The sequence below is a fragment of the Rhodoblastus acidophilus genome (assembly GCF_900187365.1).
In the GTDB taxonomy this organism is placed as follows: Bacteria; Pseudomonadota; Alphaproteobacteria; order Rhizobiales; family Beijerinckiaceae; genus Rhodoblastus; species Rhodoblastus acidophilus.
In genome coordinates this window covers 1-56,555 of the sequence record NZ_FYDG01000002.1, presented here as the reverse complement: position 1 = coordinate 56,555, position 56,555 = coordinate 1, and the positions used below count along the sequence as shown (strand labels likewise).

Here is a 56,555-nt window from a genome sequence, read left to right as displayed (position 1 = left end):
CTGGCGCGCGGGTCGCCTGCGACCGCGTCGCCAATGGAGTTGACGCGCTGGCGTGGCTGTCGCGGCGGGAGTTGATGTGCCAGTTGCCGGCGGCGGTCATTTTGGACATCAACATGCCCAGGCTTGACGGCATCGGCGTGTTGCGGGCGTTGCGGCAATCGTTTGACATGCGCGGACTGGCTGTATTCGTGCTGACGACAGCGGCGACCGAGACCGTGCATGGCGCGGCCCTCGATCTCGGCGCCACGCGGATATTCGTCAAGCCGAATACGATGGGCGAACTGACCGATATTGTTCGTGAAATTCTCAGTCTCGTGCATTTGGGCGCCGCTGTGGGCGCCGACGGGACGAGAGGGGTGAAGGCGTAATCTGCGCGCGTTTGGCGCGGGATCGCGTGCGACGAGCGGGGCCGCCCTGGGATGCGGCGCCCGCTCGGGGACTTTTCAAGAAATATCAATTCAGGCCAACGTGAAAAGGGACTGCAGCGATGGCTGTCCAGGATATCGATATGGAGGTCGATGCCGATTTCGCATATTTGACGCGGCCGGCGCGGGAAACTGTTCGGGTTTTGCTGGTCGACGACGATCCTGTCGACCGGGAGATCATCGTGCGCGCCTCCAAGGGCGGCGAGCAACTGGAGCTGTGCTACACGCAATGCGGCTCCAGCTCGGAGGCCAAGGCCTCGGCGGCGCGTTCTCAGTTCGATCTCGCCATCGTCGACTATTGGCTTGGCGAGGAGACCTCGATTTCGCTCATTCAGGAATTCCAGCGCCTTTATAAGTTGCCGGTCGTCCTGTTGACGGGGCTCGACACGCCGGATGTCCGGCGCTGCGCGTTTCGGGCCGGCATTGCGGGCTATCTGTCCAAGGATGCGCTGATCGTGCAGGCCATCGAGAGCGCCGCGCTGGGCGTGCTCTATGCGGGCGGCGGCCGGACGCGGGCGTCTCATCGCGCCGACGCGTCCTGAGCGGCGGGCGGCGGCGCCGCGCACGCAAGCTTCGCTCAAGCTTCGCCTGCTAGCTTATAGAGGAAGAGACTGCGCCTTGCCGGTCGTTCCAGCGCCTTGAGGGGCGGCTTGAGCCGAAAGGCTGCGGACTTCTCATTCCGCCGCAGATCCGGACGCCCCATGAATATTCACTCGATCAAGTTTCGCATTGTCGCGCTTTCCGGTCTCTGCGTGGCGCTGGCCACCGGGGCTTTGGTGGGATACGGGGTTTATTCGGCTCGGCAGACGGCCAATTATGTCTTGGAGAACGTCGACGGGCTGCTCGACCGGCTGAGTAAGGATTCTCTGTCCCGATTGGCCTCGACCGAGGCGGGCGTGATCCGCGCCGAGGTGGATTCGGCCTTTGACGCCGCCCGCGCCATGGCGCGCAGCTTTGAAACCGTGGCGGAGGAGGAAAAGCACGGCGGTTCGCCGGTGGCGGCGCGGCGCGGCCAGATCAACGACATTCTGCTGCGCGTGCTCAAGGACAACCCCCGCTTCAACGGAACCTACAGCGCCTGGATGGACGACGAACTCGACGGTCACGACGCTGAATTCCACAACCGCAAGGACGTCGGCTCCGACGCCACCGGGCGGGTTCTGCCCTATTGGACCCGCGACGCCCAGGGCAAGATCGCGCTGCAGCCGCTGGTCGAATATGACAGCCGCGACCTCCATCCCAACGGCGTGATGAAGGGCGGCTGGTTCCTCGGGCCGCAGGCCGACGGCAAGGAAAGCATCCTGGCGCCGCTGCCCTATATCGTGCAGGGCAAGCCGGTGCATCTCGCGACCATGTCCGTGCCGATCATGATCGACGGCAAGTTCGTCGGCGTCGCCGGCGCCGATTTCGATCTGGGGTTCATTCAGAAGCTGGCCGAGAAGGTCAACAGCTCGATCTATGACGGCAAGGGTTCGGTGGCGATCGTCACCAACGCCGGCCTGGTGGTGGCCGCGAGCGGTAAGGCTTCGGCGATCGGCGGCGATTTCGCCGCCGTGGACGACGCCGCCCGGCAATACCGCGACATTCTCAAGGCGGGCCTCGCCGAAATTCGCGTCGATGCGGACCGCGACCTGCTCAAGGTGTTCTCGCCCGTGCCGCTGGGCCGCACCGGCGCCGCCTGGTCCGTGATCATCACCGAGCCGCGCGCCCTGGTGCTGGCCGAAGCGCGCCAGCTCGCCGCCTCGATGACCGAGCGCGAGCAGAAGGATGTGACCCTCAAGATCATTGCGGCGCTGCTGGTGGCCGCCGGCGCCGTGGCGATGATGACGCTGGTGGCGCGGGGCATCGCCTCGCCGATCGCGGAACTGTCGGAGGCGCTGCGCCGTCTGGCGCGCGGCGAATCGCTCAGGGAGATCGCCGGCGCCGGGCGCAAGGACGAAATCGGCGAAATCTCCCGCGCCGTCGATCACATCCGCGTCGGCGCCGAGCAGGAGGCGACGCGCAAGGCGGCCGCCGGCGACGCTGATCGCCAGCGGCAGGAGAAGGAGCGGCGTGAAACCATGCTGCGCCTCGCCGACGATTTCGAGCGCGCCATGGGCGACGTGGTGCAGGGCGTCGTCGCCGCCTCCACGCAATTGCAGGCGGCCTCCGCCTCCATGAGCACGGCGACCGGCCGCGTGGCCGAGCAGGCGCAATCGGCGTCGCAAGCGGCGGAGGAGGCGTCGCAGAACGTCCGCACCGTCGCCGCCGCCGCCGAACAGCTGACGGCCTCGATTTCGGAGATCAAGCGGCAGGTGGACGAGTCCGCCGCCCAGACCGCGCAGGCGGCCAATGACGCCGAGGCGACCTCCAGCAAGGTCAAGGAATTGTCGGAATCGGCCCAGACCATTGGCCAGATCGTCGATCTCATCAACAATATCGCGGGGCAGACCAATCTGCTGGCGCTCAACGCCACCATCGAGGCGGCGCGCGCCGGCGAGAGCGGCCGCGGCTTCGCGGTGGTCGCCAACGAGGTCAAGGATCTCGCCACCCAGACGGGCCGCGCGACCTCCGACATTGGCGCGCAGATCAACGAAATCCAGCGCTCGACCGAATCCTCCGCCGCCGCGATCGTCAACATCGCCAGCGTGATCGAGCGCACCAAATCGATTTCGGCGACCATCGCCTATTCCGTCGAGCAGCAGGGCGCCGCCACCGAGGAAATCGCCGTCAGCGTCGCCGAGGCGTCGAACGGCACCACACGGGTGTCCTCGGATCTCGTCGGCATCACCAACGCCGCGCAGGATTCGGCCGGGGCCGCCAGCGACGTCCAGGCGGCGGCGGCCGACCTCGCGCGTCAGGCCGAAACCCTCCGGGGCGTGATGGGGCAGTTCCTCACCACGGTGCGCGCCGCCTGATCAGCTCTCCTCAAACGGAGGCAACGGCGCCCGGGCGTGAGTCCGGGCGTCTTCGCGCGACACGCCGAGCGCCAGCAGAATCCGCTCGGCCGCGTCCATGCCGGCTTCGGCCTCCGCCTCCGGCCGTTCCAGCGCGCAGGCGATGACGCCGATGGCCGCGCCCGAGATCAGCGCGATCACCCAATTGATCTGGCCGTCGGTGAAATCGTAGGAGCCTTGCGCGCGTCCGGCGATCAGGTCGGCCAGCGGCTGGCCGGTCCAGAGCTGGCGCAGCGCCTCGGCGCTCAGGCCGAAGCGAATCAGGAACCGGCCAACCTCGGGATCGCGCGTCGCGCTGAGAATGTAGAGCCGGACGCCCGCCGCCAGCCGCCGGATGGGGTCGTCGAGCCGGCTGGTGGCCCTGACCACGCGCGCGTTGATCTCCAGCGACAGTTCGAGCGCGACGACGTCGAACAGACCGGCGAGATCGTCGAGATTGTTGTAGATCGTGCCGCGCGCCACCCCCGCCGCCTGGGCGAGTTCGGTGACGCTGACCTGCATGGCGCCGTGCTCGCTGAACAGTTTCATGGCGGCGCGGTGAATGTGACTCTGGGCGTTGGAGCTCATCGGCGGAGCCTTGGCTAAAACCTCGGGGGGATCATAGGCGATTGAACACTTGTGTTCAAATCCTGTCGTGCCTATCATTGTCCGGCTTCGAGAGGAGCGCGGAGGCGCGATGATCGCCGGCTCCCGTCCAGAGGGTTTTCCTCTCCGCAAGGAGGTTCCGCCATGCGCGGCGTATTGAGCAAGCTTTCATCCTCGCGCAAAATCTGGCGGGGCGTCGCTCTGGCGGCGGCCGTTGGCCTCGTCCTGCCGGCCATGCCGGTCGCCGCGAACGAGCAGATCGACGCGTTGATCGAAAAATTCCGTCCCAAAACGCTTCCCGACGGTTTCAGTTCGGCCAATGGCCGGCTGGAATCGGAGCAGGTGGAGATCGCGACCAAATATCCCGGCCGCATCGCCGAAGTGCTGGTCAAGGAGGGCGAGGCGGTCGATCAGGGCCAGGTGCTCGCGCGCATGGACGTCGCGGACATTCGCGCGCAATTGAGCGCCGCCGAAGCGCAGGAGCGCCGCGCCCAGCAGGCGCGCGCGCTGGCCGAAGCGGTCATCGCCCAGCGCGAGAGCGAGCTGACGCTGGCGGACCAGGAGTTGGGGCGCGTCGAGTCCCTGGTGGCCAAGGGTTTCGCCACCGAGCAGGCGCGCGATCAGCGCCGCGCCGCCCGGAACGTCGCGGTCGCCGCGCTCAACGCCGGCAAGGCCAGCCAGAACGATTCCATCGCCGCCATCGACGCGGCCCGAGCGGAAATCGTCCGCATCAAGACCGTGCTCGACGACAGCGAGCTGAAGGCGCCGCGCCGTGGCCGCATCGAATACAAGCTGGCGCAAGCCGGCGAGGTGCTGGGCGCGGGCGCGCGGGTGCTGACGCTGATCGACCTCACCGACGTCTACATGACCGTGTTCGCGCCTTCGCATGTCGCGGCGCGGCTGGCCTATGACGACGACGCCCGGCTGATCATCGACGCCATCCCGCAATATGTCGTGCCGGCCAAAGTGTCGTTTGTCGCCAGCGAGGCGCAGTTCACCCCCAAGGCGGTGGAGACGCAGGAGGAGCGCGAGAAGCTGATGTTCCGCGTCAAGCTGACGCTGCCGCCCGACCTGCTGCGCAAATATGAGAACGAGGTGAAGACCGGCGTGCGCGGCATGGCGTATTTGCGGGTCGATCACGCCAAGAACTGGCCGGACGCGCTCAAGGTCAAGCTGCCGCAATGAGCGCCGTCGCCGCCCTCGACAACGTCACCCATCTCTATCGGGCGACGCGGGCGCTCGACGGCGTGACCCTCGCCTTGCCCGAGGGCAAGATGATCGGCCTGATCGGGCCGGACGGCGTGGGCAAATCGACCCTGCTGGCGCTGGTCGGCGGCGTCCGGCGCATCCAGAGCGGCGCGGTGACGACGCTCGGCGGCGACATGGCCGACGCGCGCCATCGCGCCGCTTGCGCCGCGCGCATCGCCTATATGCCGCAGGGCCTGGGCCGCAATCTTTACCCGACGCTGTCGGTTTACGAAAACCTCGATTTCTTCGGCCGGCTGTTCGGGCAGGGCGCGGCGGAGCGCGCCGCCCGGATCGCCGATCTGCTCGCCTCGACCGGCCTCGATCCGTTCCCGGACCGGCCGGCGGGGCAATTGTCCGGCGGCATGAAGCAGAAGCTGTCGCTGTGCTGCGCGCTGATTCACGACCCCGATCTGCTGATTCTCGATGAGCCGACCACCGGCGTCGATCCGCTGTCGCGGCGGCAGTTCTGGGATCTGATCGACCGTATTCGCGCGCGCAGACCCGGCATGAGCGTGGCGGTGGCCACCGCCTATATGGAGGAGGCCGAGCGGTTCGACTGGCTCGCCGCGCTCAACGACGGTAAAATCATTGGCGCCGGCGCCCCGGCCGAACTGCGCGCGCTGACCGGGGAGAAGACCCTCGACGCCGCCTTCATCGCGCTGCTGCCGCCGGAGGCGCGCGCCGATCATAGCGACGTCGTGCTGCCGCCGCTGCGGGCGGGCGAGGGCGCCGCCATCGAGGCGGAGAATCTGACCTGCCGTTTCGGCAAGTTCACCGCCGTCGATCATGTGAGCTTCCGCATCGGGCGCGGCGAGATTTTCGGCTTTCTCGGCTCGAACGGCTGCGGCAAGTCGACCACGATGAAAATGCTCACCGGCCTGCTCGCGCCCAGCGAGGGCGAGGCGCGGCTGTTCGGTCAAAAACTCGACGCCGGCGACATGGCGACGCGTCGGCGCGTCGGCTACATGTCGCAGAGCTTCTCGCTCTATTCCGAGCTGACGGTGCGGCAAAACCTGGCGCTGCACGCGCAATTGTTCGAGCTGCCCGAGCCGGGCGCGACGGCGCGCGTGAGCGAGCTGCTGACGCGATTCGCTCTTGAGGGCGTCGCCGATCAGCGGCCGGAAGGCCTGCCGCTTGGCATTCGCCAGCGCCTGCAATTGGCGGTGGCCGTGCTGCATCGGCCGGAAGTTCTGATTCTCGACGAGCCGACCTCCGGCGTCGATCCGGTGGCGCGCGATTCGTTCTGGCGGCTGCTGATCGGCCTGTCGCGCCAGGATGGCGTCACCATTTTCATCTCGACCCATTTCATGAACGAGGCCGAGCGGTGCGACCGCATTTCGCTGATGCACGCCGGCAAGGTTCTGGCGATCGGCGCGCCGGCGGATCTGGTGGCGGCGCGCGGCAAGCCCGACCTTGAGCAAACCTTCATCGCCTATCTCGAGGACGCGACGGCCTCGACCGAGTCGGCGGAAGCGGTCGGTTTCGCCGCCCCGCGCGGCAACGGGGCGATCCGGCGTTTCGATCCCGCGCGGCTCTGGGCCTATGCCCGGCGCGAGGCGATGGAGATTTTGCGCGACCGGCTGCGGCTGGTGTTCGCCTTTGTCGGGCCGCTGACGCTGCTGCTGACGTTTGGCTACGGCATTTCCTTCGATGTCGAAAATCTCGCCTATGCCGTCTATGACCAGGACAATTCGCTGGAAAGCCGCGAATTGCTGGAAAATTTCGCGGGTTCGCGCTATTTCAGCCAGAGGCCGGACATTGGCTCGGCCGGCGAGGTCGACCGGCGCCTCGCCACCGGCGAATTGAAGCTGGCGATCGAAATTCCCGCCGGCTATGGCCGCGATCTCACCGCCGGCAAGACCCCGCGCGTCGCCGTGTGGATCGACGGCGCCATGCCGTTCCGCGCCGAAACCATCCGCTCCTACGTCACCGGCATCTCGCAGACCTGGCTGGCCGAGCAGCAGCGCCGGCGCGGCCTGACGATGGCGGCCTCGCCGATCAATATTGAGACGCGCTTCCGCTACAATCAGGCGTTCAAGAGCGTTTATTCGATCATCCCCGGCGTCATCATGCTGATTCTGATGCTGGTCCCGTCGATGTTGACCGCGCTGGGCGTGGTGCGGGAAAAGGAAGTCGGCTCCATCGCCAATTTCCGCTCGACGCCGGTGACGCCGGTGGAGTTTTTGCTCGGCAAGCAGGCGCCCTATATTGCGCTCTCGCTCGCCAGTTTCGGCATTTTGTTTGTGACGGCGCTCGTCCTGTTCGGGCTGCCGGTGCGCGGCTCGGCGCTGGCGCTGTTCCTCGGCGCGGCGCTGTACATCTACGCCACCACGTCGCTCGGCATTCTGTTTTCCGCCTTCCTGCGCACGCAGGTGGCGGCCCTGTTCGCGACCGCCGTGGTCTCGATCATCCCGGCCGTCAATTTCTCCGGCCTGCTGGTGCCGGTCGCCTCATTATCGGAGGGCGGACGGCTGGTCGGACTCATCTTCCCCTGCGGCTGGTTTCAGGAAATCAGCATCGGCGCCTTCACCAAGGGCATGGATTTTGTCCACCTCGCGCCCAACCTGCTGGCTTTGCTGGGATTCGGCCTATTTTACCAGCTCTGCGCCGTGCTGGCGTTGCGCAAGCAGGAGGCGTGACATGATCTCGGCGACGCGGCGAATCTTCCGATTGAGCGTCAAGGAATTGCGCAGCCTGCTGGCCGATCCGGTCCTGCTCGCGCTGATCTTCTACGTCTTCACCGTGGCGGTGGTGCAGGTGGCGACGGGGTTGAAATTCGAGGTCGAGGCGGCCCAGGCCGCCATTGTCGACGAGGACCATTCGGAACTGTCGCGCCGCATCACGTCGGCGCTGCTGCCGCCGCTGTTCAAGACCGCCGATGTTATCGCGCCGGCGGAAATCGACGCCGGCATGGACAGCGGCCGCTATGTCTTCGTCGTGGAAATCCCGCCGAAATTCGAGTCGGACGCGCTTGCGGGGAAAAAACCGTCGATTCAGATCAATGTGGACGCGACGGCGATGGCGCTGGCCGGCAATGGCGCGGTTTACATTCAGGAGATCGTCGCGCGGGAAACCGCGTCCTTCCTGCGCCGCGCCGACGGCGGGGGCGTGACGCCGGTCGATCTGGTGGTGCGCTCCAAATTCAATCCCAATCTCAATTCCATGTGGTTCACCTCGGTGATGGAGGTGATCAACAATGTCGCGATCCTCTCGATCATCCTCACGGGATCGGCGCTGATTCGCGAGCGCGAGCACGGAACCATCGAGCATCTGCTGGTCATGCCAGTGCGGCCGCTGGAGATCATGCTGGCGAAGATCGTCGCCAATGGCGCGGTGATCGTCGGCGCCTCGCTGCTGTCGCTGCTGCTGGTGGTGCGCTGGTATCTCAACGTGCCCATTGTCGGCTCGGTGCCGCTGTTCCTGCTGGGCTCGATCCTGTTCATGGTTTCGGTGACGGCGCTCGGGCTGCTGCTGGCCACTTTCGCGCGCACCATGCCGCAGTTCGGCCTGCTGTCGCTGCCGGTGATCATCATCCTCTATCTGCTGTCGGGCAGCACCACGCCGCTGGAAACCATGCCGGATTGGCTGCAATGGGTGATGAGCTTCACGCCGAACACCCATTTCGTGTCGTTCGCGCAGGCGGTGCTCTATCGCGGCGCGGGCGTGGACAGGGTGTGGCCGGAGCTGGCGATTCTGGCCGTGATCGGCGTCGTGATTCTCGGTCTCTGCCGTAGCCGATTCGCTAAAACGATCAGCGCGCAGGATTGAAGCGCGTCAGGCGCGGGAGCGATAGGCGAGGCGGCGCTGGGAGGCGGCGACATGCGCCAGCGCATCGACATCCACGGATTTGTCGACGAAAATATAATGCAGATCAGCGAATTCGGCGGGTTCGGGCTGGCGGTGCGAATAGAGAATGACTTCGGCGCCGCGCTCGGACAGAGATCGCACCAGTTCGGCGGCATGCAATTCGCCGACGGCGGCGAAATCCACCACGGCGACCGCGACGTCGTGCAAATCTATCAGGCGTGAGGCTGTTTCCGCATTGTTGGCGATGTGGATGTCGGGCACGCCGCGATTTCGTAACGCTTTGACCACCGACCTGGAAATTTCTTCATCCCTCTCGCATAGCAACATGCACATGATCTGGCTCGCTTACTCGATAAGGCGTCTTATGACCCAACTGTAAAAATTCGATGTCAGTCGGCTTGATCTGTCGCAGAAGAGTCATCGTAACACAGGTTCCCAAAAGCGAGCGACTTTTTTTTGCGGCGCACAACCGCGACGCTCGCGCTTGCAATGCGGCGCCTGGTCGCGCATCAATCGAAGCGTACCGAAGGGAAGCCGAACCATGGCGGATGGACTGCTCGAAGATCTCGCGACCCGCGCCGGAATCGCCATATCCTGGCGCGATCAGACCGGATCCGACCGTCGCGTTTCCCCTGACAGCCTGCGCGCCATTCTCGCCGCTTTGGGGCTTCCGGCCGGCGACGACGCCGAGTTGCGGCAATCACGGATGCGGGTCGAAACGGAGGCGCGGACGCGCGATTTCGTCACCGCGCGCGTCGGCCAGTCGATCGACCTGCCGGATGTTACGACGCTCCCGGAGGAGGTCGAGGCGACCTGCGAAGATGGCGCGCGCTGCGTCCTCCAGCGGATGGAGGACGGGCGTCTCTCGGGTTTCGCGACTCCGGGCTATCATCGTCTGCATCTGCCCGGCGGCGATTGCACGGCGGCGGTGGCGCCGGACCGCTGCGTGACCTTCGCCGACCTCAACCAGGACGCGCCGGGCTGGGGTCTCGCCGCGCAGGTCTATTCGCTGCGCTCGGCTTGCGATTGCGGCGCCGGCGATTTTGGCGGCGTCGCCGCGCTCGGTCGCGCCGCGGCGCGGCGGGGGGCCGATTTCCTGGCCATTTCTCCCGTGCATGCGCTGTTTGGCGCGGCGCCAGACCATTACAGCCCCTATTCGCCGTCCACCCGGCTGTTTTTCAATCCGCTGGCCGCCAATCCCACGCTGGTCTTCCCTGAGGATCTGATTCGGCGCGCCATCGCGAAGGCGGGGCTGGCCGCGCGCATGGAGGCGCTGTCCAGCGCGCCGCTGATCGACTGGCCGGCGGCGCATGCGGCCAAGCGCGCCCTGTTTCGCGCGTTGTTCGACCTGCTGCCGAAGTCCAAGCCAATGTCCGACGCCTTCCGGCGCTTTCGCGACGGCGCGTCGGAATTGCTCAAGGACTTCGCCCTGTTCGAACTGCTGCACCGCGCCCATTGCGCCGACTCCGCCACGTGGGAATGGCGGCGCTGGCCCAAGGCGCTCGGCCGGCCGGGCGAGGCGGCGCGCAAGTTCGCCGCCGCCAACGCCGCCGATTTCGAATTCGAGATTTTCCTGCAATGGCTGGTCGCCGAGAGCTATAGCGCCGCGCAGCGCGCCTGTCGCGACGGCGGCATGCGCGCCGGCCTGATCGCGGATCTGGCCATCGGCATCGATCCCGCCGGCGCCCATGCCTGGGCGCGGCCCGACGAGGTGCTGCAAGGCCTGAGCATCGGCGCGCCGCCCGACTATTATTCGGCGGAGGGCCAGGACTGGGGCCTGACCGGCTTTTCGCCGCGCGGCCTCGCGGCGAAGAATTTTGCGCCGTTCATCGACATTCTCCGCGCCAATCTGCGCCATTCCGGCGGGTTGCGCATCGATCACGTGATGGGGCTGAGCCGTCTCTGGCTGATCCCCGAGGGCGCCGGCGCGCTCGACGGCGCCTATGTCGCCTATCCCGCCGAGACGCTGTTCCGGCTCACCGCGCTCGAATCGTGGCGCCATCGCGCGCTGATCATCGGCGAGGATCTCGGCACGCTGCCGATGGGCTTCGCCGACGCGCTCGCCGGCCAGGGGGTGGCGGGGATGCAGGTGCTGCGGTTCGAACGCGATTCCAATGGGTTCAGGCCGCCCGTGGGCTGGCGGGCCCAGGCGGCGGCGCTGACCTCGACCCACGACATGATCTCGACCGCCGGCTGGTGGAAGGGGGCCGATCTCGAGGGCGAACCGGACCGCCAGCGGGTCGAGGATATCCGCGCCTGGGATCGCGGCCTACTCTGGGCGGCGTTCCAGCAGGCCGGCGTGGCCTCGGGCGAGCGTCCCGCGCCGGAGGACGCGGGGCCGGTGGTCGACGCCGCGCTGGATTTCGTCGCGCGCACGCCCTGCGCCATGAAGCTGATCGCGATGGAAGACGCCGTGGCCAGCGACGTGCAGCCGAATGTTCCCGGCACGACCGTGGAAAAGCCGAACTGGCGGCATCGTTTCGCCACGCCGGCGGAGTCGCTACTGGACGACGCGGCGACCCGCGCCCGGCTTCAGCGCCTGGGACCGCCGCGCGAGACCTGATTCGCCGGCGGATATTTCCGAAACGCCGTCGCGTGTTCACGAACGCGCGCGAGGGAAGCGGCGCGTCGCCGGTGCGGATCAGGCCGCCCAAAGGGCGCCCAATAATGTGACATTTGCGCAACGTTGTCCAAACAACGAAATCTCTACGGCGGAAAATGGACAAAAATTAGGCAGTTGCCCAAGTCTTAATCTTGAGGATCGCGGGGCGCCCGTCGCATGGTTTGCTCACTGAATTCGTCCGAACTGGAGAATGATCTATGAACAAGCTCTCTCTCGCCGCCGTCGTTCTGGCGGCTTCCGCCGGAACGGCCTTCGCGGGCGATCTGCCGAGCGCCAAGGCCGCTCCGGCCGCTCCGGTCGTCGTCAGCCCGTGGGATTTCGATATCGGCGCCGGTCTGACTTCGGACTACCTGTTCCGCGGCATCACTCAGTCGAACCATCAGCCGTCCGTCGCCGCCCATGGCGAGCTGCGCTATAACTGGACTGCTGATTATCAGTTCTACGTTGGCGTGTCCGGCGAATCGATCAAGTTCACCAACAACATCTTCCCGGTCGGCTCGCCGGCGATGGAGCTTGACGGCTTCGGCGGCGTCCGCGGCACCCACGGCGCCTTCTCCTTCGACCTCGGCGCCATCGGCTACGGCTATCCGGATTCGCCGGAAGGCACCCGTATCGACCCGCGCTACACCTCGACGGCCGGCGTGATCGGCTTGGCCCCGCGCAACCCGACCTTCTTCGAAATCTACTTCAAGCCGAGCTATGCGGTTAACGACGCGCTCTCGCTCGGTCTGAATGTCTTCTACACCCCGAGCTACCTGAACACCGGCGCCGACGGCGAATATCTGTCCGGCACGGTCAAGTACACCCTTCCGGGCCAGCTGTCGGCCTTCGCTCTCTCGGGCGAGTTCGGTCACCAGTGGCTGGGCAAGCTGGATAGCGTCTACACCGGCAACAACCCCGACGGCTATGTCTATCTCGGCGACACCAACGGCAAGCTGCCCGACTATAACTATTGGAACGCCGGCGTGGCCTACACCTGGAAGTTCCTGACCCTCGATCTGCGCTACTACGGCACCGATCTGAGCCGCACCGCCGCTTATCAGCTGGTTGGCATCCCGACCACGGTCAACGGCAACAAGTCCAACTATGCCGACGACCGCTTCGTCGCCACCCTGTCCTTCGACCTGACCTCCAAGGACCTCAAGTGAGCTAAGGCTCCCTGCCGGCGCCTAACAGTCGGCGGCTCCCACGACTTTAGCGCCCGGTCATCAGACCGGGCGTTTCTTTTTGCGCGGACCTCGGGACGAAAAAAAGCCGGCGCGTCGCGCCGGCTTTGCGCTTTGCTGGGCGTTCAGCCCTCCAGTTCGGCGTCCCAATACAGGAAGTCGTTCCAGGTCTTGTGCAATTCGCTGTTGGCCTGCGGCAGGCGGCGGGCGATCGTGTCGAGCTGGTAGGGCGTCGGCTCGAACGGCGCGCGGCGCAGTTTCAGGCCCGCCTGCTTCGCGGTCATGTCGGCCTTGAGCAGATTGTCGCGCTGGCAGCAGGTGACGATATTCTTCCAGGTGGTCTGCCCGCCTTTTGAGCGCGGGGTCACATGGTCGAAGGTCAGGTCCTTGGCCAGCCCCTTTTCGCCGCAATATTGGCAGGTGAATTCATCGCGCAGGAAGACGTGATAGCGGGTGAAGGCGATGCTTTTGCGGCGGTGGTAGGCCTTGAGCGCCACCACCGAGGGCACTTCATAGGTCTTGTCGGCGGAATGAACGCGGACGTCGTCATAGCTGGCGACGGGATAGACGCGGCCCTTGAGCAGCGCCACCAATGCGTCCTGCCAGCTCCAGATCGAAAGCGGCGCCCAACTCACGGGCTGCATGTCGGCGTTGAGAACCAGTGTGCGCAAATTGGCGACGGATGCGTTCATTCCGTCCTCCGTGTCGTGAGAATGTCAGGGAAATTCCCACACGCGCACAGCCCCGGCCGCGCGACCGGGGAGAGGGGAGGCGAAAAAACGGATGCGTGGGGCGGTGGCGGCGTCTCCGCATCAGTCCCGAGGGAAGAATGCAGAAACGCGGCGCTCATCCCGCCCTCCGAGTCCTGAGATGGAGGGGATGGATCCTTACGGGCGCGAAAGCCCGGCCCACGGCGGGCGCCGTGTCCTGGATAATTTCGGAACTAGGCCACTCATGAAGGATCATGCGCCGTCTCCGTAAACCGGTCGGGCGAACGAGTCCACCCCCGATTCCTTGTCGGCGATAATCTATAGGCTTGATGACGCCTTTGTGAAGGCTCTGTTAGGGATTTGTTGATTTAGCGCATTGCGTCAGCGGGTTGGAATCGGGGCGCCGCTGCGGTAGTCGTAAAAGCCGCGCTGCGTCTTGCGGCCGAGCCAGCCCGCTTCGACATATTTCACCAGCAGCGGGCAGGGCCGATATTTCGAATCAGCCAAGCCCTCGTGCAGCACCTGCATCACCGACAGGCAGGTGTCCAAGCCGATGAAGTCGGCGAGTTGCAGCGGTCCCATTGGGTGATTGGCGCCCAGCCGCATGGCGGTGTCGATGGCGTCCACCGACCCCACGCCCTCGTAGAGCGTATAAATGGCCTCGTTGATCATCGGCAGCAGGATGCGGTTGACGATGAAGGCCGGGAAATCCTCGGAGACGGTGACCGTCTTGTGCAGCTTCTCGATAAAGACTTTGGCCGCCGCGAATGTGTCGTCCTCGGTGGCGATGCCGCGAATCAGTTCGACCAGCTGCATGCGCGGCACCGGATTCATGAAATGAATGCCGATGAAGCGGCCGGGGCGGTCGGTGGCCGAGCCGAGGCGCGTGATGGAGATGGACGAGGTGTTGGTGGCGACGATCGCCTCCGGCTTGAGATGGGCGCAGAGGTCGTTGAAAATGGCGCGCTTCACCTCCTCGTTTTCGGAGGCGGCCTCCATCGCCAGATCGGCGTTCGCCAGCGCGGAGAAGCCGAGGGCGGGCTTGATGCGGGCGAGGGTGGCCTCGCGTTCCCCGTCCGTCATGCCGCCGCGGTCGACCTGCCGGCCGAGATTGGCCCCGATCCGGGCGATGCCGGCCTCGATCCGCTCCGCCGATATGTCATTGAGAAGAACTTCGAAACCCGCGGCCGCGCTGACCTGGGCGATGCCGCACCCCATCTGGCCGGCTCCGACGACGCCGATTTTGCGAATCTCGAAACTCATGTGTCATTCCCGCAGGGTGGAACCGGCGGCGATCATAGGGCCTAATCGCCGCCAGTCCATAGGTCTAGAGTCGATTGCGGTCTTTTGGCGCCGCTATCGCGCTCCTATTCGTTCAGAGATCAGCGGCCGATCTTGCCCAGTTCTTCCTTCATTTCGGGAAGGGCCTGGTAAAGGTCCGCGACAAGTCCGTAATCGGCCACCTGGAAGATCGGCGCCTCCTCGTCCTTGTTGATCGCCACGATCACTTTGGAGTCCTTCATGCCGGCCAGATGCTGGATCGCGCCGGAAATGCCGCAGGCGATGTAAAGCTCCGGCGCCACCACCTTGCCGGTCTGGCCGACCTGCCAGTCGTTGGGGGCGTAGCCGGCGTCCACCGCGGCGCGCGAGGCGCCCATGGCCGCGCCGAGCTTGTCGGCGACCGGCTCGATGTAGGTCTTGAAGTTTTCCGCATTGGCCATGGCGCGGCCGCCGGAAATGATGATTTTTGCGGAAGTCAGCTCCGGGCGATCCGAAACGGCCAAAGCCTCGCTCTTGAACGCGGACAGGCTGGAATCCGCCGGCGCCGTCACAGCCTCGACCAGCGCGGAACCGCCTTCGCCGGTCGCGGCGAAGGTCGAGGTGCGGACCGTGATCACCTTCTTCGCATCCGTCGCCTGAACGGTCTGGAGCGCATTGCCGGCGTAGATCGGGCGCTCGAACGTGTCGGGCGACACAACCTTGGAGATTTCCGACACCTGCGCCACATCGAGCAGGGCGGCGACGCGCGGCAGCACGTTCTTGCCGTTCGAGGTGGCCGGGGCGACGAGGGCGTCATAGCCCGACGCCAGCGCCACGATCAGGTCGCCCAGCGGCTCGGCGAGGCCGTGCTTGAGGCCATCGGTGGAAACGGTCAGCACCTTTTCCACGCCTTCGAGCCGGGCGGCGGCCTGGGCCGCTTCGTCGGTCCCGCCGGCGACGAGAATATGCACGGGCGCGCCCAGCGCGCGGGCGGCGGTCAGGGCCTTGGCGGTGGCGTCGTTCAGCTTGCCGCCGTGAACTTCAGCGAGAAGAAGGGTCGTCATCAGAGCACTCCGGCCTCATCCTTGAGTTTCGCCACCAGCTCGGCCACCGAGCCGACCTTCACGCCCGCCTTGCGCGCGGCGGGCTCGGCGGTCTTCAGCACCTTGAGACGCGGCGCCACGTCGACGCCGTAATCGGCGGGGGTTTTCTCGGCGATCGGCTTCTTCTTCGCCTTCATGATGTTGGGCAGCGAGGCGTAGCGCGGCTCGTTGAGGCGCAGATCGGTGGTCACCACCGCCGGCGTCTTTAGCGTCACCGTCTGCAGGCCGCCGTCGACTTCGCGGGTCACGTCGACCGTCCCCTCGGCGATCTCCACCTTGGACGCGAACGTGCCCTGGCCCCAGCCGAGCAGGGCGGCGAGCATCTGGCCCGTCTGGTTGGAATCGTCGTCGATCGCCTGCTTGCCCAGGATGATCAGACCGGGCTGCTCCTCCTGCGCCACGGCTTTCAGGATCTTGGCGACGGCCAGCGGCTCGACGGTCTCGTCGGTCTTGACCAGAATGCCGCGATCCGCGCCCATGGCGAGACCGGTGCGCAGGGTTTCGGTCGCCTGCTGCGGCCCGATGGAGACCACCACCACTTCGGTCGCCTTGCCGGCTTCCTTGAGGCGCAGCGCCTCCTCGACGGCGATTTCGTCGAAGGGATTCATCGACATCTTGACGTTCGCCAACTCGACGCCCGACCCGTCCGCCTTGACGCGGATCTTCACGTTATAATCAACGACCCGTTTCACGGGCACGAGCAGTTTCATCGGCTTGAACCTCCCGGCTGGAATAGTTTAGGTATGATCTAATCATCCGTCTCGATCTGTTAGTCGGGGCGGAAGTTTGAGTCAATTGTGACAGCGCTTGGAAAAAAGTTCGGCTCCGCCCTCACCGGGCCGCCCTTCATCGGGTCGCCCCCGGGCGCCAGAGCACATCCGTCGCGCCATCGGCATTGGCGACCCGCGCCGCCACGAACAGGAAGTCGGACAGGCGGTTGACATAGGCCAGCGCCGGCGCCCCGATCTCCTCGCCCTTGCGCTGGGCCTCCACCATGCGGCGTTCCGCCCGGCGCGATACGGCGCGGGCGAGATGCAGCCCGGCGGCGGCGGGGGAGCCGCCCGGCAGCACGAAGGAGCGCAGCGGCGCGAGGCGGGCGTTCAGCGCGTCGATCTCGCGCTCCAGCCGTTCGACCTGGCTGCCGATCACCCGCAGCGGTTCGAACTCCGGCGGCTTGTCGGCGGGCGGGGTGGCGAGATCGGCGCCGAGGTCGAACAGATCGTTCTGGATGCGCTCCAGCATGGCGTCGAGTTCGGGCAGATCGCGGGTCGAGAGCCGCGCCGCGCCGATCACGGAATTGGTTTCGTCGATCGCGCCATAGGCTTCGACGCGGGGATCGCATTTCGGCCGTCGCGCGCCATCGGAAAGCCCCGTTGTGCCGTCGTCGCCGGCGCGGGTGTAGATTTTGTTCAGTCTGACCATGAGTCCTGCTGTCGTTTGCGCCGCACAATGACGCGGAAACGCCGCGAACGGAAGAGCGAAATCAATTCGGGCGGATCAGCCGTTCGAGGTAGTCCAGCTCCTCCTGGGCGCGGCTGGGATCGGACAGCCGCTGGCGCAATTCGTCGAGAATCCGCCGCGCCCGCTGCGCCGCCGTGGCCTTGACGCCGTCGCCGCGCTGGGCGTTGTCGAACGGGCCTTCGCCGTTCCGGTCGCGTCCGCCGCGCTTCTGGCCCCCCGCCTCCTGGGAATCGCCGTCCTTCTCGCCCTTGGCCAGTTCCCCCGCGCTTTGGCCCATCCGGTCGAGCGCGCGCTGCTGCTCGGCCATGGCCTGGCCGTCGTCGCCCTGCTTCAGGGCCTCCTCGGCGCCTTTCATGGCCTCCTCGGCCTGTTTCAGCCCGTCCGCCGCCTTGCCGTCCATGCCCGGCGCGCCGCGCCGCAGGGCGTCGAGCTTGTCGCGCAATTGACCCTGCCGCTGCTCCAGAGCGTCGCCGGTGCCGGGCTTGTCGCCCTTGCCCTTGCCGCTCTTTTGGCCCGGCTTCTGTCCCTGTTTCTGGTCTTCGCCGGGTTGCGCCATCTGGCCGGGCGATCCCAGCTGATCCTTGCGCCGCTCTTGATCGGCGGTTTCGTCGCGCAGCCGCTGCTGTTCGCGCATGAGACGGTCGAGGTCGCGGCGGGCCTGACGGCTGCGCGACTTCTGCGACGGGCCGCCCTCGGCGTTCTGCAGATTCTCCAGCAGCGATTGCATCTGGTCGAGCAGGGCCTGGGCGGTCTCCATATCGCCGTCCTCCATGGCCTTTTTCATCTGCTCCAGCATTTTCTGGAAATCTTCCGGCGACACCGACTGGCCCTCGCCGGTCTGGCTTTCGCCCTGCCGGTGCTGCGCCCGGTTGGCCATTTCCGCCAGAAAATTCTCCATCGCCTTCTGCAGGTCGCGGGCGAGGCGGTCGATCTCCTCTTTTGGCGCGCCGGCCTTCATGGCGTCGCGCAGCGCCTTTTCCGCCGCGCGGAGGTCGCGCTCGGCCTGGGACATCTCGCCGTCCTCGATCTGTAGCGCCATGGCCCACAAATGGTCGGCGACCTCGCGCAGATCGGCGTCGTTGCGGGCGCGGCGCAGGGCCGTGAGGCCATAGCGCAGGCCAAGATGCACGCCGAGCTTGGGCGTGAACAGATCGGGCGCGAAATCCAGCGCCTCCAGCGCCAGCAGCGTCGGCGCCCGCCGGTCGGCGTTGAGGGCGAGGTTTTGCCGCTGTTCGGCCAGCGCCAGCGCCAGCGGATTTTTCAGCGGCTTGGCCGGAAGCACGATGGGGCCGATCACCGCCTCGCCTTCCTGCCCCGCTTCGTCATGCACGCTCAGGCGCAGCTCCACCGGGCGCCCGGCATAGGGGCTGTCGCTCCAATCCAGCGTGGTCCGCGCTTCGCCCAGGCCTCCTGGCTCCGCCGGCAGATCCAGCGCCGCCTGCGGCGGAGCTTCGAGCGCCCGGCCCGGCGTTTCCAGCGGCCGCGCCGCGATGCGGGCGTCGCGCGCGCCGTAATCGTCGGCGATGCGATAGGTCAGCGTGAAAGATCCGCGCGCGTTGACCTTGATGTCGCCGACCACGGCGATTGTCGGAGGCTTGTCCGGCTCGGCGTGAATCGCGAAAGTCCCGGAGGCGGGGCCGGAGAGCGCCAGCCGGGCGTCGCCGCGCAGCAGGAAATGTCTTTCGTCGCCCTTGGCGGGCGCAGGCTCCAGGCCGTCCGAGGCGGTCAGGCCGAGCGCCCCCGGCGCGCCGCGCGCCGCCACCAGCGACCCGACCGGGGCGGACAGGCTTTGCTCGCCCGGCTGGTTGAGCGTGAGCACCAGCGGCGGCTTGCCGGTGTAGCGCGGCGGGTCGATCCACAGGTCGACGCGCGCGCCGGCGCCGGAGGAAAAGGCGCGCCAGTCGAAGGCGGCGGCGAGGCGAATGTATTTTTCCGGCCCGGCGACAAAGGCCGTGGCGCAGAGCGCGAGAACCGCCAGCGCGCCGAGGCCGAACGGATCGTGCGCGAACGGGCGCGGCGCGGGCAGGGGGGCGCGCAGCCGCCCGATCTTGCGCCGCGCGCGCCGCAGATGCGCCGCCCACAGCAGGCTGGTCGGCCCGCCCGACGGGCTTTGATCGGCATTGGCCAGAACGTCGGCCAGCGCGTCGGCGGGTGCGTCCTCGCGTCCACGGTCGAGCACGGCGCGGGCTTCGCTGCGGGAAATCCAGCGCAGATGGCGCAGGCGGGCCAGCGCCGCCAGCAGCAGCGCGCCAAGGGCCAGTCCGCCGACGATGCGTCCGGCCGGCGGCGCGTCCAGCCACAGACCGGTCCAGGACAGCGCCGCGAACCCGACCGCGACGGCCACGGCGGGCGCCAACAGCGCGGCCAGGGAGTCGAGAAACAGGGTGAGTTGCGTCAGAAACGTCAGCAGGTTCAGGCGCGTCCGGGCGGACCGCACGTCTCGGGCGGCGCGCAGGTCGTCTCCCTGCTCACTGTTCATGCTGTCTCCGGCGCCGTCATGACCTCGTCATAACCAATTGGGAACGCGGTCGAGCCCGATCAAGTCCTCATAACGCAGGCGCGGTCGGATGACCGCATGTTCGCCGCCATCCACCAGCACTTCGGGAACCAGCAGGCGGCTGTTGTAGGTGCAGGCCTGGGCCGCGCCATAGGCGCCCGCCGACATCACCGCCAGCAGGTCGCCGGGGCGCGGCTCCGGCAGGTCGCGGTTCTTGGCGAGATAATCGCCGGTCTCGCAGACCGGGCCGACCAGATCGGCCTTGAGGGTTTTCGCGCCCGCCTCCGGCTGAACCACCGGGAAAATGTCGTGATGCGCCTCGTAGAGCGTGGGCCGCACCAGATCGTTCATCGCGGCGTCGACGATGATGAAATTTTTCCCCGCGCCGCGCTTCACATAGATGACCTTGGTGACGAGCACCCCGGCGTTGCCGACGATCAGCCGCCCCGGCTCGAACACCGTCTTCACGCCCAGCGGCTTGATGTGGCGGCGCACGATCTCCGCATAAAGCTCGGGACGGTAGCTTTCGGGATGGTCCTGCTCGGAATAGGGGATGCCCAGGCCGCCGCCGAGATCGACATGGCCGATCGTGTGGCCGCGCCGGCGCAATTCGCCAACGAAACCGGCCAGCAGCGCGAAAGCGTGGTCGAACGGGGTGAGATCGGTGATCTGCGAGCCGATGTGCATGTCCACGCCGGAAATGTGGACGCCCGGCAGTTTGGCGGCGCGGTCATAGACGTCGGCGGCCACCGAAATCGGCACGCCGAACTTGTTTTCCGACTTGCCGGTGGAGATTTTGGCGTGGGTTTTCGCGTCCACATCGGGATTGACGCGCACCGAGATTGGGGCGACCGCCCCGCGCGCGGCGGCGATTTGCGCGATGCGCTCCAGCTCCGGCTCGGACTCCACGTTAAAACAGAAAATGCCGAGGTCGAGCGCCAGAGCGATTTCGCGGTCGGTCTTGCCGACGCCCGAAAACGTGATGCGCCCGCCGGGGACGCCCGCCGCCTTGGCGCGCAAAAGCTCGCCTTCCGACACCACATCCATGCCGGCGCCCATGTCGCCGAGCAGTTTCAGGATGGCCTGATTGGAATTGGCCTTCATCGCATAGCAGACCAGCGCGTCGAGATCGGCGACGGCCTGCGAGAACACGTTGAAATGCCGCCGGATCGTCGCCGCGCTATAGAGATAGAACGGGGTGTCCACCTCCTGCGCCAGAGCCGGCAAGGGATGGCCTTCGGCGTGCAGCACGCCGTTTTCATAAGCAAAATGGCGCATGGCGTTTACAGCAGAATGTCGAAGGGCGAGGGTTGTTTGCTCGCGCCGGCCTTGAGGGCGCCGTCGTGAACGCCGCGCGGCAGTTTTTGCGGCGAATTGGCCGGCGTTTCCGCCGTCGCGGGCGCCTCGGGATAGCCTTTTCGCCCGCAGCCTTCGAGCGCGAGCGCGCCCGACAGCAGGGAGGCGATGGTGAGGGCGCGAAGGATCTTTCCAGCCAAGGCGAAACCTTTCCGTTTGCGCGGACTATAGCCGAAGGCGCGAAAATGTCGCGCCTCGGTTTGCGAATTATTTCGACGCCAGCCGCTGCTTCCAGCCGCGCGCCTGCTCCAGCACGTTCTGCGGCGCCGTGCCGCCATAGGACAGCCGGCTGCGCACCGATTTTTCGACGCCAAGCACGTTGAACACTTCCGACGTGATGGCCGGCTCGACGCCCTGCATGTCCGCCAGCGTCAACTGCTCCAGCTCCTTGCCGGATTGGCTGGCCAGCGCCACGATGCGGCCGGTGACGTGATGCGCCTGGCGGAACGGCAGATTGAGCGCGCGCACCAGCCAGTCGGCGAGATCGGTGGCGGTGGAATAGCCCGAGCCGGCCGCCGCCTTCATCTTTTCCAGCTTCGGCGTCATGTCGCGCACCATGCCCGCCATGGCGGCGACGCACAGCGACAAGCTCTGCAGCGAATCGAAGCAGCCTTCCTTGTCCTCCTGCATGTCCTTGGAATAGGCCAGCGGCAGGCCCTTCATCACGATCAGCAGGCCCGCGAGGTCGCCGATGACCCGGCCCGACTTGCCGCGCACCAGTTCGGCGGCGTCGGGATTGCGCTTTTGCGGCATGATCGACGAGCCCGTGGTGAACTTGTCGGACAAGGCGATGAAGCCGAACTGCGGCGTGGTCCACAGCACGATTTCCTCAGCGAAACGCGACAGATGCGTGGCGGCGATGGCGGCGGCGGACAGGGTTTCCAGCGCGAAATCGCGGTCGGACACGCTGTCGAGCGAATTGGCGGTGGGGCGGTCGAAGCCGAGCGCCTGCGCCGTGGCGAAGCGGTCGATCGGGAACGAGGTGCCGGCCAGAGCGGCGGCGCCGAGCGGGCATTCATTCAGCCTTACGCGGGCGTCGCGGAACCTGCCCCGGTCGCGCGCGATCATCTCGACATAGGCGAGCAGGTGGTGGCCGAACGTCACCGGCTGGGCCGATTGCAGGTGGGTGAAGCCGGGCATGACCGCTTCGGCGTATTTTTCCGCCTTCTCGACCAAAGCGGCCTGCAGGTCGGCCAGCTGGCCGTCGAGTTCGTCGATGGTGTCGCGCACCCACAGCCTGAAATCGACGGCGACCTGATCGTTGCGCGAGCGCGCCGTGTGCAGGCGTCCGGCGGTGGGGCCGATCTTTTCGGCCAGCCGCGATTCCACATTCATGTGAATGTCTTCCAGCGCCCGGGAGAAGGCGAAGGCGCCCGACTCGATTTCGGCGCCGACCTCGTCTAGACCTTTGGAAATCGTTTCGGCGTCGGCGGCGCTGACGATGCCCTGCTTGGCCAGCATGGCGACATGGGCTTTGGAGCCGGCGATGTCCTGTTTGGCGAGGCGGTAGTCGAAACCGATGGAGGCGTTGATTTCTTCCATGATGGCGTCGGGGCCGCTGGCGAACCGGCCGCCCCACATCTGATTGCTCATGACTTGCTCCAAAGGACCCGAGGCCGGAATGACTGACCAAGACGACCCGCAGGAACCCGTGCGCGCCACCCCCGAGCAGATGCAACGCATCGCGCGCAAACTGATCCTGCCGCACGCGATTTTCGTTCCCACGGCCATGGCCGCGTGTGTTTGGTTCGTCCTATACGGGTTGGGCGGAGAGGGCAAGAAAGCCGCCGCCGAAGCCCAGTGCGAGGCTTCGCGGGTCGTGGCCGCGCGCGTCGCGCCTTTGGCCAAGGGCGAGTTCGCCGCTTTGGCGGTCCGGGCCGACCCCAAGCCCATGCCGGAGCTGGCGTTCAACGCGCCGCAGGGGCCGGCCACGCTGGCCAGCTTCAAGGGCAAGACGATCCTGCTCAACGCCTGGGCGACCTGGTGCGTCCCCTGCCGCGAGGAAATGCCGGCGCTCGACCGGCTGCAAGGCGCAGGGGGCGTGACCGTGGTCGCGCTCAATGTCGATACGGCGAAGAAGGAGCGGGCCAAGGCGTTTTTGGGCGAGATTGGGGCGAAATCGCTCGGATTCTATCAGGACGACGACGGCAAGAGTTTTGAAGCCTTGCGCCGCACCGGCAAGGTGTTGGGGCTGCCGACCACGTTTGTCATCGGTCCCGACGGCTGCGAAATCGCGGCGCTCGCCGGTCCCGCGAAGTGGGACGGCGCGCAATCGGCGGAATTGGTCAAGGCGCTGGCGGCGTCGCCATGACGCCACATCGTCTTGAGGTCAGGACGACGGCGGCAGTCGCACCAGCAGCGCCACGCCATGGGGGTTGGCGACGCGCACCATGTAATGCGGCTTGACCGAGGCCGCCGCCTGGGCCGCGAGATCCAGAACCTGGGAGCGGGTCAGCGCGCTGCTTAACCGGTATTCCGCTGGATCGGGGTCGGCGCAAGGCTCGAACGCCAGCGTCGGGCTGAACCCTTTTTCCGCCATCTGCCTGTTGAGCTCGATGTAATCTTCCGGCCCGGATTGGTGAAGGTCCACGCGCGTGATGAAATTGTACATTGCTGAGCGTCCTCCCCTGATTGGGCGCGCCGTTGCCTCTTGTGTCCTCGACAAAAGCGCGGCGCTTCGAAAACATGCGCGCCGCTGCCGTAACGTCAAAATGGACAGCAAACACTTATAATGCAGAGCTGTAGCTTAGAATTGATTTTTGGCGTCAGGCGATTTGACTTTTTGCGCCACATTGGCGAAATCAGACGGGGCGAACGGCCAAGCTTAAGGTGGCTCTCGACCTATGATATTGATCTGCAAGGATAATTATGAGGCGCGATTTCGTAAGACGCCTCGCAAAATAGCGACAGGAAACAAGGTGCCGCCGTTTCTTTTAAACGCCATGCCTCCCCGCGACCGCGCGCGGGTCGAGGCGCTTTATGCTCAACCGGCGATCGACCTCGCCCGCGATCGCGGCGTCGATCTGGAGACGCTCGCGGCGGCCTGCGGCCTGCGCGCGCTCGAGCGCCGGCTGGAGGCGCCGATCAGCGCCGACAGCTATGTCCGCCTGCTGAATGTGGCGGCGCGGGAACTCGGCGACCCCTGCTTCGGCCTGCGGGTCGGCATGGCGATGAAACCGATGAATTTCGTCGGCTACGGCTTGGCGCTGTGCGCCAGCCCCAACATTCGCACCGCGCTTGAACAGACCATACGCTTTGAATGTCTTTCCCACGATCTCGGCCGCACCACGTTCAGCGAGCGGGACGGGGAGGCGAGGGTCGATTGGCGTTCGCCGCTGTTTGGCGAGCCGGGCGTCGAGCAATTGTGCCTGATGATCGCGGGCTGTTTCGCCAGTTTCGCGGAATGGCTGGTCGGCATGGAGTTGAGCGGACGGGAAGTTTTGTTTCCGTTCCCCGATCCGGGCCATGGGTTCAGCGAGGCGGTCGGGCGGCTGCTCAGGACGCAGGCGACTTTCGACGCGGAATGCGTCGGCGGCTGTTTTCCGTCGGTGATTCTCGACTTGCCGATCGCCAGCAGCGATCATTCGCTTCTGCCGGATATTCAGCGCACGCTGGAGCAGCGCGCCGCCGCGCGCCGCCGCGAAGTGCAGGAGCCATCCTTCGTCGAGGACGTCGCTCAATGCATCGAAACGAACCTGCAGCTCGGCAAGGCCAGGGTCGCCACCGTCGCCGCCGCGCTCGGCATGTCCGCGCGAACGATGGAGCGGCGCCTGAATGGGGCCAACAAGACGTTTTCTGAGCTGCTTGACGACGTCCGACGCGAACATCTGGACGTCTACATCCGCGAATGCGCGATCTCCTTGACCGAAATCGCGTTCCTGCTCGGCTACAGCGAGCAAAGCAGCTTCAACCGCGCGGTGCGCAAATGGGTGGGAATGACGCCGGGCGCCTATCGCAGCCAAATGCTGGACGGCGGGACGGGAAAAACGCGCGGCTAGCTGAAGCCGCAACAGGGGCGGGGCCTCGCGTCGCGCCGGGCGCGCGCGAGGCCCTGAAGCGCGTCACGCCTGCGCGGCGTCCTTCACGGGCACGCCGGCGTTCTTGAACGCGCTGACCAGTTCGCCCGAGGCGAACATCTCGCGAATGATGTCGCAGCCGCCGATGAACTCGCCCTTGATGTAGAGCTGAGGAATGGTCGGCCAGTTGGAAAACTGTTTGACCCCTTCGCGAATCTCCATGTCTTCCAGCACGTTGACGCCCTTGTACGGCACTTCGAGATGGCCGAGGATTTTGGCGACCTGGCCCGAAAACCCGCATTGCGGGAAATTCGGCGTGCCCTTCATGAAGAGGACGACGTCATTCGATTCGACGTCCTGCTTGATGCGGTCGAGGGTCTGCTGCAACGGATCCGACATGTCTGTTTCCTTTCAACGGAGGTCAAGGCTCCGTCGCGACCGAAAATAATGCGCTTTTGATCTGAATCAAGCCGTTTCAGGCGGCGCGGTTTCCAGGGCGAGCGCGTGCAGCGCGCCGCCGACATTGCCCTTGAGCGCCGCATAGACCAGCTGGTGCTGCTTGACGCGGCTCAGGCCGCGAAAAGCTTCCGACACCACCTGCGCCCGGTAATGGTCGCCATCATTGGCCAAAGCCGTGATGTAAACCTCGGCGTCGGGCAGGGCTTCCTTGATCATCTGTTCGATGACATGGGGTTCCATCGGCATATAGGCGTTTCCTCAGGCTTTGCCGCCAGCCATATAGGCCGGCATCCAGGCTTCGTGGGCTTCAAGCAAGTCCCGCACCAGAACCGGGGCGGCCGCGCCGAGTTTCAGGGCCTCGCCGCCGGTTTCGCCGATGACGGCGGCCGGCGCGCCGGCCGCCTTGGCCGCGGCCAGCACGGATTCGGCCTTGGCGGCGGGAACCGCCAACAGATAGCGGCCCTGATCCTCGCCGAACCATTTCGCCGGCGAATCGCCTCCCGGAGCAGCGACGGTCGCGCCGATCTTGCCGGCCATGGCCATCTCCGCCACGCCGACCGCGAGGCCGCCGTCGGAGAGATCATGCACGGAAGACACTTGCGCGCGCGAAATGAGGTCGCGGACGAAGTCGCCGTTGCGCTTTTCCGCCGCCAGATCGACCGGGGGCGGGGCGCCTTCCTCGCGGCCCAGGATTTCGCGCAGGTAGAGCGACTGGCCCAGCCAGCCCTCGCCGTCGCCAATGAGCACGATTTTCTCGCCGGCGGCGCGAAAACCGACGCCGACCGCCTTGGTCACGTCCGCCACTAGGCCGACGCCGCCGATAGCCGGGGTCGGCAGGATGCCCTTGCCCTGCGTCTCATTATAGAGCGAGACGTTGCCGGACACGATGGGGTAATCGAGCGCGCGACAGGCCTCGCCGATGCCCTGAAGGCAGCCGACGAACTGGCCCATGATCTCCGGCTTTTCCGGATTGCCGAAATTGAGATTGTCGGTCAGGGCGAGGGGCTTGCCGCCGACCGCCGTGATGTTGCGCCAGCTTTCCGCCACCGCCTGTTTGCCGCCCTCGACGGGGTCGGCGTAGCAATAGCGCGCGGTGACGTCGGTGGTGAGGGCCAGTCCCTTGGGGCCGTCGTCAATGCGGATCACCGCAGAATCGCCGCCGGGGCCGACAATGGTGTTGCCGAGAATCAGATGGTCGTACTGCTCCCAGACCCAGCGTTTTGACGCCATGTCGGGGCAGGAGACCAGCTTTTTCAGGGCGTCGCCGAGGGGGAGCGGCGCCGGCAGGGCGCTGGCGTCCAGCTTGGGCTGTTTCGGCGTGGGAACATGGGGCCGGTCGTACAGCGGGGCCTGATCGCCCAGTTCCTTGATCGGCAGATCGACCTTGACTTCGCCGCCATGCTTCACCACGAAGCGCAGCGTGTCCGTGGTCTTGCCGATAATGGCGAAATCCAGCCCCCATCTGCGGAAAATGGCTTGCGCCTCGGCTTCCTTGGCGGGATCGAGCACCATGAGCATGCGCTCCTGGCTTTCCGACAACATCATTTCGTAAGCCGTCATGCCGCGCTCGCGGCAGGGCACCTTGTCGAGGTCGAGTTCGACGCCGAGATTGCCCTTGGCGCCCATTTCCACCGCCGAGGAGGTCAGGCCGGCGGCGCCCATGTCCTGAATGGCGACGACGCAGCCCTTCTGCATGATCTCCAGGCAGGCTTCCAGCAGCAGCTTTTCCGAGAAGGGGTCGCCGACCTGCACGGTGGGGCGCTTCTCGTCGCTGTCGGCGTCGAATTCCGCCGAGGCCATGGTGGCGCCGTGGATGCCGTCGCGTCCGGTTTTCGAGCCGAGATAGACGATGGGGCGGCCGACGCCGGTGGCGGCGGCGTAGAAAATCTCGTCGGTCTTCACCAGGCCGACCGCCATGGCGTTGACGAGAATGTTGCCGTCATAGGACGCGTGGAACTCGGTCGAGCCGCCGACCGTGGGCACGCCGAAGGAATTGCCGTAGCCGCCCACGCCCGCAACGACGCCGGACACCAGATGCCGCGTGCGCGGGTGATCGGCCGAGCCGAACCGCAGAAGGTTGAGGCAGGCGATGGGCCGCGCGCCCATGGTGAACACGTCGCGCAGGATGCCGCCGACGCCGGTGGTCGCGCCCTGATAGGGCTCGATGTAAGACGGATGGTTGTGGCTCTCCATCTTGAACGCCACCGCCTGACCATCGCCAATGTCGATGATCCCCGCGTTTTCGCCGGGCCCCTGGATGACCCAGGGCGCCTTGGTCGGCAGCTTCTTCAGATGCAGGCGGGAGCTCTTGTAGGAGCAGTGTTCGTTCCACATCGCCGAGAAAATGCCCAGTTCGGTGAACGTGGGCTCGCGGCCGATCAGGTCGAGAATGCGCTGGTATTCGTCGGGCTTGAGGCCGTGCTGGGCGATCAGCTCAGGGGTGATGGCCGGTTCTTTGGCGGAAGTTTTGGCGGTCAAGTGATCGGCCTTCGGCTGGGCGACGGGCGCGCGAAACGGGAAAAGCTTGCGCGTTTCGATAGAACGTCGCGCCCGCCTTGGCAAGAATTCGCCGGCGGCGCGCTTTTGTGTCTTATTTGCAACAGGTAGCGGAAGCCTTGCGGTTGGGCCGGAATTAATTGATCTCAATCAAGCGATTTGATGGTAGCGGCGTACATCGTGCCGCGGCGCCTGGAGCGATCTCGCGACGTTCTTCGCCGAACACTGACACCGCATGAATGGAATGCTTCCCATGAAACAGATCGTCTCCGGCGCCTTCGCCGCCGCCCTTCTCGCCAGCGTCGCGGTTCCCGCCTTCGCCGCCGACCTGCCTTCCACCAAGGCCGCGCCCGCCCTTCCGGCGATCGACACGTTCGATCCCTTCCTGATCCGCCTGCGCGGCCTCGCCGTCCTGCCGGACGCTTCGGGGACCAAGCTGAACGGCGCCACGCTTGGCGGCGCCAAGCTGTCCGACAACGGCATCCCGGAAGTCGACTTCACCTATTTCTTCACCAAGAACATCGCGGCGGAGCTGATCGCGGGCGTGACCCATCACCGCCTGACCGCCGGCGGCTCGAATGTGGCGCTGGCCAACACCACCCTGCTGCCGCCGACCCTGACGCTGCAGTATCACTTCGCGCTGGGCCAGCTTGACCCCTACGTCGGCGTGGGCGTCAACTACACTTGGTTCCTCGGCACCAAGTCGCCGGCCCTCAATGGCGTCGTCAACATTCACTCGGCGGTGGCGCCGGCCTTCCAGTTCGGCGCGGATTACTATCTGACCAAGAACTGGCTGGTGAACGTCGACGCCAAATACATCATGCTGGAAACCGACGCCAATGTCGGCGGCCACAACAACCTGCAGCTGAAGGTCAATCCCTGGATCGTCGGCGCGGGCATCGGTTATCGCTTCGGCGTCGCCGACGTGGCCGCGATCGTCACCAAATACTGATCCGTCGGGTTGTCCGACAAAAGAAAAGCCCGGTCGCAAGGCCGGGCTTTTTGCATGACGGAAGATAAGGCCGAAAGGTTTCGGCCGGGCCGTCACTCGGTGAAGACGATGGTCTTGCGGCCGTTGATCACCACGCGGTTTTCGACATGGTAGCGCACGGCCCGGGCCAGCACGCGGCGCTCGATGTCGCGGCCCTTGCTCACGAGATCGTTGGGGCGGTGGTGGTGCGAGATGCGCTCTACGTCCTGCTCGATGATCGGGCCTTCGTCGAGTTCGGCGGTGACGTAATGCGCGCTGGCGCCGATCACCTTCACGCCGCGCGCATGGGCCTGATGGTAAGGCTTGGCGCCCTTGAAGCCGGGCAGGAAGCTGTGGTGGATGTTGATGCAGCGGCCCGAGAGCTTGGCCGCCAGTCCGTCCGACAGGATTTGCATGTAGCGCGCCAGCACCAGCAGTTCGGCGTGCGACTGCTGCACCAGCGCCCAGATCTGCGCCTCCTGCTCCATCTTGGTTTCGCGGGTCACCGGCAGGTAGTGGAAGGGAATGCCGGTGAAATCGAGATGGCGGAACGTCTCGCGCGGATAATTGCTGGCGACGCCGACGATGTCGATCGGCAATTCGCCGATGCGCCAGCGGTACAAAAGGTCGGCCAGGCAATGGTCGAATTTCGAGACGAGGATCAGCACCTTGCAGCGTTGCGACTGGGCGCGCACCCGCCATTTCATGTGATAGTCGTCGGCCAGTTCGGCGAAACTGGCCTTCCACTCCTCGATGTCGGCGTCCTCGCGCACCGGATTGAATTCGACGCGCATGAAGAACTGGTCGGAGTCTTCCTCGTCGAACTGGCGGGAATCCGCGATGTTGAAGCCGTGCTCGAAAATATGGCCGGCGACCCGCGCGATAATGCCGGGCCGGTTGGGGCAGCTCAACAGCAGATGGTAGATTTCGATGGCGGAATCGGATTTTTTCGCGGGCGTGGGATTGGCCATGATGCAGCACAGGCGAGAGAGGAAAGCGTGAAGCTCCAGGCCTCTCTAGCGCCTGACAGGCGGAAAGTCGAGGATTAAGCCCGCCGGCTCCTGACTCGGGCGAGGGCGTAGGCCGGCAGCAGCACCGGCGCGCGGGTCCCGCCGCCGCCGCGCCATTGCTCCGGGTCGGTCGGCAGCAGCATGACCGCCGTGGCGGCGACCACGCCGCCGAAGGTCATGCCGAAACTTCCGAACAGCAGCGCCAGAAATTGCAGCATGAAATCAGACTTCAGCATCATGTCGCGGATATGCCCGACATTGGAGATCAGCACGCCGCCGGCGCAGGCGAAGCCGACCGCCCAGCCTAAGGCCCAGTTCAGGATCATCATGCGGACCAGATGGTTCGTCTTGCGTGACTGCGGCATGGCGGGCCTCGGTAAAATTTGATCTAGGTCAAATTAAGCCGAAACCCCGTCTTGCGCCAGTTCTTTGTTGACACGGTGCGCGGCGACGATTCTGCCTCAGCCGAGGCGCAGAATCTGGGCGCTTTCCCCCAGGGCGCGGGTGGCGATCTCCGCCACATGGGCGTGGTGGGTGAACAACACCGGCTGCAGGGTCGGGCTCAGTTGCGCCAGCGTGGTCAGGCCGGCGGCGACGCGGGCGTCGTCGAAACTGGCGAACAGATCGTCGCCGATGAACGGCGGCGCCTCGTTTCCCTCCGCATATTTCTCCAGATAGGCGAGGCGCAGCGCCAGATAGAGCTGGTCGCTGGCGCCCTCGCTCAGGGCGCCGAGGGTCAGTTCCGCGCCATCGGCCCGGCAGACGATCAATTGCAGCTTCTCGTCCTCGCCGAAATCCTGCTTGAGGCCGGCGTAACGGCCGCAGGTGAGCGCGGCGTAAATCGCGCCGGCGCGGGCCAGCAGCGGGTCCTGCCGATTCTGGCTGTGGCGTTCGAGCCCGGCGCTAACCATCAGCGCGGCGATTTTCAGCACGGCCCAGCGCCGCGCCTCCACCGCCATATCCGCCTTGGCGGCCTCGCGGTCGAAGGCGGCCTGTTCGGCGCCGCAGCCCTCGTCAAGCTCCGCCAGCCGGGTCTGGGCGGCGCGCTTGGCGGCGAAGAATTCCTGGCCCTGCAGCTTGCGCGATTCGAGCGCGCCGCCGAGCGCGTTCAACCGCTCATGCGCCGCCGCCGCGTCGAAATCGCGCGCCTGCTCCGCCAGTTGCGCCTCCTCGGCGCCGTCGGCGACCAGCGCCAGACGCTCGCTCTCGGCCTGAATGCGCGCGGCCAGGGCGCGCCGCTCGCGCAGGCGCCCGCTCAAAAGGGCGGCGTCGCCGGAAAAACCGGCCTGGGCGCCATGCTGGGCGAGACGGGCTTCGGCTTGCGCCGCCTGCTCCTGCGCCGCGGCCACGGCCTTGTGCGCCTTGGCGCAGCGCGCTTCGGCATTGGCCCGCGTGGTGGCGCGCTGGCGCTCGGCGGTGAGGCGGCGCTGCAGCGCGCTGGCGGCGTCGAGCGGGGGCAGGCCGGCGAGATCAGGCGCACAGTTCGCCAGCAAAAGCCTCACCCGCTCGGCGAAGGCGACATGCTCCTGGTTGATCGAGGTCACGCGCCGCTCGATCTGGCTGTGATTATCCCACTCGCCCGGCAGGCCGCGCCACAAAGCGATCCGCGCCTGCGCCTGCTCGAACGAGGCCTCGGCGTCGAGGCCCAATGCGGCCAGCGCCGCGACGAAATCGGCGCGCCAAACCGTCTCGTCCTGTTCGAGCTTGGCGAGGCGCTCCTCCAGCGCGGCGATGCGCGGCGGCGCCAGCTTGATCCGCGTGGCGGTGGCGCGCGCCGCTTCTCTCGCGCGCGAAAGATCCTGAAGCCGCGCGGCGATGCGGCGGGCCTGCTGGCCGAGGGGAAGCGGCAGGGGTTCGAGGCCGGCCTCCTTTTCCAGCGCCGCCAGCCCCGCCGCCAAAACCTGCAGCCGCGCCGCCTGCGCGTCGCGTTTGGCGATCTTCGCCGCCAGTGTTTCGCGGGCGGCCAGCAATTGCAGCGCCTCGTCGCGCCAGCGGGCCATGGCGCGCGGCGCCGCCGGGGCCACGCCGCAGGGCGCCCAGGCTTGCGTCCACGCCTCCGTTAGCGCGCGCGCTTCCTGCTCGATCAGCTCCAGAAGCGCGCGCGCCGCTTGCAGGGCTGCGCTCGCGGCGGCGACGGCCTGACGCTCGGCCTCGGCTTCCGCCACCCGCGCGGCGTCGCCGATCAGGGCGTCGGCCAGCGCGTCGGCTTGCCGCTGCAGCGCCGCAAACGTTTCGGCGCGGGCCTGGAACAGCCGCGCGTCGTCCCGCGCCTGCGCCAGCGCCAGCCAGCAGGCGTCGCGTTCGCCGCGCAGCGCCCGCAGATCGTCGCGGCTCGGCACGGGGCCGGAGGTTTCCAGCGCGCGCAGCCGCGCCTGGGCCTGCGCCTCGGCGTCGCGCGCCGCCTCCTCCTGGCGGCGGGCCTCGTCGCGGCGGCGCGTTAACGCGTCGAGCGCCTGCTCGGCCTGCGCCAGCGCGGCTTCGTCGGGCAGGGGCGCGCGCGCGAAAACGTCGAGATCGGGCAGGGGCGGCGACAGCCGGGCGCGGCGCTCGTCGAGTTGCCGCGCCTCGCGCGCGCAGGCTTCGCTCAGCTCCGCCTGCGCGGCCTCCTCCGCCTCCACCGCGCCCAGAGCGGCGAATTTCTCCTGCAAGGCCGAGACGTCGGGCGGATCGTCGCCGAGCTGCGCCTTCAGATTGGCCAGCTCCTCCTTCTCGCGGGCCAGCGTCTCCAAAGGCTCCTGCTTGCGCGCGGCCAATTTAAGCCCATCCCCGATCAGTTGTTCTGCGCGCAAAAGCGTCGCCGCGTCGGGGGAGGCGGCGCGCAGGGCGGCGATGTCGTCAAAACCGCAGGCGAAGGCGCGGGCGCGCAATTTGTCGACGCTGGCCTGCAGCGCGGCCTCGCGGCGCGGTTGCTCCTCCAGCCGGGTCCGCTCGGCGCCGGCCTCGCCGGCCAAAGCCTCGATGTCGTCGGCGCGGGCGAGCAGCGCGGCGTCGCATTGCGCCTGCGCCAATTCCTCCGCCGCAAGCTCGCGCGCGTCCACCGCCGCCCGCGCCTGCGCCTGGGCGGCGTCGCGCGCCGCCAGCAGCGCGTCGAGCTGTTCGGCCCAGGCGTCGGAATAGGCCGCCAGATCGGCGAAGCGCGCGCTTTCGCCACGCAGGGCGGCGAGGGCGGCGAGGATCGGCGTGGCCTTGAGCAGGCGTTGCAGCCGGCGCTGCTCGGCGGCCTCCTCGGCGTCCGCCGTCTTGATCCGCTCCAGTTGCGCGTCGGCGTCCTCGATCTGGCGGCGCAGAGCTTTTAACGCGCCTTCGGACAGGCGCGCGTCGCGCTCGGCCTTGTTGGCCTCGTCATAGCGGGTGAGCGCCTGATAGAACGAGCGGCGCCCCGCCTTGCGCTCGCCGAAAATCTCGTCGGCTTCGGCTTCGATCCCCTTGCGCAGGTCGATCAGGCCGCGCAGGCCCGAGGCGGCGGCGAACAGGCTGGCGCCGATCTCCCCTTCCGACCGCAGCATTTCATGGCCGCCCTCGCGCAGCGTCTCGGCGTTGAGGCCGAAGGCGCGCTCGAAAATGTCGCGGGTGGCGGCGCCGAGGAAGGGCGCGAGACAATCGTCCGGCAGCGCGGCGCCCGTCGCGTCGCGCAGGGTCGCCTTGACGCCGCGCTGGCGGAAGAATTGCAGCGTTTGCCCGTTGCGCGCCTCGACGGTCGCGCCAAGCCGCAGGTCGGCGGGGCGCAAAAAGTTCTTTTCCGAGCGCGGCACGCCATAGAACAGGTCGCCGATGGCCCGCAGCGCGCTGGATTTGCCGGCCTCGTTGGGGCCGTGGACGATATGCAGCCGCGCGGCCGGATCGAATTGCAGTTTGGCGCTCCTGTCGCCGACGAACGGGCCATAGGCGTCGAGCGTGAGTTCGATCAGCCTCATGAGGCCGGTCCCTCCGCGCGGGCCAGCGCGAGATCGCGCGCCTCGGCGAGCAGCGCCTCGAACGCCTCGCGCGGCAGTTCGGTCTTGGGCGGCATCTTGCTCTCAATGGCCGCCAGCGCCGCCCGCGCCTGATCGGCGAAAGCGGGATCGGCCAGAACTTCGTCGAGCAGGGCGGCGAAGTCGAGATCGCTGTCGCGCCGGACGGTTGTGGGACGCGCGCGCGTCTCGATCAGGAATTTTTCGAGTTCAACGGCCTCGCCGGCGTGGTGCAGCGCCGCTTCGACCTGGTCGCGCCAGCCGGCGGGATCGGCGGCCAGCTGCGCATGCAGCGCGGTGGTCCCGCGCAGCCGCACCCGCGCCGCCAGGAACCGGCCGTCGGCCCGCTCGATTTCCTCCGTGGCGCGCCCGGAAATCTCGCGCCGCAGCGCCTCCGGCGTCTCCAGATCCGAGGCGTCGATCAGGATTTCGGTGAAACGGGCGCGATCCACGATCAGCCGGCGCACATCGGTTACGGCGCCATCCACGACATCGACCAGCACCGCGCCTTTTTCGCCGCATTCGCGGATCGAGCGGCCCTGCAGATTGCCCGGATAGACCACCAGCGGATCGCGGCAGACCACCTCATGGGCGTGGACATGGCCCAACGCCCAATAATCGTAGGCCTTGGCGCGGAGGTCGTCGAGCGCGCAGGGCGCGTAGGGCTCGTGGCCGGGGCGGCCGTTGAGCGAGCTATGGAGCACGCCGATGTTCAGCCAGCCCGCTTTCGGCGCGGGGTAATTCGGCACGAAATTGTCGATCTCGGCGCGGTCGGCGAAGCTGCGGCCATGCAGCGCCACCCTTAAATCCTCGATCAAAAAAGTTTTGGCGCGGCGGGCGGGGAATTCCTCGGCGCCGTCGGGCAGCGACAGGCTTTTGGTCACCACGCTTTCGGCGTCGTGATTGCCTTTAAGCAGATACACGCGCGCGCCCGCGCGGGTGAGCCGGGCGATCTGGCGGTTGAAGAACAAAGCGGCGGAGGCGTCGCGCCACTCGCCGTCGAAAATGTCGCCGGCGAAGATCGCAAAGGCGACTTTTTCCTCCAGCGCGTGGCCGATCAGGGCCTCGAACGCCTCGCGGCCCGCCGCGCCGAACCGCTCGGCCATGCCGGGGTCGCGCAGGCTCAAGCCCTGGAATGGACTGCCAAGATGCAGGTCGGCGGCGTGCAGGAATGTGAAACGCATCGAAACCTAACGTGATTCGCGCCCCGATCTTAGGAGGTTGCGGGCGCGGAAAGAAGCGGGGAGCGCAACGCGCGCCGGACTTGTGTCGCGGCGTGAAAATTGCAAGTTTGCCTACATATTGAGGAGCCGCATGAAAACCACCCTGATCCAGATGAATTCCGTCGCCGACAAGGCGGCCAATCTCGCCCAGGCGCGGCGGTTGATCGAGGAGGCCTGCGCGCAGGAGCGGCCGGACTGGATCGGCCTGCCGGAAGTGTTCGATTTTCTCGGCGGAACGCGCGAGGACAAGCTCGCGGCGTCGGAAATCCTGCGCGAGGGGCCGGCCTATGCGCTGGCGGCCGAACTGGCCGCCAGACATGGCGTGTTCATCCACGCCGGCTCCTTGCTCGAACGCAACGCCGGCGGCGACGGCCTGTCCAACACCACAATCGTGTTCGACCGCAAGGGCCGGGAAATCGCGCTCTACCGCAAGATCCACATGTTCGACGTGGTGACGCCCGACGGCGCCGCCTACCGCGAAAGCGCGCTGTTCACGCCGGGGACGGAGCTGACGACCTACGAGGCCGAGGGGTTCAAATTCGGCTGCGCCATCTGCTACGACCTGCGCTTTCCCGCCTTGTTTCAGGCGCTCGCCGCTCGGGGCGTCGATGCGTTCGTGCTGCCCGCCGCCTTCACCTTGCTGACCGGCAAGGACCATTGGGAAGTGCTGTGCCGCGCCCGCGCCATCGAGACGCAGAGTTATTTTCTGGCGCCCGCGCAGATCGGCCCGCATCGCATCAAGGACGAGATTCGCCACACTTACGGCCATTCGCTGGTCTGCGACCCCTGGGGCCATGTGCTGGCCAAGGCCTCGGACGCGCCGGGCTTCGTTTGCGCGCGGCTTGACCGCGCGCTGGTGCAAAAGACCCGCGCGGCCAATCCCGTGGCGTCGCAGAGAAGGCCGTTCGCGTGAGCGACCTGCTGCCGACCCTGACGCCGGAGCAAATCACGGCCATCCTGTTGAGCCTGCGCGTCGGCTTCACCGCCACTTTGTGCAGCCTGCCGTTCGCCGTGCTGGTCGCCTTCATTCTGGCGCGCGGCGATTTTCCCGGCAAGATGCTGCTCGACGCCGCCGTGCATCTGCCGCTGGTGCTGCCGCCGGTGGTGACCGGCCTGATCCTGCTGCTGCTGTTCGGGCGGCGCGGGCCGATCGGCGGCTTTCTGGCCGAGCATTTCGGCGTCGTCTTCGCCTTCCGCTGGACCGGCGCCGCGCTGGCGGCGGGGGTGATGGGCTTTCCGCTGATGGTGCGCGCCATCCGCCTGTCGATCGAGGCGGTCGATCCCCGGCTCGAACAGGCCGCCGCCACTTTGGGCGCGCCGCGGCTCGCGGTGTTCTTTCTGGTGACCTTGCCGCTGGCGGCGCCGGGCCTGATGGCCGGGGCGGTGCTGGGCTTCGCCAAGGCGCTCGGCGAATTCGGCGCCACCATCACCTTTGTCTCCAACATTCCCGGCGAGACCCGCACCATTCCCGCCGAAATCTACGTGCTGACCCAGACGCCCGGCGGCGATTACGACGCCATGGTGATGTCGGCGGTGGCCGCCGCGCTGGCGGTGGGCGCGCTGGTGGCGTCGGAATTTTTGGCGCGGCGGATGCGGATCGAAGCGCGAGGCCTGTCGTCATGATTTCGCTCGACGTCAAAATCGCGCGCGGCGATTTTTCGCTGGAGGTCGCCTTCGACAGCGCGTCGAAGGTCACGGCGCTGTTCGGCCCGTCCGGTTCGGGCAAGACCACGCTGATCGAGCTGATTTCGGGGCTGGCGCGGCCGGACGCCGGCCGCATCGAGGTCGCCGGGCGCGTGTTGGCCGACGCCGCGCGCAAGACGTTCGTGCCGGCGCGCAAGCGCGGCATCGGCCTGGTGTTTCAGGACGCGCAGCTGTTTCCGCATTTCAGCGTCGCGCAAAACCTGCGCTTCGCCCAGTTTTTCGCGCCGAAAGAGGGGCGCCGGCTGCCGTTCGCGCGCGTCGTCGACACGCTGGGGATCGGTCATCTGATGGCGCGCCGCCCGGCGCAGCTGTCCGGCGGCGAGCGCCAGCGCGTCGGCGTCGCCCGCGCGCTGATGGCGGCGCCGCGCCTGTTGCTGATGGACGAGCCGTTCGCCTCGATCGACGTGGCGCGGCGGACCAAGGCGATGGAGTTGGTCGAGCGCGCGCGCGATGAATTTAACACGCCGGTGGTGCTGGTCTCGCACCAGATCGAGGAGGTGATGCGCCTCGCCGGCACGGTGGTGATGATCGAGCGCGGCCGCGTTCGGGAGGTCGGGCCGCCCGAGGAGATTTTCGCCTCGGCGCGCGAGGACAGCCCGGCCGACCGTTTCGGCGTCGGCGCCAGCCTCGCCTGCGGCGCGGCGCGGTTCGACGCGCATTACCGCCTGACCCGGCTGCAGCATCCCTCCGGCGAGATCTACGTCGCCGGCCCGGTTCCGGCGGAGCAGGCGCGCGTGTTCATCAAGGCGGTCGATGTGAGTCTGGCGCGCCAGCCGCCGCCGGAGACCTCGATCCGCACCATCCTGCGCGGCAAGGTGTCGGGCGTGGCGGCGGGCAAGGGGCCGCTGGCGATGGTCAGCATCGAACTCGAAGGCGGCGACAACCTTTACGCCTCGCTGACCCGCCTCGCCGTTGACGCGCTGCAGATCGCCGCCCGCGCCGAGGTTTACTGCCTCGTCAAGGCGGTGGCGCTCGACGAGCGGCAGGTTGAGACGGTTTGACTTCGAGACGGTTTGACTCGGCCAGGGACCAGGGCCTAGACCGCCCGGATGGACGCCAAAAATCTGCTCGCCCGGATCGGCCAGACCAAGCTGGTGATGGGCATTCTCAACGTCACGCCGGATTCCTTCTCCGACGGCGGGCTGTTCGTCGGCGCGGAGGCGGCTGTGGCGCAGGCCCGGCGCATGGCCGAGGCGGGCGCCGACATCATCGACATCGGCGCGGAATCGACCCGCCCCGGTTTCACGCCGGTCACGGCGGAGGAGGAATGGGCGCGGCTGGAGGCGCCGCTGACCGCCGTGCTGCGTGAAAAGCTGGCGCCGGTTTCGGTCGACACCACCAAGGCCGAGGTGGCGCGCCGGGCCGCTGCGCTGGGCGCGGCGGTCATCAACGACGTGTCCGGGCTGCACGGCGATCCCGCGCTGGCGGAGGCGGCGGCGCAAAGCGGGGCGGCGCTGGTGGTGATGCACCATTGCGCCGAGGCCGATCCCGCCCGCGACATTTTGCAGGACATGCGCGCCTTTTTCGCCCGCGCGCTCGCCCGCGCCGAACAGGCCGGGGTCAGGCGGGAAGCCATCATCCTCGATCCCGGCGTCGGCTTCGGCAAGACGCTGGAGCAAAATCTGATCGCCGTCACCAGCTCCGCCGCGCTGAAGCGGGAATTCGGCTTGCCGGTGCTGGTCGGCCTGTCGCGCAAGCGCTTCATCGGCGCCTTGACGGGCGCGCCCACCAGCGATCGCCTCGCCGGCACGCTGGCGGCGGATCTGGCCGCGCTGCAGGCCGGGGCGGATATCGTCCGCGTTCACGACGTCGCCGAGCACGTGCAGGCGCTCAAAGTGTGGAGCGCGCTTGTCCGTCCCTGAGACGTCCTATCTGGTGGCGCTGGGGTTTGGCGCCAATCTCGGCGACGCCGCCGGCGCGCTCCGCCGCGCCGTGGCGCTGTTGCGGGAACGCGGCTTGGATTTCATCGCGATTTCCTCGCTTTACGCAACAAAACCCTGGGGCGTCGAAGACCAGCCGGATTTCGTCAACGCCTGCGCTTTGGCGCGGACCTCTTTGGCGCCCCGCGAACTGCTCGCGCTCACCCAAGGCGCCGAGCGCGCGCTGGGCCGCACGCCCGGCCGGCGCTGGGGGCCGCGCGCCATCGACATCGACATTCTGTTTTACGAGGGGCTGGACTGGCGCGACGATTTTCTGGTCTTGCCGCATCCCGAAATGACGCGGCGCGCCTTCGTTTTGCATCCGCTGGCTGAAATTGCGCCGGATATGATCGTTGAAGGTGTGCCAATTCATCAGCTTTCCCAAAAGTTTGGTTCGGACGAAGTAAAAAAGATGACGCCTTTTTAACCGTCTTCTCAACCGGAGGTTTCAGTTCTCCTTTCGTACTCTCAAGTAAAACGCTTTGCATACAGGCCTTTAATTTCTTTGGTCGACATTGGGTTCCCGAACGTAGGTTGCAATTCAAGAACAACATCCAGGTACGGCAATGTCGATTATCGTTATCGTCGACGACCGGAGCATAAACCGGACGATCTACGCCAAGCTTTCACAGTCGATTGGCCCCGAAGTGGAGGTCCGCGACTTCGGCGACCCCGCCGAGGCGCTCGAATGGTTGGCCCACAACCGCGCCGATCTGATCATCACCGACCATGACATGCCGCAGATCGACGGCGATGAATTCATCACGCGTTTTCGGGCGCAGCCGCACGCCGACCGGGTGCCGGTGATGATGATCACCGTCCGCGATCAGCGGGTGCTGCGGCTGCGGGCGCTGGAAAGCGGCGCCAACGATTTCCTGCACTCGCCGGTCGATCATTGCGAATTCGTGATGCGCGCCCGCAACCTGCTCAAACTGGCGCAGGCGATGGAATCGCGCGGGCAAGACCCCGTGCGGGCGCCTGCCCGCCGCGAAGCGGAGCGTCCCGCCGTCGAGGCGCCGCGCGCGCCGGCGCCGGTGGCCCGGCTGGATGCGCGCCGCCCGCCCGCCCAAAGGCGGGCCAAGCCGAGCGACTGGCGCTTCGCGCTGCGGCTCGATCTCAACAGCGGCCGGGTCGCGGGGGCGCAGGCGCTGCGCGACGGCTGTCCGGCCGAACTCGGCGACGCCGAAGCCGTCGAGGCGGTGCTGGGCAGCGCCGCCCCGCTGCAGGCGTGCCGGCGCGGGCCGATCCGCTTCACCCTGCGGGCGCGGCTCGACGACGTCTCGCCGGCGGCGGCCCTGCGTCTGGCCGGGCGTCTGGCCGAGGCGGGGGTGACGCCGGGCTGGCTCGACCTGCGTTTCGCCGCCGAGGAGATCGTCGCGGCGCCCGACCGGGCCGAGGATGGCGCGCGGGCGCTCGCCGCCGCCGGCGTGGGCCTGTCGGTGGATCTTGGCGCGCTGGCCGACGCCATGGGCGAGGATGACGCGGGGGAGGGGAACGGTCCGGCCTCGCTGGACGCGTTCGTCGCGCGCTGGCGCCCGGCGCTGGCTTTTGCTTGCGCCGGCGCGCCGGACGAGGCGCTGCGGCTGGCGTGGCGGCTGGCGCGTTGGCGCGCCGCGCCGGTTCCGATGATCGCCGGCGGAATCGCCGAGGCGGCGCTGCTGACGCCGTTGCGGCGCGCCGGGGTGCGGGAGGCGCAGGGGTCCTGTTTCGGCGCGCCCTTCGCGCCGCGCGACCTGTCGAACCTGTTCCCGCCGATGGCGGACGGCGCGCTCAAACGCCCGGCCTGACCGTGACCTTCGCCCTGTTGAACAAACCCGTGGCGATGCCGCGGTTCGAGCCGCGCCCGTACGAGGAGCGCGAGGTGATGCGCAACCGCTTCGGCCTCGCCGCCATCGCCCTGGTCGCGGCGTTCGCGGCCGATTTTTTGGCGCCCGGCTGCGCGGAGGAGACGCGAGCTTTTTTGCGCGCGGGTTTGCCGATTCTGCTGGCGCATCTCGCCGGCTCGGCGGCGCTGGCGGCGCATATCGGCTGGCGCCCCGCCTTCAGCGCGCCGCGCCTGGCGCTGGCCCTGTCGCTGGACGGGTTGGCGATCACCGCCGCCATGATCGTGGGCGGCGGGGCCTCCGCCTATCTGTTCCCATTGTTTTCGTGGATGATTCTCGGCGCCGGGGCGCGGTTCGGCGCGGCTTTTCTGGGCTTGACGGTGGGGCTGGCCTCGCTCGGCTTCGCGCTGGTGGTCGCGGTCACGCCGTTCTGGCGCGCTCATGCGCCGCTGGCGGTCAGCCTGATGCTGTCGCTGGTGGTTCTGCCGCTCTATGGCGCGGTTCTGCTGCGCGAAATCGCCGCCGGGCGCGCGGCGGCCGAGCGCGCCAACCAGGCCAAGACCCTGTTTCTGGCCAGCGTCAGCCATGAGTTGCGCACGCCGTTGACGGCGATCGTCGGCCTGACCGGCCTGCTGCAGCGCAGCCGGCTCGACAGCGAGCAGAGCGGCATGGTGCGGACGCTGTCCGACGCGGCGCAGACGCTGCTGCGGCAGGTCGAGCATCTGTTGTCCGGCGCCAGCGACGAGATCGGCGCCGCCGCGCGCGAGGAGACCGTCGATCTTTTCGCCCTGCTGGTCCGGCTGCGCAACCTGCTGGCGGTCGAGGCCGACGCCAAGGGCGTGCGCCTGGGCCTGACGATCGAAGCCGGCGCGCCGCGCCATATTCGCGGCGACCTGCGCCATCTGCAGGAGATTTTGCAGAATGTCGCGGCCAATGCGGTCAAATTCACCAGCGCGGGCGCGGTGGCGATTCGGCTCGGCGCGCGGCGCGGGCCGGACGGGCTGTGGGTCGAGGTCGAGGTGCGCGACACCGGCCCGGGCGTCGCGCCGGAGGCGCGGGACCGCATTTTCGAGCCGTTCCGGCAGGGCGACCCGAGCGTGCGCGAAAAATTCGGCGGCGCCGGCCTCGGCCTCGCCATCGTGCGCCGCAGGCTGGAGGCCATGGGCGGCGCCATCGCGCTCGACAGCCGCCCCGGCGAGGGCGCGGCGTTCCGCCTGCGCTGGCCGGCGGTCGAAGTGGAGGCGGGCGCCGCCGAGGCCGACGCGTCGAACGCGCCGCCGTGCCTGTCGCTGAGCCAGGGCGCCGATATTCTGGCCGTGGCGCGCCGTCACGCCCTGGCGGTTCTGGCCTGCGGCGACGACGCGGCGGCGCTTTCGCGCGGCCGGCGGGTCGCCGCCGAACTCGCCGGCCTGTGCGGGGCGGCGCCCCGGCGCGGCCTAAAAATCCTGCTGGCGGAGGACAATGCCGTCAACGGCCGCGTGCTGGCGAAGCTGCTGGCCGGCGCCGGCCATGAGGCGCGGGTGGTCGGCGACGGCGAGGCCGCCTTGCTGGCGATGTTGCGCGAAAAGTTCGACGTGGTTCTGCTCGACGTCAACATGCCGCGCCTTGGCGGGGTGGAGACGGCGCGCATTTACGCCGCCGCGGGCGGCGGCGCGGCGATGCTGGCGCTGACCGCCGACGACAGCGCCGAAATCCGGCGCCGCTGCCGCGCCGCGGGCATGGTCGATTGCCTGTGCAAGCCGATTGCGCCGGAAGCCCTAGCCGCCGCCGTCGCAATGGCCAGCGCGGGCCGCCGGTCCGAAGCCCAGGGCGTGGGCGAGAGTGAAGACGCCGCCGCGCCGCGCGGCGCCGAGCTGGAGGCGGCGGCGATGGACGCGGCGACCCTGGCCGCGCTCGGCCGGCTCGGCGGCGCGGAATTTTTGCGCGAATTGCTGGTGCAATTCGCCGGCGACGCCGCCCGGCTGGTCGAGGAGCTGCAGGAAAGTCTGGCGCGGGGCGATATGTCGTCGCTGCTGCGGCAGGCGCATGCGCTGGAAAGCATGGCCGGCAATATGGGCGCCGCCGCTTTGGTGAAGCTGTGCCGCGCCTGGCGGGCGATGAACGAGAAAAAGCTCGCTCTGTCGGCGGCGCGCGAAAGCGGACGGCTGCGGCGGCGCTGGCGGATGACGCTCGACGCGGTGGGGCGGGCGCTGGCGCAGGCCTGAGCGGCGTTGGGCTTGAACGCGCGCCGTTCGGAACCAAATCTTGCTGGAGCGCTTTTTCGCCGCAGCGACAGGAGGCGGCCTTGCAGGCGATTCCCTATTACGGCGTGCTGGCGATCGAATCGCTTTTCAATGTGGTCGGCGTGCGTCTTTACGAGGAGCCGCGCTACGCCGTCGTCGATCGGATCGACGATGTCGAAATCCGCCGCTATGTCCCCCGCGTGGCGGCCACGGTCGATTTTTCCACGCGCTTTCTCGACCGTGGCGCGGCGTTCAAGCTGCTGTTCGACTATATCGCCGGCGCCAACGCCAAGGCCGACCGCATCGCCATGACCGCCCCGGTCGCCGTCGGTCCGGCGGATCTGGTCGGCGAGCGCATCGCCATGACCGCGCCGGTGTGGCGCTCCGAACGGCAAATGGCGTTCTTCCTGCCGGCCTCTTACGAATTGTCCACCGCTCCGACGCCGCGGGACGCGCGGGTCAAGCTGGAGGCGGTCCCGGCGCAGACCCTTGCGGTTTTGCGCTTCACCGGGATGGGCGGCGTCGCCTGGCTGCGCCAGCGGCAGTTGCATTCGAAGCTGGTCCGGTCGAAATGGAAGGTGGCGGGCGAGCCCTTCATGTTCTATTACGACGCCCCGTTCACCGTTCCCTTCCTGCGGCGCAACGAGGCCGCCGTTCCGGTCGAGGCGCGCTGACGCGCGCCAGCGGCGGCGCCGAAATCCTCCGCCGATCCGGCCGGCGTCTTAATCACGCCGCAATGATGAGGGATCGCCATGCGGGCGCGAACGCGGTCGCAAGGGATATCAAAGCGATAGCATGACTGGATCAGAGGAATTGCCCGCTCGGGACCCGACGCAGGCGCCGGATGACGCCGCCCGCGTCCCGGCGCCAGGGCCTGCCCAAACCCCGGCCCAAATCCCGGCCCAAGCCCCGGGTCATGCCCAGGCTCAGCCGCAAGCGCCGCGCGCGCGTCTGCATCAGGCGGCGGCGATCGCGCTGAGCGAAGCCCTGCGGCGGGCCGAAGTCGCCAATCATCAGCAATTGGCGCAGGAGATCGCGCCGCTGCTGGTGGACGTCATCGGCGGGGAAATCGAGGCGGAGCCGGCCTTGCTGGCCCGCGCCGCCGCGCTCCGTCCCGTGCCGGGCGCCGTGCGGCGGATTTGGGGCGAGGCGAGCCGTCCGCCGGACAAGGATGCGCCGCCCAAGCCGAAACTGAACCGGATTCTGGCGCTGGAGAAACCCGGCTTCGCCGTGATCGCCTCCTGGCGCCAGGAGGGGCTGGCGGTCGAGCCGACCTCGACGCTGGTGGCCGCGATCAAGCAGTTTTCGTCGCGCGATATCCATCCGCCCGCCGAATTGCGGGTGATGAATTTTCATGGCGGCCGCGTGCTGATGCGCGCGTCGCCGCGCCTGATCCTGGCGGCGCAGTTTTCGGCGGAGCCGAATCCGCAGGACAGGGCGCGGCTGGACGCCGCGTTCAAGAACCTGATCAAGAACGAAAAACCCACGGACGCCGATCTCGCGGGCGTGGTGGGGCGCCTGAAGGGGGCCGAAGGGCTGCGACTCACCCCCGCGCGCGTCGCGATTGCGGCGGCGGCGCTGCTGGCGTTGGGCGCGGCGCTGTTTGGAATTTTGCGCGAGGGGCCGGAGGCGCGTCTGCAACGGCTTGCCGCCGCCGCCCAGGCGGCGCAGCCGGCGTTGGCGAGCTTGCCGCTGCGCGTTTCGTTCGATCGCGACGCCCATGTCGCCCTCCTCTCCGGTCTGGCCCCCGCCGACGCCGACCTCGACGCCTTCGTCCGCGCCTTGCCGGACGCGACGCCTTATCGCTGGGAGCTGCGGATGGCGCGGATCGGCGGCGGGGATGGCGAAACCCGATTGTCGCAGCGGATGGAGGAGATGGCGGCGGAGATGCGCGCCGACCGGCAGCGGTTGGCGGCGCTCGCCGACCGCCTCGACCGGGCCGAGAAATGGCAGGCCGACCGGACGGCGGAGGCGGAGACGCCGCGCGCGCGTCTGGAACGTCTGACGCGCGACGTTGTCATTCTGTTTCTTGACGAGGACCATTTCCTCGATCCCGATCAGGCCCGGCGCCAGATCGCCGAGATCGCCGCGCTGCTGAAGGCGACCGACAGCCGGTTGCGGGTGGTCGGCTACAGCGACTCCCATGGCCCCCCGCCGAAAAACCTCGCTCTGTCGCGGGCGCGGGCCGATGTGGTGAGAAACCTGCTGGTCGATCACGGGATCGAGCCGCAGCGGCTGATCGCGGTGGGGCGCGCCGATCACGCGCCCATCGCCGCCGAAAACAGCGCGGACCGCCGGCGCAACCGGCGCGTCACTTTTGAAGCGCTGGACGCGGCCGATTGAAGATGTGGACGGGCTAGAATTCGCCGGCCTGATAGTCGGCGTAAGCCTGCCGCAGTTCTTCGCGCGTGGTCATCACGAACGGGCCGCTCCAGGCGACCGGCTCGCGCAACGGGCGCGCCGCCAGCAGCAGCGCCTTCGCCCCATTCGCGCCCGCTGTGAGCCGCGCCGTGCGGCCGGGTCCGAGCGTCGCCAGCGTCAGCCCGCGCAAGGCGACGGGGCCGCGCGCGCCGGGCGCCTCGGCCTCGCCTTCGTAGAGCACGAAAAAGCCCTGGTGGGTTTCGGGCAGGTCATGGGCGAAGACGGCGCCGGGCGCGAGCGCGATATCGAAATAAACGGCGTCGACATGCGGCGCCCTCACCGGGCCTTCGACGCCGTCCGCCGCGCCGGCGATCAGCTTGACGGTCGCGCCCGCGCGCGAAACCTCGGGAATTTGCGCGGCCTTGAACTCCTGATAGGCCGGGGCCGCCATTTTCTCGGCCTGGGGAAGATTGATCCAGAGCTGGAAGCCGCGCATAAGACCTTCGGTCTGTTCCGGCATTTCCGAATGGATCAGCCCGCGCCCCGCCTTCATCCATTGCACGTCGCCGGCTTCGATCACGCCGGAATGGCCGTGATTGTCGAAATGCCGCATTTTCCCGGCCAGCATGTAGGTGACGGTCTCAAATCCCCGGTGGGGATGGTCGGGGAAGCCGCCGAGATAGTCGCTGGCGCGCTCCGAGCCGAAAAAATCCAGCATCAGGAAAGGGTCGAGCGGCGGCTGGGCCTGCGAGCCGACCAGCCGGATCATGCGGACGCCGTCGCCGTCCGACGTCGCCTCGCCGTGGGACAGGGATAGGATTTTGCGGACAGTCGCGCTCATGAAAACTCCTTCAGCGCGAAGAGATCGTGCGTCCGGCGAATTTCACAAGGCGGAGCGGCGCGCGTTTGCGCTCTTGCAAGTCAGCCGCGCGGGCAAAACGTTTCGTAGAGCACGCCGATCAGCCGCTCGACCCGGATGTCGGCCAGCGCATAGCGGATGCTCTGGCCGTCGCGGGTGGCGCTCACCAGCCCATCTTTGCGCAGCAGGGCGAGATGTTGCGACACAAGGCTCTGCCGCGCCGCCAGCCGGTCCGTGATTTCTCCGACCGTGGCTTCGCCATCCGCCAGCATGCACAGGATTCGCAGCCGAACGGGATTGGCCAGGGATTTCAGGAATTCGCTCGCCTGGTCCGCCGCCACGCCCAGCGCGGCCGGATCGGTGATCGCGGGTTTGTCGTCGTTCTTGGTTAAGCGCGCCATGCCCGAAATTCCGCTAGTCGACAGGTCTTGTCAATTACGCGCCTCGCCGTCGGGGGCGCATCCGCGCCTTTTCCACAACGCCGGTTTTGACCCCGTCGTCGGCGGGGGGTAAAAGCGCCCCCCCATCAGCAAGCTTTCGCGTCGGACCCCCCAGCCAAGGATCGAGGCCGTCTCATGAACGCCATCAACCGCCGAATCGCTCAGGAACTGCAGGTCGCCGAGGGTCAGGTTGCGGCGGCCGTCGATTTGCTCGACGCCGGCTCGACCGTGCCCTTCATCGCCCGCTACCGCAAGGAGGCGACCGGCGCGCTGGACGACACCCAGTTGCGCACGCTGGAAGAGCGCCTGCGTTACCTGCGCGAGCTGGAGGACCGCCGCAAGGCTGTGCTGGAGTCGATCCGTTCGCAGGACAAGCTGACGCCCGAGCTGGAGAAGCAGGTGCTGGCCGTCGACACCAAGGCGCAGCTCGAAGACATTTATCTGCCGTATAAACCCAAGCGCCGCACCAAGGCCACCATCGCCCGCGAGGCCGGGCTGGCCCCGCTTGCCGAGGGATTGCTGGCCAATCCCGCGCTCGACCCCAAGGTGGAAGCGGCCAAATTCGTTGACGAGGGCAAGGGCGTGAAAACGCCGGACGAGGCGCTGGAAGGCGCCCGCGCCATTCTGGTCGAAAAATTCACCGAAAAGGCCGAACTGGTCGGCAGTTTGCGCGAAGCGTTCTGGAACCGCGGCCGTCTCGTCTCGAAAGTGCGCGAGGGCAAGACCCAGGACGGCGCCAAATATTCGGATTATTTCGACTTTTTCGAGCCGCTGACCAAGCTGCCGTCGCATCGCATTCTCGCGCTGTTTCGCGGCGAGAAGGAGGAGATGCTCGACCTCGTGCTGGAGCCGGAGAGCGCCGCCGACATGGAGGCCAATGGCGAAAAGGCCTATGAGCAGGCCATCGCCGCCAGTTTTGGCGTCGCCGATCGCGGCCGCCCCGGCGATAAATGGCTGATGGACGCGGTGCGCTGGGCCTGGCGCACCCGGCTGAAAATCTCGCTCTCCGTGGATTTGCGCGCAAAGCTTTGGCAGACCGCCGAGGATCAGGCGGTCAAGGTGTTCGCGGGCAATCTGCGCGACCTGCTGCTGGCGGCGCCGGCGGGGCCGCGCGCCACCATGGGCCTCGACCCCGGCTTCCGCACCGGCGTCAAGGTCGCCGTGGTCGACGCCACGGGCAAGGTGGTGGACACCGGCGTGATCTATCCTCACGAGCCGCAGCGGCGTTGGAATGACGCGCTGGCCCTGCTTGGCGCCTTGTGCATGAAACATAAGGTCGAGCTGATCGCCATCGGCAATGGCACGGCCTCGCGCGAGACCGACAAGCTCGCGAGCGAACTGGTGACGAAACTGGGCGGCAAGATCACGAAAATCGTGGTGTCGGAGGCCGGCGCCTCGGTCTATTCGGCCTCGGCCTACGCCGCCAGCGAATTGCCGGGCATGGACGTCACCCTGCGCGGCGCCGTCTCCATCGCGCGCCGGTTGCAGGACCCGCTGGCGGAACTGGTGAAGATCGACCCCAAAAGCATCGGCGTCGGCCAGTACCAGCACGATCTCGCCGAGTTCAAGCTGTCGCGTTCGTTGGATGCGGTGGTGGAGGATTGCGTCAACGGCGTCGGCGTCGATCTCAACACCGCCTCGGCGCCGCTGCTGTCGCGCGTGTCGGGCCTGGGCGAATCTCTCGCCGGCAACATCGTCGCCCACCGCGACGCCAACGGCGCCTTCAAGACCCGCGCCGAGCTGAAGAAAGTGCCGCGCCTCGGCGCCAAGGCGTTCGAGCAATGCGCCGGCTTTTTGCGCATCCGGGGCGGGGACGACCCGCTCGACGCCTCCGGCGTGCATCCCGAAGCCTATCCGCTGGTGCGCAAGATTCTGGCGGCGACCAAGGCCGACATTCACGTTCTCATCGGCGATTCCAAGATTTTGCGCGGGCTGAACGCGAAAAATTTCGCCGACGAGCAATTCGGCCTGCCGACCGTCACCGACGTGCTGAAGGAATTGGAAAAGCCCGGGCGCGATCCGCGTCCCGAGTTCAAGACCGCGACGTTCAAGGAAGGCGTCGAAACCCTGTCGGACCTCAAGCCCGGCATGGTGCTGGAGGGCGTGGTGACCAATGTCGCGGCTTTCGGCGCGTTCGTCGATATTGGCGTGCATCAGGACGGGTTGGTGCATATTTCCGCCATGTCGAAAACCTTCATCAAGGACCCGCGCGAGGCCGCCAAGCCCGGCGATGTGGTCAAGGTCAAGGTTTTGGAGGTGGACGTTCCGCGCAAGCGCATCGCGCTGACCATGCGTCTCGACGACGCCTTCGACGCCAAGGCCGGACGCGGCGCGCCCTCGGGCGGCCGTCCGCAGGGCGGGCGGCAGGATTTTTCGCGTCAGGGGCAGCCGCAGGGACGGTCGAGCGCGGGCAACGCCTTCGCCGAGGCGTTCGCGCGCGCCAACGCCACGCCCCCCAAGAAGGGGCGATGAAGACGGATCGCAACGGGGACGGGCGGGCGGCGCCGGCGCGCGGGCGCCCCTGCGAAAAGCGCGACTTATTTGCATCGCGGAGGCTTTTTTTTGGGCGCCGGCGCCCCGGAGGGCTGACTTGCGAGGCGATTCCGGGTAAGGCGATCCGATGAAAAAAGCCGCAGCGTTCGGACTGTTCCTCGGTCTCCTCCTGTTCGCCGCCCTGACCTTCTACGAAGGCGCCGGCGACGTCGCGCATGCGTTCGCGCAGATCGGTCTGTTCGGCGCGCTGACGATCGCCGCGCTCCGCTTCGTTCAGACCTTTGGCGCCGGTTTCGCCTGGCGATTCCTGATCCCCAAGCCGCGTCCCGCGCCGTGGATTTTCTGCCAGCTGCGCTGGGTGCGCGAATCCATCAACAACCTGCTGCCGGTGGCGGCGGTGGGCGGCGATGTGTTCGGCGCGCGACTGCTCAAGAAACGCCGCGTCGAGGGCGGGCTGGCGGGCGCCAGCGTCATCGTCGATCTGCTGGCTCAGACGGCCACACAGGCCGCTTTCACCGTGATCGGCGTCATTCTGCTGTTTTACGCGGGGGTCGAGGCCGATCTGACGCTGGCCGCCGTGGTCGGCGCGACCGTCATGGTCCCGGCCATCGCCGGCTTCTGGCTGGCGCCGCGTCTTCTGTCGATGCCGGCGCTCGACCGTCTGGCCGAGAAGATCGAGAGCCAGACCGGATGGCCGTCCGTGGTCGGCCTGCCGGCGCTGCGCGCCGGGCTCGACGTCATCCTGCGCCACCGCTCCGGCCTCGCCCGGGCGCTGGCGATCCACATGACGATCTGGTTCATCGGCGCGCTGGAGATTTATTTCGCGCTGCATCTGCTCGGCGATCCCCGCTCCTTCGCCACCGCCGTCACCATCGAGAGCCTGGGCCATGCGGTCAAGGCGGCGGGATTCCTCATTCCCGGCGCCTGGGGCGTGCAGGAGGGCGGCTTCATCGCGCTTTGCGCCGCTTTCGGGATTGCTTCGCCCAACGCCATCGCCTTGTCGCTGATCAAGCGCATTCCCGACCTGCTGTGCGGCGCGCCCGGCCTGTTGCTGTGGCGGCGGCTGGAGGGCGAGAGCCTGTCCGCGCTGTTCTCGCGCGAAAAGCGCGCCGAGGAGGAAGCCCGAAGTGTTTGATCGCCGCGCCGTTCTTGCTTTCATCGCCGCCATTCCCGCATTCGCCGTTCCCGCCGTCGCCGCCGATGCGGACGAGGCGGTCGCCATCGTCCAGAAATTGCAGGACAGCCAGATCGACGTGCTGCGCCAGGCCGGCAAGATGAGCCTGCAGCAGCGGTTCGACGCGCTGCGCCCGGCGCTCGACGCCGCCTTCGATCTCGACGGCATGGCCAAGCTGGCCCATGGCCCCGGCTTCGATGACCTGCCCGCAGCCGACCGCGCCGAATGGGTGAAAAGTTTCGGCGATTACGTGGCCGCGACTTACGCGCAGCGGTTCGAATTCGTCGAAGCCAAGGGATTTGAACGCGACGCCAAGACGGCGCAGCGCGACGGCGCGCTGGTGGTCAGCACCCGCATGATCCCGACGTCCGGCCAGCCGATGCCGATTGATTATGTGGTCAAGGCCACGCCACAAGGTTGGCGCATTGGCGATATATTGGCGAATGGCTCGATATCCGAGTTGACGCAGTGGCGGCGCGCCCTGCGGGGCCTGTCGCTGGCGGATTTGCGCAAGCGGACGGCCAGTCTGCTGGAGCGCTGAAGGAGACGCGAATGCTGACCGTGTTGGACGGAGGCGACTTTTCTGTCGCCTCTTTGCCGGTTGTTGTGGTTTGCGTTCTGGCGTTGGTTTCCTGCCTCTACACCTTGCTGTCGATCTTCGCGGTGCGGCGGTTTCCGCGCGAGGCTCCCAAGGCCGCGCCGCGCAATGCGCCGGGCGTCACCATCCTGAAGCCGCTCTATGGCGCCGAGCCGGGCCTTTCCGATCACCTGCTCACGTTTTGCCGCCAGAGCTATGACGGCCCGGTGCAAATCCTGTTCGGGGTTCACGACGCCGCCGATCCCGCCGCGATCGTCGCGCGGCGCATCGTCGCCGCCGTGCGCGCCGGCGAGGTTGCGGGCGCGCCGGCCGGACTGACCGCCGAACTGGTGATCGATTCGGCGCGGCATGGCGGCAATGGCAAGGTCGACAATCTCATCAACCTGTCCCGGCATATCTCCGGCGATATCGTGGTGCTGGCCGACAGCGACATCATCGTCGCGCCGGATTATCTGAACCGGCTGACGGCGGCGTTGGAGCCGGAGGGCGTCGGCGCGGTCACCTGCCTTTATCGCGGCGTGGCGATGGAGGGGATCTGGTCGCGGCTGTGCGCCATGGGCGTGGATTACACCTTTCTGCCCAATGTCGCGACCGGGCTGGCGCTGAACATGGCCAAGCCCTGCGTCGGCGCCACCATCGCCCTGCGCCGCGAGGCGCTCGACCGGATCGGCGGCTTCGTTCCCTTGAAAGACCAGTTGGCCGACGATTTCGTGCTCGGCGCGCTGGTGCGCGGATTGGGGCTGAAGGTTGCGGTGGCGGATTTCGTCGTGCTGCACGCCCATCGCGAGCGCAGCTTCGCCGATCTCTGGCGGCAGGAAGTCCGCTGGGCGCGTACGATCCGCGCGCTCGATCCCGCCGGCTATTTCGGCACCATCGTCACGCACACCCTGGCCTGGGGCCTGCTGGCCGTGGTTTTAGCCGGCTTCGCCCCCGGCGCCGTGCTTCTCTTCTTCGCCGCGCTGATCTGCCGGGTGACGCTGCATGATGAGGTCGACCAGCGGTTTCCCGGGCAGGCGCGGTCGCTGGCGCTGGCGCCGGTCCGCGACGTCCTTGGGTTCCTGCTGTTCTGGGGCAGCTTTTTGCCGGGCCAGCTGCATTGGCGCGGCCAGGACTTTTCCCTGCGCGACGATGGCGTGATGGCGCCGGTCGAGGAGGAGCAGGCCGAGATCGCCCGCTAGAGTCTCGTTCGGACGCGTTTTCTTCACGCGGACCGGCCTCCGCTTCGCGTGAAAACGCTTTAAATCTTGCAGGCTGGGCAGGCATCTCCCATCTAAGGCCCAGTTCCCCGCCTGGAGATTCGAATGGCCGAAGATTTCAAGGTTTCGCGCAGCGACGCGGAATGGCGCGCCCTGCTGACGCCGGAGCAATATGAGGTGCTGCGCGGCCATGGCACGGAGCGGCCCGGCTCCTGCGCGCTCAATCATGAAAAGCGCGCCGGCGCGTTTCGTTGCGTCGGCTGCGGCCAGGAGCTGTTCCGCTCGAAGGAAAAGTTCGAGAGCGGCACGGGCTGGCCGAGCTTTTTCGATCCGCTGCCGGGGGCGGTGGAGACCAGCCGCGATACGTCCTGGGGCATGGTGCGCGTCGAGGTGCATTGCAGCGCCTGCGGCGGCCATCTCGGCCATGTCTTCGAGGACGGGCCTCCGCCCACCCATCTGCGCTACTGCATCAACGGGGTGGCGCTGGATTTCACGCCTGATTCGGAGGGGTGACGCGGCGGGAATCGCGGGCTGGCGATTCCCGCGAAAAAAAGCTATTCAGCGGGCGAGTATTTTTGGGCCTTCTCCGCCCAGACTGTCAGGACACGTCAATGCGCAAGGTTGTCGGCGCCAAGTTGCACGGAATTCACGTGACGGACGCCAATATCGACTATCACGGTTCGATCACGCTGGACCCCGATCATTGCGAGGAGGCGGGAATTCTGCCGCTCGAATTCGTGGAGATCTGGAACAAGCATTCCGGCGCCCGGATTTCGACTTATGTCATCCTGGGCGAGCGCGGCTCGCGCTGCTGCATCCTCAACGGGGCGGCGGCGCGCACCTGCCAGCCGGGCGACGCGCTGATCATCTGCTCGTCGATCTATGTGGACGCGCAGGAAATCCCCAAACTCAATCCGAAAGTGCTGGCCTTCGACCGCGACAACCGCGTGATCGACCGGCTGTCCTATCAGGTCGATTTTGACGAGCAGGGGCGCTACCGCTTCGCCATCCGCGACGAGACCGGCGCCAAACAACCCATTCCACTGAAATCCAAAGTCTGATAGGACGCGGACGCGTCGTCCCGGAAAGCGGCCTCCGGTTTCCGGAAACGTCCATGCGCGATCAGAAGCGGCCCAGCCCGTCGCGCGAAAGCCCTCCGCTTTCGCGCTTTTCCCTTTTGTGGCGGCGGTCGATGCATCAGGAGAAGAATGTGAACGCACGTCTGTCGCTTTCCAAAGACAAGATCAAAGTCCTGCTGCTCGAAGGCATCCACCAGAGCGCGGTCGAATTGTTCGAAAACGCCGGCTACACCAATGTCACCCGCCTGACCAAGGCCCTCGACGGCGACGCCCTGCGCGAGGCGCTGCATGGCGTGCACATCGTCGGCATCCGCTCGCGCACCAAGCTGACCGAGCAGGTGTTCGAAGACGCCGACCGGCTGATGGCGGTGGGCTGTTTCTGCATCGGCACCAATCAGGTCACGCTGCCGTCGGCGTCCGCGCGCGGCATTCCCGTTTTCAACGCGCCGTTCTCCAACACCCGCTCGGTGGCCGAACTCACCATCGGCGAGATCGTGATGCTGCTGCGCCGCATTCCCACGCGCTCGATGGAGTGCCACAACGGCGGCTGGGACAAGAGCGCCGTCAACAGTTTTGAGGTGCGCGGCAAGACGCTCGGCATCGTCGGCTATGGCAATATCGGCAGCCAGTTGTCCTATCTCGCCGAAGCCATGGGCATGCGGGTGGTCTATTTCGACATCATGGACAAGCTGCGCCACGGCAACACCGAGCCGACGCACACGCTGGAGGAGCTGCTGGCGCAGTCCGACGTGGTCAGCCTGCATGTGCCGGAAACGCCGCAGACCAAGAACATGATCGGCGCCGAGCAGTTCGCCGCCATGAAGAAGGGCGCCTATTTCATCAACAACGCCCGCGGCACCACGGTCGACGTCAATGCGCTGGCCGAAGCCTTGAAGAGCGGCCACCTGCTCGGCGCGGCGGTCGACACCTTCCCGAAGGAGCCGGCGGGCAATGGCGAGAAATTCGCTTCGCCGCTGCAGGGGCTGGACAATGTGCTGATCACCCCGCACATCGGCGGCTCGACCGAGGAGGCGCAGGAGCGCATCGGCGCCGAAGTGGCGCGCAAGCTGATTGACTATTCCGACATCGGCTCGACCGTCGGCGCGGTGAACTTCCCGCAGGTGCAGCTGCCGCCGCGCCCGACCGGCACGCGCTTCATGCACGTCCACCGCAATGTGCCGGGCGTGATGCGCAAGTTGATCGACGCATTCTCCAGCCGCGACCTCAACATCGCCTCGCAGTTCCTGCAGACGGACGGCCAGGTGGGTTATGTGGTGATCGAGGCCGATGGCGCTCTGGAGGTGGCCGAGCAGATCCTCGATGACATCCGTGGCATCGAGGGCACGCTGCGCGCGCGCATCATTTACGACCGCTGAGGTTATTCAGCACGCGGGCGCGGTCTCCGGGGACCGCGCCCGCGAGCGCCGGGCCGATTTCCCTTTGTGACGACGACAAAAATCGGGAAGTCGGCTTGCGAGGCGGCGGCGAGGCCATTATGGTCCAGGCCGACTCGGGTTTTGGGGCGTCGCCAAGTGGTAAGGCAGCGGATTTTGATTCCGCCATTCGTAGGTTCGAATCCTGCCGCCCCAGCCAGAGCTTTTGCTTGAACAATCGGCATAAAACCAAAGAAAATCAAAGGCTTGGGAAAAGACGCGCGGCGCATCTCTTGCCAAAATTGCGATTAACTGTGTAACAAAGTGCGCAACATTGGTGGCGCGCGATGGCTGGGTCCAAGACAGCGATTGATCGAATCTCGAAGCGGGGCGGCGTTTACTATTACGTCCGCCGCGTGCCGAAACCGTTTGCCGCTCTCGATCGTCGGGTCATCGTTCGCATCTCTCTCCACACGGGCGATCTCGCCGCTGCGCGACTGGCCGCCATTGGCGCCGAGCGCGAGCTTGAGACGCTATGGGCCTCGCTTACGGGGCAGGAGGACCGCGACGCCTGGGCGCGCTATCAGGCGGCGCTGGAGCGCGCGCGGCTGGAAGGCTTTGTCTATCGCGCTGCTCCCGACGTCGTCGCTGGTCTGCTGCCCGATCTTCTCGCGCGCTTCGAGGCGCTTGCCGATCGGCCGCACGATCGCGGCGCGCGCGAGGCGCTGCTTGGGATGGTCCCGCGCCCTGAGGTGACGCTCTCGACCGCGTTCGAACGCTACAAGGAATTGTGCAAAGGCGAAAACCTCGGCAAGCGTGAGGACCAGTTGCGTCGTTGGGAAAACGCGCGGCGGCTGTCGATCGACAATTTTCTCGCGGTGGTCGGCGAGGATAAGCGCCTGGACCAGATTACCCGCGACGACGCTCGGAAATTTCATCGCTGGTGGGTCGACCGCATCGAGGCCGAATCGTTGGGTCGCAATGCTGCGAACAAGCAGCTCGGGCAGGTGTCGCGGATCCTGCATGTCGTCGGTGACGAAATCGGGCTCAATCTCGGATCGCTGTTTTCAGGGCTGGCGCTCGATGAGCGCAAGCAGCGCCGGCCGCCGATCCCGCGCGAATTTGTCGAGGGCGTCCTGCTGGCGCCGGGCGCGCTGTCGGGGCTCAATCTTGATGCGCGCGTTGCATTGCTGCTTTGCTCGGAGACCGGCATGGGGGTTGAGGAGGTGACAAGCCTGCTACCCTCGCATATCCATCTGGATTGCGACGTGCCGTATATTTCTATTGTGGCGCGCGACGGCGCCGAGCAGAAAACCGAATATCGGCCGCGCGATCTGCCGTTGGTCGCCTCGCTCGCGATCGCGCTGCTGTCCTTCGTCGTCGCCAAATGGGCGCCGGCCTATGTCAAGGTGCTGCTGACCGACGACCTGATCAGCAAGGCGGTCAACTATGGCTTCGGCGCCGTCGAGGGCGCGGTCGCCGGCAAGACGCTGTCGCTCTCGACCACCAATCTGGTCCTGGCCGCCGCCGAACAATATGCCGTGTCGTCCGCGCCCGCGATCTCGAAGTGGCTCGGCGCCAACCTGCGCCCGCTGATCCTCGCCAAGCTCTCGGCCCTGGGCGTCGTCCCGGCTGACGCGACCGCCGAGGCCACCGGCGCGGCCGTCGCCGCGAAATGACGGACGCCGCCGCACGCCTCCAGGCCGTCGATGCGCTGGTCAAGCGGTTCGACAGCCTCAATCTGCAAAAGCTGGTCGCGGCCATAGGCGCCGCGGTCAAGCATCCGACCGCATCTGGCGTGATCGAAGCTCTGGAGGAGGGCGCGGCGGACGGCGCGGCGATTGCTGCGCTCATCCCGGGCGGGGCGGCGGTCGCCGCCGAACTCGGTCTCGCCGCGACGGTGCTGGGCCTCCTCGATGAGGCGGTCAAACTGACTGCGCTCGCGCCGGACTTCGGCGCGCGGCTCGCTTCGGCCGGCGTCCATGTGCCGGCGCTGATCGCCGTCCGCCACGG

Annotated in this window: 50 protein-coding genes and 1 tRNA gene (1 of these 51 running past the window's edge); 30 read left to right on the top strand and 21 right to left on the bottom strand. The window is 67.1% G+C overall.

Translation table 11 applies throughout. From position 1 onward, the window contains the following. The 3 genes from CFB24_RS05505 to CFB24_RS05495 all read left to right on the top strand — a co-directional run. Positions 1–368 carry the 3' portion of a response regulator gene (locus CFB24_RS05505; protein ID WP_158255130.1) on the top strand. Its footprint begins 109 nt before the window's first position, so only the last 368 of its 477 coding nucleotides appear in the window; its start codon lies beyond the left edge, outside the window; the stop codon is at positions 366–368. Between the two features lie 140 nt (positions 369–508). Further along, the gene (locus CFB24_RS05500) at positions 509–967 is read left to right on the top strand and encodes a response regulator (protein WP_158255131.1); all 459 of its coding nucleotides are present in this window, start codon (positions 509–511) and stop codon (positions 965–967) included. A gap of 159 nt (positions 968–1,126) precedes the next feature. Next, positions 1,127–3,322 carry a methyl-accepting chemotaxis protein gene (locus tag CFB24_RS05495; RefSeq protein ID WP_088519597.1) on the top strand — a complete coding sequence of 732 codons (2,196 nt, stop codon included), beginning with the start codon at positions 1,127–1,129 and terminating at the stop codon, positions 3,320–3,322. Here CFB24_RS05495 and CFB24_RS05490 read toward each other — a convergent pair whose 3' ends face one another. After that, positions 3,323–3,928 carry a TetR/AcrR family transcriptional regulator gene (locus CFB24_RS05490; protein ID WP_158255132.1) on the bottom strand — a complete coding sequence of 202 codons (606 nt, stop codon included), beginning with the start codon at positions 3,926–3,928 and terminating at the stop codon, positions 3,323–3,325. Positions 3,929–4,180: 252 nt separating this feature from the next. Between CFB24_RS05490 and CFB24_RS05485 the strand changes: the two genes are divergently transcribed. The 3 genes from CFB24_RS05485 to CFB24_RS05475 are packed head-to-tail and all read left to right on the top strand — an operon-like array spanning position 4,181 to position 8,962. Then, the gene (locus CFB24_RS05485; protein ID WP_425332098.1) at positions 4,181–5,131 is read left to right on the top strand and encodes an HlyD family secretion protein; all 951 of its coding nucleotides are present in this window, start codon (positions 4,181–4,183) and stop codon (positions 5,129–5,131) included. Further along, complete coding sequence (gene rbbA, locus CFB24_RS05480; protein ID WP_088519594.1) at positions 5,128–7,833, top strand: ribosome-associated ATPase/putative transporter RbbA; 2,706 nt, start codon at positions 5,128–5,130, stop codon at positions 7,831–7,833. Before CFB24_RS05485 ends, rbbA begins: the two co-directional genes overlap by 4 nt. 1 nt (position 7,834) lies before the next feature. Continuing rightward, on the top strand, positions 7,835–8,962 hold the full coding sequence (locus CFB24_RS05475) for an ABC transporter permease (RefSeq protein ID WP_088519593.1): 1,128 nt from the start codon (positions 7,835–7,837) through the stop codon (positions 8,960–8,962). A 6-nt stretch (positions 8,963–8,968) separates the two neighbouring features. On the opposite strand, the gene CFB24_RS05470 is transcribed toward CFB24_RS05475, so the two are convergent. After that, the gene (locus CFB24_RS05470; protein ID WP_088519592.1) at positions 8,969–9,262 is read right to left on the bottom strand and encodes a hypothetical protein; all 294 of its coding nucleotides are present in this window, start codon (positions 9,260–9,262) and stop codon (positions 8,969–8,971) included. Positions 9,263–9,542: 280 nt separating this feature from the next. Between CFB24_RS05470 and malQ the strand changes: the two genes are divergently transcribed. Beyond that, entirely contained in the window at positions 9,543–11,564 is a 2,022-nt protein-coding gene (malQ, locus tag CFB24_RS05465; protein ID WP_088519591.1) for a 4-alpha-glucanotransferase, read from the top strand. Between the two features lie 257 nt (positions 11,565–11,821). Next, complete coding sequence (locus tag CFB24_RS05460; RefSeq protein WP_088519590.1) at positions 11,822–12,772, top strand: TorF family putative porin; 951 nt, start codon at positions 11,822–11,824, stop codon at positions 12,770–12,772. A gap of 143 nt (positions 12,773–12,915) precedes the next feature. Here CFB24_RS05460 and CFB24_RS05455 read toward each other — a convergent pair whose 3' ends face one another. The 9 genes from CFB24_RS05455 to argH form a co-directional block, all read right to left on the bottom strand. Next, positions 12,916–13,482, bottom strand: a complete 567-nt coding sequence (locus CFB24_RS05455; RefSeq protein WP_088519589.1) for an HNH endonuclease — start codon at positions 13,480–13,482, stop codon at positions 12,916–12,918. 399 nt (positions 13,483–13,881) lie between these two features. Further along, a complete protein-coding gene (locus CFB24_RS05450; RefSeq protein WP_088519588.1) occupies positions 13,882–14,763 on the bottom strand; it encodes a 3-hydroxybutyryl-CoA dehydrogenase in 882 nt (293 codons plus the stop codon). Between the two features lie 119 nt (positions 14,764–14,882). Continuing rightward, a complete protein-coding gene (locus CFB24_RS05445) occupies positions 14,883–15,824 on the bottom strand; it encodes an electron transfer flavoprotein subunit alpha/FixB family protein (protein ID WP_088519587.1) in 942 nt (313 codons plus the stop codon). After that, positions 15,824–16,573 carry an electron transfer flavoprotein subunit beta/FixA family protein gene (locus CFB24_RS05440; protein WP_088519586.1) on the bottom strand — a complete coding sequence of 250 codons (750 nt, stop codon included), beginning with the start codon at positions 16,571–16,573 and terminating at the stop codon, positions 15,824–15,826. The genes CFB24_RS05445 and CFB24_RS05440 overlap by 1 nt, the downstream gene beginning before the upstream one ends. A gap of 136 nt (positions 16,574–16,709) precedes the next feature. Beyond that, positions 16,710–17,285 (bottom strand): cob(I)yrinic acid a,c-diamide adenosyltransferase, encoded by a 576-nt coding sequence (locus tag CFB24_RS05435; protein ID WP_088519585.1) that lies wholly within the window; start codon positions 17,283–17,285, stop codon positions 16,710–16,712. Positions 17,286–17,346: 61 nt separating this feature from the next. After that, entirely contained in the window at positions 17,347–19,803 is a 2,457-nt protein-coding gene (locus CFB24_RS05430) for a TIGR02302 family protein (RefSeq protein ID WP_088519584.1), read from the bottom strand. A gap of 27 nt (positions 19,804–19,830) precedes the next feature. Next, positions 19,831–21,099, bottom strand: a complete 1,269-nt coding sequence (gene lysA, locus CFB24_RS05425) for a diaminopimelate decarboxylase (RefSeq protein WP_088519583.1) — start codon at positions 21,097–21,099, stop codon at positions 19,831–19,833. A gap of 5 nt (positions 21,100–21,104) precedes the next feature. Then, positions 21,105–21,317, bottom strand: a complete 213-nt coding sequence (locus CFB24_RS05420; RefSeq protein WP_088519582.1) for a hypothetical protein — start codon at positions 21,315–21,317, stop codon at positions 21,105–21,107. Between the two features lie 67 nt (positions 21,318–21,384). Beyond that, entirely contained in the window at positions 21,385–22,770 is a 1,386-nt protein-coding gene (gene argH, locus CFB24_RS05415; protein WP_088519581.1) for an argininosuccinate lyase, read from the bottom strand. Positions 22,771–22,798: 28 nt separating this feature from the next. Here argH and CFB24_RS05410 point away from each other — a divergent pair, with 28 nt between their 5' ends. Next, positions 22,799–23,488, top strand: coding sequence for a TlpA family protein disulfide reductase (locus CFB24_RS05410; protein WP_088519580.1), 690 nt, complete (start codon positions 22,799–22,801; stop codon positions 23,486–23,488). Positions 23,489–23,506: 18 nt separating this feature from the next. On the opposite strand, the gene CFB24_RS05405 is transcribed toward CFB24_RS05410, so the two are convergent. Beyond that, positions 23,507–23,788 (bottom strand): hypothetical protein, encoded by a 282-nt coding sequence (locus tag CFB24_RS05405; RefSeq protein WP_088519579.1) that lies wholly within the window; start codon positions 23,786–23,788, stop codon positions 23,507–23,509. Between the two features lie 307 nt (positions 23,789–24,095). Here CFB24_RS05405 and CFB24_RS05400 point away from each other — a divergent pair, with 307 nt between their 5' ends. Then, positions 24,096–25,175: an AraC family transcriptional regulator gene (locus CFB24_RS05400; protein WP_158255133.1), complete on the top strand. Its 1,080-nt coding sequence runs from the start codon at positions 24,096–24,098 to the stop codon at positions 25,173–25,175. Between the two features lie 63 nt (positions 25,176–25,238). On the opposite strand, the gene grxD is transcribed toward CFB24_RS05400, so the two are convergent. The 3 genes from grxD to purL form a co-directional block, all read right to left on the bottom strand. Further along, the gene (gene grxD / locus CFB24_RS05395; RefSeq protein WP_088519577.1) at positions 25,239–25,592 is read right to left on the bottom strand and encodes a Grx4 family monothiol glutaredoxin; all 354 of its coding nucleotides are present in this window, start codon (positions 25,590–25,592) and stop codon (positions 25,239–25,241) included. 66 nt (positions 25,593–25,658) lie between these two features. Further along, positions 25,659–25,898, bottom strand: coding sequence for a BolA family protein (locus CFB24_RS05390; RefSeq protein ID WP_088519576.1), 240 nt, complete (start codon positions 25,896–25,898; stop codon positions 25,659–25,661). A gap of 12 nt (positions 25,899–25,910) precedes the next feature. Beyond that, a complete protein-coding gene (gene purL / locus CFB24_RS05385; protein ID WP_088519575.1) occupies positions 25,911–28,130 on the bottom strand; it encodes a phosphoribosylformylglycinamidine synthase subunit PurL in 2,220 nt (739 codons plus the stop codon). A 271-nt stretch (positions 28,131–28,401) separates the two neighbouring features. On the opposite strand from purL, the gene CFB24_RS05380 reads away from it, so the two are divergent. Next, complete coding sequence (locus CFB24_RS05380; RefSeq protein ID WP_244593095.1) at positions 28,402–29,100, top strand: OmpW/AlkL family protein; 699 nt, start codon at positions 28,402–28,404, stop codon at positions 29,098–29,100. A 92-nt stretch (positions 29,101–29,192) separates the two neighbouring features. Here the strand turns inward: CFB24_RS05380 and purU are convergent, their stop codons facing one another. From purU to CFB24_RS05360, 4 genes are all read right to left on the bottom strand, one after another. Further along, complete coding sequence (purU, locus tag CFB24_RS05375; RefSeq protein WP_088519574.1) at positions 29,193–30,089, bottom strand: formyltetrahydrofolate deformylase; 897 nt, start codon at positions 30,087–30,089, stop codon at positions 29,193–29,195. Positions 30,090–30,163: 74 nt separating this feature from the next. Beyond that, on the bottom strand, positions 30,164–30,493 hold the full coding sequence (locus tag CFB24_RS05370; RefSeq protein WP_088519573.1) for a hypothetical protein: 330 nt from the start codon (positions 30,491–30,493) through the stop codon (positions 30,164–30,166). A gap of 96 nt (positions 30,494–30,589) precedes the next feature. Further along, a complete protein-coding gene (locus CFB24_RS05365) occupies positions 30,590–34,042 on the bottom strand; it encodes an ATP-binding protein (RefSeq protein WP_088519572.1) in 3,453 nt (1,150 codons plus the stop codon). Then, entirely contained in the window at positions 34,039–35,262 is a 1,224-nt protein-coding gene (locus CFB24_RS05360) for a metallophosphoesterase family protein (protein WP_088519571.1), read from the bottom strand. Before CFB24_RS05360 ends, CFB24_RS05365 begins: the two co-directional genes overlap by 4 nt. A 130-nt stretch (positions 35,263–35,392) precedes the next feature. On the opposite strand from CFB24_RS05360, the gene CFB24_RS05355 reads away from it, so the two are divergent. The 9 genes from CFB24_RS05355 (at position 35,393) to CFB24_RS05315 (ending at position 45,312) form a co-directional block, all read left to right on the top strand. Then, positions 35,393–36,214 carry a carbon-nitrogen hydrolase family protein gene (locus CFB24_RS05355; RefSeq protein WP_088519570.1) on the top strand — a complete coding sequence of 274 codons (822 nt, stop codon included), beginning with the start codon at positions 35,393–35,395 and terminating at the stop codon, positions 36,212–36,214. A gap of 8 nt (positions 36,215–36,222) precedes the next feature. Continuing rightward, complete coding sequence (modB, locus tag CFB24_RS05350; RefSeq protein WP_088520083.1) at positions 36,223–36,924, top strand: molybdate ABC transporter permease subunit; 702 nt, start codon at positions 36,223–36,225, stop codon at positions 36,922–36,924. Then, on the top strand, positions 36,921–38,006 hold the full coding sequence (gene modC, locus CFB24_RS05345; RefSeq protein WP_088519569.1) for a molybdenum ABC transporter ATP-binding protein: 1,086 nt from the start codon (positions 36,921–36,923) through the stop codon (positions 38,004–38,006). The genes modB and modC overlap by 4 nt, the downstream gene beginning before the upstream one ends. Before the next feature lie 48 nt (positions 38,007–38,054). Further along, positions 38,055–38,867, top strand: coding sequence for a dihydropteroate synthase (folP, locus tag CFB24_RS05340; protein WP_206605437.1), 813 nt, complete (start codon positions 38,055–38,057; stop codon positions 38,865–38,867). Further along, positions 38,854–39,351: a 2-amino-4-hydroxy-6-hydroxymethyldihydropteridine diphosphokinase gene (gene folK, locus CFB24_RS05335; RefSeq protein ID WP_244593096.1), complete on the top strand. Its 498-nt coding sequence runs from the start codon at positions 38,854–38,856 to the stop codon at positions 39,349–39,351. Before folP ends, folK begins: the two co-directional genes overlap by 14 nt. A gap of 139 nt (positions 39,352–39,490) precedes the next feature. Beyond that, a complete protein-coding gene (locus tag CFB24_RS05330) occupies positions 39,491–40,711 on the top strand; it encodes a response regulator (RefSeq protein WP_088519568.1) in 1,221 nt (406 codons plus the stop codon). Positions 40,712–40,746: 35 nt separating this feature from the next. Beyond that, the gene (locus CFB24_RS05325; RefSeq protein ID WP_244593104.1) at positions 40,747–42,951 is read left to right on the top strand and encodes an ATP-binding protein; all 2,205 of its coding nucleotides are present in this window, start codon (positions 40,747–40,749) and stop codon (positions 42,949–42,951) included. A gap of 80 nt (positions 42,952–43,031) precedes the next feature. Further along, positions 43,032–43,643, top strand: a complete 612-nt coding sequence (locus CFB24_RS05320) for an SOUL family heme-binding protein (protein ID WP_088519566.1) — start codon at positions 43,032–43,034, stop codon at positions 43,641–43,643. A 121-nt stretch (positions 43,644–43,764) separates the two neighbouring features. Next, the gene (locus CFB24_RS05315; RefSeq protein ID WP_088519565.1) at positions 43,765–45,312 is read left to right on the top strand and encodes an OmpA family protein; all 1,548 of its coding nucleotides are present in this window, start codon (positions 43,765–43,767) and stop codon (positions 45,310–45,312) included. Positions 45,313–45,325: 13 nt separating this feature from the next. Here the strand turns inward: CFB24_RS05315 and CFB24_RS05310 are convergent, their stop codons facing one another. Both CFB24_RS05310 and CFB24_RS05305 read right to left on the bottom strand, forming a co-directional pair. Beyond that, positions 45,326–46,171, bottom strand: coding sequence for a pirin family protein (locus CFB24_RS05310; RefSeq protein ID WP_088519564.1), 846 nt, complete (start codon positions 46,169–46,171; stop codon positions 45,326–45,328). Between the two features lie 80 nt (positions 46,172–46,251). Next, entirely contained in the window at positions 46,252–46,590 is a 339-nt protein-coding gene (locus CFB24_RS05305) for an ArsR/SmtB family transcription factor (RefSeq protein ID WP_088519563.1), read from the bottom strand. A gap of 174 nt (positions 46,591–46,764) precedes the next feature. On the opposite strand from CFB24_RS05305, the gene CFB24_RS05300 reads away from it, so the two are divergent. The 10 genes from CFB24_RS05300 to CFB24_RS05255 all read left to right on the top strand — a co-directional run. After that, on the top strand, positions 46,765–49,101 hold the full coding sequence (locus CFB24_RS05300; RefSeq protein ID WP_088519562.1) for a Tex family protein: 2,337 nt from the start codon (positions 46,765–46,767) through the stop codon (positions 49,099–49,101). Between the two features lie 148 nt (positions 49,102–49,249). Further along, on the top strand, positions 49,250–50,257 hold the full coding sequence (locus tag CFB24_RS05295; RefSeq protein ID WP_088519561.1) for a lysylphosphatidylglycerol synthase domain-containing protein: 1,008 nt from the start codon (positions 49,250–49,252) through the stop codon (positions 50,255–50,257). Then, positions 50,250–50,837: an ABC transporter substrate-binding protein gene (locus CFB24_RS05290; protein WP_088519560.1), complete on the top strand. Its 588-nt coding sequence runs from the start codon at positions 50,250–50,252 to the stop codon at positions 50,835–50,837. Before CFB24_RS05295 ends, CFB24_RS05290 begins: the two co-directional genes overlap by 8 nt. An 11-nt stretch (positions 50,838–50,848) precedes the next feature. Continuing rightward, a complete protein-coding gene (hpnI, locus tag CFB24_RS05285) occupies positions 50,849–52,072 on the top strand; it encodes a bacteriohopanetetrol glucosamine biosynthesis glycosyltransferase HpnI (protein ID WP_088519559.1) in 1,224 nt (407 codons plus the stop codon). Positions 52,073–52,195: 123 nt separating this feature from the next. Then, on the top strand, positions 52,196–52,603 hold the full coding sequence (gene msrB / locus CFB24_RS05280) for a peptide-methionine (R)-S-oxide reductase MsrB (RefSeq protein WP_088519558.1): 408 nt from the start codon (positions 52,196–52,198) through the stop codon (positions 52,601–52,603). Between the two features lie 98 nt (positions 52,604–52,701). After that, entirely contained in the window at positions 52,702–53,151 is a 450-nt protein-coding gene (gene panD / locus CFB24_RS05275; protein ID WP_088519557.1) for an aspartate 1-decarboxylase, read from the top strand. Positions 53,152–53,282: 131 nt separating this feature from the next. Continuing rightward, entirely contained in the window at positions 53,283–54,545 is a 1,263-nt protein-coding gene (gene serA / locus CFB24_RS05270; protein ID WP_088520080.1) for a phosphoglycerate dehydrogenase, read from the top strand. Positions 54,546–54,687: 142 nt separating this feature from the next. After that, positions 54,688–54,762, top strand: a tRNA-Gln gene (locus CFB24_RS05265). A 127-nt stretch (positions 54,763–54,889) separates the two neighbouring features. Further along, positions 54,890–56,221 (top strand): DUF6538 domain-containing protein, encoded by a 1,332-nt coding sequence (locus CFB24_RS05260; protein ID WP_088519556.1) that lies wholly within the window; start codon positions 54,890–54,892, stop codon positions 56,219–56,221. Continuing rightward, positions 56,218–56,555: hypothetical protein (locus CFB24_RS05255; RefSeq protein ID WP_141098359.1), on the top strand; the 338-nt coding region annotated here is incomplete at its 3' end. The genes CFB24_RS05260 and CFB24_RS05255, both read left to right, overlap by 4 nt.

What these genes read in the sequence shown, in the direction of transcription:
- CFB24_RS05500 (WP_158255131.1), top strand. Translation starts at nt 509, where the DNA reads ATGGAGGTCGATGCCGATTTCGCATATTTGACGCGGCCGGCGCGGGAA.
- CFB24_RS05495 (WP_088519597.1), top strand. Translation starts at nt 1,127, where the DNA reads ATGAATATTCACTCGATCAAGTTTCGCATTGTCGCGCTTTCCGGTCTC.
- CFB24_RS05490 (WP_158255132.1), bottom strand. Translation starts at nt 3,928, where the DNA reads ATGAGCTCCAACGCCCAGAGTCACATTCACCGCGCCGCCATGAAACTG.
- CFB24_RS05485 (WP_425332098.1), top strand. Translation starts at nt 4,181, where the DNA reads ATGCCGGTCGCCGCGAACGAGCAGATCGACGCGTTGATCGAAAAATTC.
- rbbA (WP_088519594.1), top strand. Translation starts at nt 5,128, where the DNA reads ATGAGCGCCGTCGCCGCCCTCGACAACGTCACCCATCTCTATCGGGCG.
- CFB24_RS05475 (WP_088519593.1), top strand. Translation starts at nt 7,835, where the DNA reads ATGATCTCGGCGACGCGGCGAATCTTCCGATTGAGCGTCAAGGAATTG.
- malQ (WP_088519591.1), top strand. Translation starts at nt 9,543, where the DNA reads ATGGCGGATGGACTGCTCGAAGATCTCGCGACCCGCGCCGGAATCGCC.
- CFB24_RS05460 (WP_088519590.1), top strand. Translation starts at nt 11,822, where the DNA reads ATGAACAAGCTCTCTCTCGCCGCCGTCGTTCTGGCGGCTTCCGCCGGA.
- CFB24_RS05455 (WP_088519589.1), bottom strand. Translation starts at nt 13,482, where the DNA reads ATGAACGCATCCGTCGCCAATTTGCGCACACTGGTTCTCAACGCCGAC.
- CFB24_RS05450 (WP_088519588.1), bottom strand. Translation starts at nt 14,763, where the DNA reads ATGAGTTTCGAGATTCGCAAAATCGGCGTCGTCGGAGCCGGCCAGATG.
- CFB24_RS05445 (WP_088519587.1), bottom strand. Translation starts at nt 15,824, where the DNA reads ATGACGACCCTTCTTCTCGCTGAAGTTCACGGCGGCAAGCTGAACGAC.
- CFB24_RS05440 (WP_088519586.1), bottom strand. Translation starts at nt 16,573, where the DNA reads ATGAAACTGCTCGTGCCCGTGAAACGGGTCGTTGATTATAACGTGAAG.
- CFB24_RS05435 (WP_088519585.1), bottom strand. Translation starts at nt 17,285, where the DNA reads ATGGTCAGACTGAACAAAATCTACACCCGCGCCGGCGACGACGGCACA.
- CFB24_RS05430 (WP_088519584.1), bottom strand. Translation starts at nt 19,803, where the DNA reads ATGAACAGTGAGCAGGGAGACGACCTGCGCGCCGCCCGAGACGTGCGG.
- lysA (WP_088519583.1), bottom strand. Translation starts at nt 21,099, where the DNA reads ATGCGCCATTTTGCTTATGAAAACGGCGTGCTGCACGCCGAAGGCCAT.
- argH (WP_088519581.1), bottom strand. Translation starts at nt 22,770, where the DNA reads ATGAGCAATCAGATGTGGGGCGGCCGGTTCGCCAGCGGCCCCGACGCC.
- CFB24_RS05410 (WP_088519580.1), top strand. Translation starts at nt 22,799, where the DNA reads ATGACTGACCAAGACGACCCGCAGGAACCCGTGCGCGCCACCCCCGAG.
- CFB24_RS05405 (WP_088519579.1), bottom strand. Translation starts at nt 23,788, where the DNA reads ATGTACAATTTCATCACGCGCGTGGACCTTCACCAATCCGGGCCGGAA.
- grxD (WP_088519577.1), bottom strand. Translation starts at nt 25,592, where the DNA reads ATGTCGGATCCGTTGCAGCAGACCCTCGACCGCATCAAGCAGGACGTC.
- CFB24_RS05390 (WP_088519576.1), bottom strand. Translation starts at nt 25,898, where the DNA reads ATGCCGATGGAACCCCATGTCATCGAACAGATGATCAAGGAAGCCCTG.
- CFB24_RS05380 (WP_244593095.1), top strand. Translation starts at nt 28,402, where the DNA reads ATGAAACAGATCGTCTCCGGCGCCTTCGCCGCCGCCCTTCTCGCCAGC.
- purU (WP_088519574.1), bottom strand. Translation starts at nt 30,089, where the DNA reads ATGGCCAATCCCACGCCCGCGAAAAAATCCGATTCCGCCATCGAAATC.
- CFB24_RS05370 (WP_088519573.1), bottom strand. Translation starts at nt 30,493, where the DNA reads ATGCCGCAGTCACGCAAGACGAACCATCTGGTCCGCATGATGATCCTG.
- CFB24_RS05365 (WP_088519572.1), bottom strand. Translation starts at nt 34,042, where the DNA reads ATGAGGCTGATCGAACTCACGCTCGACGCCTATGGCCCGTTCGTCGGC.
- CFB24_RS05360 (WP_088519571.1), bottom strand. Translation starts at nt 35,262, where the DNA reads ATGCGTTTCACATTCCTGCACGCCGCCGACCTGCATCTTGGCAGTCCA.
- CFB24_RS05355 (WP_088519570.1), top strand. Translation starts at nt 35,393, where the DNA reads ATGAAAACCACCCTGATCCAGATGAATTCCGTCGCCGACAAGGCGGCC.
- modC (WP_088519569.1), top strand. Translation starts at nt 36,921, where the DNA reads ATGATTTCGCTCGACGTCAAAATCGCGCGCGGCGATTTTTCGCTGGAG.
- folP (WP_206605437.1), top strand. Translation starts at nt 38,055, where the DNA reads ATGGACGCCAAAAATCTGCTCGCCCGGATCGGCCAGACCAAGCTGGTG.
- CFB24_RS05330 (WP_088519568.1), top strand. Translation starts at nt 39,491, where the DNA reads ATGTCGATTATCGTTATCGTCGACGACCGGAGCATAAACCGGACGATC.
- CFB24_RS05325 (WP_244593104.1), top strand. Translation starts at nt 40,747, where the DNA reads ATGCCGCGGTTCGAGCCGCGCCCGTACGAGGAGCGCGAGGTGATGCGC.
- CFB24_RS05315 (WP_088519565.1), top strand. Translation starts at nt 43,765, where the DNA reads ATGACTGGATCAGAGGAATTGCCCGCTCGGGACCCGACGCAGGCGCCG.
- CFB24_RS05310 (WP_088519564.1), bottom strand. Translation starts at nt 46,171, where the DNA reads ATGAGCGCGACTGTCCGCAAAATCCTATCCCTGTCCCACGGCGAGGCG.
- CFB24_RS05305 (WP_088519563.1), bottom strand. Translation starts at nt 46,590, where the DNA reads ATGGCGCGCTTAACCAAGAACGACGACAAACCCGCGATCACCGATCCG.
- CFB24_RS05300 (WP_088519562.1), top strand. Translation starts at nt 46,765, where the DNA reads ATGAACGCCATCAACCGCCGAATCGCTCAGGAACTGCAGGTCGCCGAG.
- CFB24_RS05295 (WP_088519561.1), top strand. Translation starts at nt 49,250, where the DNA reads ATGAAAAAAGCCGCAGCGTTCGGACTGTTCCTCGGTCTCCTCCTGTTC.
- hpnI (WP_088519559.1), top strand. Translation starts at nt 50,849, where the DNA reads ATGCTGACCGTGTTGGACGGAGGCGACTTTTCTGTCGCCTCTTTGCCG.
- msrB (WP_088519558.1), top strand. Translation starts at nt 52,196, where the DNA reads ATGGCCGAAGATTTCAAGGTTTCGCGCAGCGACGCGGAATGGCGCGCC.
- panD (WP_088519557.1), top strand. Translation starts at nt 52,702, where the DNA reads ATGCGCAAGGTTGTCGGCGCCAAGTTGCACGGAATTCACGTGACGGAC.
- serA (WP_088520080.1), top strand. Translation starts at nt 53,283, where the DNA reads ATGCATCAGGAGAAGAATGTGAACGCACGTCTGTCGCTTTCCAAAGAC.
- CFB24_RS05260 (WP_088519556.1), top strand. Translation starts at nt 54,890, where the DNA reads ATGGCTGGGTCCAAGACAGCGATTGATCGAATCTCGAAGCGGGGCGGC.